Annotated in this window: 49 protein-coding genes and 1 pseudogene (1 of these 50 running past the window's edge); 24 read left to right on the top strand and 26 right to left on the bottom strand. The window is 65.1% G+C overall.

What is annotated here, in order from left to right; all coding sequences use genetic code 11:
* A protein-coding gene (locus XH93_RS22140) for an extracellular solute-binding protein (protein ID WP_194475289.1) crosses the window boundary here: on the bottom strand, window positions 1-1341 show its 5' portion. 423 nt of this gene lie to the left of the window's left edge; the window shows 1341 of its 1764 coding nt (coding positions 1-1341); it begins with the start codon at window positions 1339-1341; its stop codon lies off the left edge, out of view.
* A 374-nt stretch (window positions 1342-1715) separates the two neighbouring features.
* On the opposite strand from XH93_RS22140, the gene XH93_RS22135 reads away from it, so the two are divergent.
* Together XH93_RS22135 and XH93_RS22130 are read left to right on the top strand one after the other, a co-directional pair.
* A complete protein-coding gene (locus tag XH93_RS22135) occupies window positions 1716-2543 on the top strand; it encodes an invasion associated locus B family protein (protein WP_139483509.1) in 828 nt (275 codons plus the stop codon).
* A gap of 287 nt (window positions 2544-2830) precedes the next feature.
* The gene (locus tag XH93_RS22130; RefSeq protein ID WP_194469139.1) at window positions 2831-4105 is read left to right on the top strand and encodes an MFS transporter; all 1275 of its coding nucleotides are present in this window, start codon (window positions 2831-2833) and stop codon (window positions 4103-4105) included.
* A gap of 24 nt (window positions 4106-4129) precedes the next feature.
* Here the strand turns inward: XH93_RS22130 and hspQ are convergent, their stop codons facing one another.
* Window positions 4130-4462, bottom strand: a complete 333-nt coding sequence (gene hspQ, locus XH93_RS22125; protein ID WP_139483513.1) for a heat shock protein HspQ — start codon at window positions 4460-4462, stop codon at window positions 4130-4132.
* Between the two features lie 120 nt (window positions 4463-4582).
* Between hspQ and XH93_RS22120 the strand changes: the two genes are divergently transcribed.
* On the top strand, window positions 4583-5536 hold the full coding sequence (locus XH93_RS22120; RefSeq protein WP_194469138.1) for an AEC family transporter: 954 nt from the start codon (window positions 4583-4585) through the stop codon (window positions 5534-5536).
* A 5-nt stretch (window positions 5537-5541) separates the two neighbouring features.
* On the opposite strand, the gene XH93_RS22115 is transcribed toward XH93_RS22120, so the two are convergent.
* Window positions 5542-6726, bottom strand: a complete 1185-nt coding sequence (locus XH93_RS22115; protein ID WP_194469137.1) for a UbiH/UbiF family hydroxylase — start codon at window positions 6724-6726, stop codon at window positions 5542-5544.
* A gap of 134 nt (window positions 6727-6860) precedes the next feature.
* Between XH93_RS22115 and pcsA the strand changes: the two genes are divergently transcribed.
* The 3 genes from pcsA to XH93_RS22100 all read left to right on the top strand — a co-directional run bounded on the left by pcsA (window position 6861) and on the right by XH93_RS22100 (window position 9366).
* The gene (pcsA, locus tag XH93_RS22110; RefSeq protein WP_139862376.1) at window positions 6861-7589 is read left to right on the top strand and encodes a phosphatidylcholine synthase; all 729 of its coding nucleotides are present in this window, start codon (window positions 6861-6863) and stop codon (window positions 7587-7589) included.
* On the top strand, window positions 7586-8311 hold the full coding sequence (locus XH93_RS22105) for a TerC family protein (RefSeq protein ID WP_139483520.1): 726 nt from the start codon (window positions 7586-7588) through the stop codon (window positions 8309-8311). The genes pcsA and XH93_RS22105 overlap by 4 nt, the downstream gene beginning before the upstream one ends.
* 80 nt (window positions 8312-8391) lie before the next feature.
* Complete coding sequence (locus tag XH93_RS22100) at window positions 8392-9366, top strand: quinone oxidoreductase (protein ID WP_194469136.1); 975 nt, start codon at window positions 8392-8394, stop codon at window positions 9364-9366.
* Window positions 9367-9598: 232 nt separating this feature from the next.
* On the opposite strand, the gene XH93_RS22095 is transcribed toward XH93_RS22100, so the two are convergent.
* Window positions 9599-10795: an acetylornithine transaminase gene (locus tag XH93_RS22095; protein ID WP_194469135.1), complete on the bottom strand. Its 1197-nt coding sequence runs from the start codon at window positions 10793-10795 to the stop codon at window positions 9599-9601.
* A 311-nt stretch (window positions 10796-11106) separates the two neighbouring features.
* Between XH93_RS22095 and XH93_RS22090 the strand changes: the two genes are divergently transcribed.
* Entirely contained in the window at window positions 11107-12057 is a 951-nt protein-coding gene (locus XH93_RS22090; RefSeq protein ID WP_246799268.1) for a hypothetical protein, read from the top strand.
* Window positions 12058-12072: 15 nt separating this feature from the next.
* On the opposite strand, the gene XH93_RS22085 is transcribed toward XH93_RS22090, so the two are convergent.
* Together XH93_RS22085 and rimO are read right to left on the bottom strand one after the other, a co-directional pair.
* Window positions 12073-13350 carry a tetratricopeptide repeat protein gene (locus tag XH93_RS22085; RefSeq protein ID WP_194469134.1) on the bottom strand — a complete coding sequence of 426 codons (1278 nt, stop codon included), beginning with the start codon at window positions 13348-13350 and terminating at the stop codon, window positions 12073-12075.
* A gap of 87 nt (window positions 13351-13437) precedes the next feature.
* Entirely contained in the window at window positions 13438-14763 is a 1326-nt protein-coding gene (gene rimO, locus XH93_RS22080) for a 30S ribosomal protein S12 methylthiotransferase RimO (protein ID WP_194469133.1), read from the bottom strand.
* A 117-nt stretch (window positions 14764-14880) separates the two neighbouring features.
* On the opposite strand from rimO, the gene XH93_RS22075 reads away from it, so the two are divergent.
* From XH93_RS22075 to XH93_RS22065, 3 genes are all read left to right on the top strand, one after another.
* Window positions 14881-15471 (top strand): ANTAR domain-containing response regulator, encoded by a 591-nt coding sequence (locus XH93_RS22075; protein WP_139483527.1) that lies wholly within the window; start codon window positions 14881-14883, stop codon window positions 15469-15471.
* Complete coding sequence (locus XH93_RS22070; RefSeq protein ID WP_194469132.1) at window positions 15468-16625, top strand: CmpA/NrtA family ABC transporter substrate-binding protein; 1158 nt, start codon at window positions 15468-15470, stop codon at window positions 16623-16625. Before XH93_RS22075 ends, XH93_RS22070 begins: the two co-directional genes overlap by 4 nt.
* A gap of 189 nt (window positions 16626-16814) precedes the next feature.
* Window positions 16815-16967, top strand: a complete 153-nt coding sequence (locus XH93_RS22065) for a hypothetical protein (RefSeq protein ID WP_172626919.1) — start codon at window positions 16815-16817, stop codon at window positions 16965-16967.
* A 74-nt stretch (window positions 16968-17041) separates the two neighbouring features.
* Here the strand turns inward: XH93_RS22065 and XH93_RS22060 are convergent, their stop codons facing one another.
* From XH93_RS22060 to pxpB, 4 genes are all read right to left on the bottom strand, one after another.
* Window positions 17042-17476 carry a hypothetical protein gene (locus tag XH93_RS22060; RefSeq protein ID WP_194469131.1) on the bottom strand — a complete coding sequence of 145 codons (435 nt, stop codon included), beginning with the start codon at window positions 17474-17476 and terminating at the stop codon, window positions 17042-17044.
* 148 nt (window positions 17477-17624) lie between these two features.
* Window positions 17625-18398: a LamB/YcsF family protein gene (locus XH93_RS22055; RefSeq protein ID WP_194469130.1), complete on the bottom strand. Its 774-nt coding sequence runs from the start codon at window positions 18396-18398 to the stop codon at window positions 17625-17627.
* 24 nt (window positions 18399-18422) lie between these two features.
* On the bottom strand, window positions 18423-19457 hold the full coding sequence (locus tag XH93_RS22050) for a biotin-dependent carboxyltransferase family protein (protein ID WP_194469129.1): 1035 nt from the start codon (window positions 19455-19457) through the stop codon (window positions 18423-18425).
* Window positions 19454-20185, bottom strand: a complete 732-nt coding sequence (pxpB, locus tag XH93_RS22045) for a 5-oxoprolinase subunit PxpB (RefSeq protein ID WP_194469128.1) — start codon at window positions 20183-20185, stop codon at window positions 19454-19456. The genes XH93_RS22050 and pxpB overlap by 4 nt, the downstream gene beginning before the upstream one ends.
* A 212-nt stretch (window positions 20186-20397) precedes the next feature.
* Here pxpB and XH93_RS22040 point away from each other — a divergent pair, with 212 nt between their 5' ends.
* Window positions 20398-21096 (top strand): ribonuclease activity regulator RraA, encoded by a 699-nt coding sequence (locus XH93_RS22040; RefSeq protein ID WP_194469127.1) that lies wholly within the window; start codon window positions 20398-20400, stop codon window positions 21094-21096.
* A 23-nt stretch (window positions 21097-21119) separates the two neighbouring features.
* A complete protein-coding gene (locus tag XH93_RS22035; RefSeq protein WP_028340680.1) occupies window positions 21120-21524 on the top strand; it encodes a cupin domain-containing protein in 405 nt (134 codons plus the stop codon).
* 83 nt (window positions 21525-21607) lie between these two features.
* Here XH93_RS22035 and XH93_RS22030 read toward each other — a convergent pair whose 3' ends face one another.
* Both XH93_RS22030 and XH93_RS22025 read right to left on the bottom strand, forming a co-directional pair.
* Complete coding sequence (locus XH93_RS22030; RefSeq protein WP_194469126.1) at window positions 21608-22405, bottom strand: DUF2147 domain-containing protein; 798 nt, start codon at window positions 22403-22405, stop codon at window positions 21608-21610.
* Between the two features lie 194 nt (window positions 22406-22599).
* Window positions 22600-23373 (bottom strand): transporter substrate-binding domain-containing protein, encoded by a 774-nt coding sequence (locus XH93_RS22025; RefSeq protein WP_194469125.1) that lies wholly within the window; start codon window positions 23371-23373, stop codon window positions 22600-22602.
* A 98-nt stretch (window positions 23374-23471) separates the two neighbouring features.
* On the opposite strand from XH93_RS22025, the gene XH93_RS22020 reads away from it, so the two are divergent.
* Entirely contained in the window at window positions 23472-23984 is a 513-nt protein-coding gene (locus tag XH93_RS22020) for a DUF1993 family protein (protein ID WP_194475286.1), read from the top strand.
* Window positions 23985-25017: 1033 nt separating this feature from the next.
* A pseudogene (locus tag XH93_RS22015) lies at window positions 25018-25173 on the top strand (hydrolase); the annotation flags it as partial.
* Window positions 25174-25222: 49 nt separating this feature from the next.
* Here XH93_RS22015 and XH93_RS22010 read toward each other — a convergent pair.
* From XH93_RS22010 to XH93_RS21980, 7 genes are all read right to left on the bottom strand, one after another.
* On the bottom strand, window positions 25223-25822 hold the full coding sequence (locus XH93_RS22010) for a hypothetical protein (protein WP_229173559.1): 600 nt from the start codon (window positions 25820-25822) through the stop codon (window positions 25223-25225).
* A gap of 154 nt (window positions 25823-25976) precedes the next feature.
* Window positions 25977-27401, bottom strand: coding sequence for an amidase (locus XH93_RS22005; protein WP_194469124.1), 1425 nt, complete (start codon window positions 27399-27401; stop codon window positions 25977-25979).
* 66 nt (window positions 27402-27467) lie between these two features.
* Window positions 27468-28457, bottom strand: coding sequence for a hydroxyacid dehydrogenase (locus XH93_RS22000; protein ID WP_139483568.1), 990 nt, complete (start codon window positions 28455-28457; stop codon window positions 27468-27470).
* 29 nt (window positions 28458-28486) lie between these two features.
* The gene (locus XH93_RS21995) at window positions 28487-29587 is read right to left on the bottom strand and encodes an ABC transporter ATP-binding protein (RefSeq protein WP_139483570.1); all 1101 of its coding nucleotides are present in this window, start codon (window positions 29585-29587) and stop codon (window positions 28487-28489) included.
* Between the two features lie 17 nt (window positions 29588-29604).
* On the bottom strand, window positions 29605-30516 hold the full coding sequence (locus tag XH93_RS21990) for a carbohydrate ABC transporter permease (RefSeq protein ID WP_194469123.1): 912 nt from the start codon (window positions 30514-30516) through the stop codon (window positions 29605-29607).
* The gene (locus XH93_RS21985) at window positions 30516-31454 is read right to left on the bottom strand and encodes a carbohydrate ABC transporter permease (RefSeq protein ID WP_194469122.1); all 939 of its coding nucleotides are present in this window, start codon (window positions 31452-31454) and stop codon (window positions 30516-30518) included. Before XH93_RS21985 ends, XH93_RS21990 begins: the two co-directional genes overlap by 1 nt.
* 117 nt (window positions 31455-31571) lie before the next feature.
* Complete coding sequence (locus tag XH93_RS21980) at window positions 31572-32912, bottom strand: ABC transporter substrate-binding protein (RefSeq protein WP_194469121.1); 1341 nt, start codon at window positions 32910-32912, stop codon at window positions 31572-31574.
* Between the two features lie 421 nt (window positions 32913-33333).
* Between XH93_RS21980 and XH93_RS21975 the strand changes: the two genes are divergently transcribed.
* Window positions 33334-34086 carry a Spy/CpxP family protein refolding chaperone gene (locus XH93_RS21975; RefSeq protein WP_139483575.1) on the top strand — a complete coding sequence of 251 codons (753 nt, stop codon included), beginning with the start codon at window positions 33334-33336 and terminating at the stop codon, window positions 34084-34086.
* A gap of 324 nt (window positions 34087-34410) precedes the next feature.
* Here XH93_RS21975 and XH93_RS21970 read toward each other — a convergent pair whose 3' ends face one another.
* Genes XH93_RS21970 through XH93_RS21960 form a run of 3 tightly spaced genes read right to left on the bottom strand, consistent with a single transcriptional unit; the run spans window position 34411 to window position 37437 of the window.
* Complete coding sequence (locus XH93_RS21970; RefSeq protein WP_194469120.1) at window positions 34411-34812, bottom strand: VOC family protein; 402 nt, start codon at window positions 34810-34812, stop codon at window positions 34411-34413.
* 19 nt (window positions 34813-34831) lie between these two features.
* On the bottom strand, window positions 34832-36019 hold the full coding sequence (locus tag XH93_RS21965; protein WP_194469119.1) for an acyl-CoA dehydrogenase family protein: 1188 nt from the start codon (window positions 36017-36019) through the stop codon (window positions 34832-34834).
* An 11-nt stretch (window positions 36020-36030) separates the two neighbouring features.
* The gene (locus tag XH93_RS21960; RefSeq protein WP_194469118.1) at window positions 36031-37437 is read right to left on the bottom strand and encodes an MFS transporter; all 1407 of its coding nucleotides are present in this window, start codon (window positions 37435-37437) and stop codon (window positions 36031-36033) included.
* A 262-nt stretch (window positions 37438-37699) separates the two neighbouring features.
* On the opposite strand from XH93_RS21960, the gene XH93_RS21955 reads away from it, so the two are divergent.
* Both XH93_RS21955 and XH93_RS21950 read left to right on the top strand, forming a co-directional pair.
* The gene (locus XH93_RS21955; protein WP_139483582.1) at window positions 37700-37951 is read left to right on the top strand and encodes a PilZ domain-containing protein; all 252 of its coding nucleotides are present in this window, start codon (window positions 37700-37702) and stop codon (window positions 37949-37951) included.
* A gap of 88 nt (window positions 37952-38039) precedes the next feature.
* Window positions 38040-38771 (top strand): adenylate/guanylate cyclase domain-containing protein, encoded by a 732-nt coding sequence (locus XH93_RS21950; RefSeq protein WP_139483583.1) that lies wholly within the window; start codon window positions 38040-38042, stop codon window positions 38769-38771.
* 150 nt (window positions 38772-38921) lie between these two features.
* On the opposite strand, the gene XH93_RS21945 is transcribed toward XH93_RS21950, so the two are convergent.
* Complete coding sequence (locus tag XH93_RS21945; RefSeq protein WP_194469117.1) at window positions 38922-40991, bottom strand: ATP-dependent helicase; 2070 nt, start codon at window positions 40989-40991, stop codon at window positions 38922-38924.
* A gap of 126 nt (window positions 40992-41117) precedes the next feature.
* Between XH93_RS21945 and XH93_RS21940 the strand changes: the two genes are divergently transcribed.
* Complete coding sequence (locus XH93_RS21940; RefSeq protein ID WP_139483586.1) at window positions 41118-41375, top strand: hypothetical protein; 258 nt, start codon at window positions 41118-41120, stop codon at window positions 41373-41375.
* 169 nt (window positions 41376-41544) lie between these two features.
* On the opposite strand, the gene XH93_RS21935 is transcribed toward XH93_RS21940, so the two are convergent.
* Together XH93_RS21935 and XH93_RS21930 are read right to left on the bottom strand one after the other, a co-directional pair.
* Window positions 41545-41799: a hypothetical protein gene (locus XH93_RS21935; protein ID WP_139483588.1), complete on the bottom strand. Its 255-nt coding sequence runs from the start codon at window positions 41797-41799 to the stop codon at window positions 41545-41547.
* A gap of 103 nt (window positions 41800-41902) precedes the next feature.
* Entirely contained in the window at window positions 41903-42103 is a 201-nt protein-coding gene (locus tag XH93_RS21930) for a DUF3072 domain-containing protein (protein ID WP_229175892.1), read from the bottom strand.
* A gap of 61 nt (window positions 42104-42164) precedes the next feature.
* Here XH93_RS21930 and XH93_RS21925 point away from each other — a divergent pair, with 61 nt between their 5' ends.
* The 4 genes from XH93_RS21925 (at window position 42165) to XH93_RS21910 (ending at window position 46666) form a co-directional block, all read left to right on the top strand.
* Window positions 42165-42491 (top strand): hypothetical protein, encoded by a 327-nt coding sequence (locus XH93_RS21925; RefSeq protein WP_194469116.1) that lies wholly within the window; start codon window positions 42165-42167, stop codon window positions 42489-42491.
* 47 nt (window positions 42492-42538) lie between these two features.
* Window positions 42539-42790: a hypothetical protein gene (locus XH93_RS21920; RefSeq protein WP_229175891.1), complete on the top strand. Its 252-nt coding sequence runs from the start codon at window positions 42539-42541 to the stop codon at window positions 42788-42790.
* Between the two features lie 428 nt (window positions 42791-43218).
* Entirely contained in the window at window positions 43219-45132 is a 1914-nt protein-coding gene (locus XH93_RS21915) for a diguanylate cyclase (RefSeq protein ID WP_194469115.1), read from the top strand.
* A 334-nt stretch (window positions 45133-45466) separates the two neighbouring features.
* The gene (locus tag XH93_RS21910) at window positions 45467-46666 is read left to right on the top strand and encodes a YihY/virulence factor BrkB family protein (protein WP_194469114.1); all 1200 of its coding nucleotides are present in this window, start codon (window positions 45467-45469) and stop codon (window positions 46664-46666) included.
* A 285-nt stretch (window positions 46667-46951) separates the two neighbouring features.
* Here the strand turns inward: XH93_RS21910 and XH93_RS21905 are convergent, their stop codons facing one another.
* Window positions 46952-48931 (bottom strand): PAS domain-containing sensor histidine kinase, encoded by a 1980-nt coding sequence (locus XH93_RS21905; protein WP_194469113.1) that lies wholly within the window; start codon window positions 48929-48931, stop codon window positions 46952-46954.
* Between the two features lie 300 nt (window positions 48932-49231).
* Here XH93_RS21905 and XH93_RS21900 point away from each other — a divergent pair, with 300 nt between their 5' ends.
* Both XH93_RS21900 and XH93_RS21895 read left to right on the top strand, forming a co-directional pair.
* The gene (locus XH93_RS21900) at window positions 49232-55522 is read left to right on the top strand and encodes a HAMP domain-containing protein (RefSeq protein WP_194469112.1); all 6291 of its coding nucleotides are present in this window, start codon (window positions 49232-49234) and stop codon (window positions 55520-55522) included.
* A gap of 16 nt (window positions 55523-55538) precedes the next feature.
* Window positions 55539-57032 carry a sensor histidine kinase gene (locus XH93_RS21895; RefSeq protein ID WP_194475282.1) on the top strand — a complete coding sequence of 498 codons (1494 nt, stop codon included), beginning with the start codon at window positions 55539-55541 and terminating at the stop codon, window positions 57030-57032.
* Window positions 57033-57116: the final 84 nt, after the last annotated feature.

The following is a 57116-nucleotide window of genomic DNA, read 5'->3' as shown; positions in this document are numbered from 1 at the left end:
GTCGACCACCCGCACGGTGGCCTCGATGCCGGCGCGCTTGAGGTCGCGCTGATAGGCGAGTGCGATGCGTTCATGCTCGCGCGTCGTCACCAGGATTTCGACGGTGAGCGGCATTCCGGTCGCGCGCTGCTTCAACACCGTGCCGTCGATGCCGTAGCCGGCCTGCTCCAGCAGATCGAGCGCCCTGCGCAGGGTGGTGCGGTCGCGCCCGGAGCCGTCGGTGACCGGGAGGCGGTAACGGCCGTCGAGGATGTCGGGCGCGATGTGCGACAAATAGGGTTGGAGCAGATCGCGCTCGCGCTCGTCGGCGGGGCGGCCATAGGCGGACAGTTCGGATCCGGCAAAATAGCCGCCGGCGCGCGAATACAGCCCGAAATAGTAGTTGCGGTTGATCCATTCGAAGTCGAACAGCATCGCCAGCGCCTGGCGCACCCGGACGTCGGCAAATTTCGGCCGCCGGCTGTTGAACACCAGGAATTCGGACGGGTAGGGCGTGCCGAGCTTGTTGGTGTCGCGAACCACCTCGCCGCTGCGCGCCGCCGGGAAATCATAACCCTCGTGCCAGCGCAACGGCTCGTTCTCGGTGCGGAAATCGTACAGGCCGCGCTTGAACGCCTCGAACAGGCCGTTGGCCTCGCGGTAATAATCGATCCTGATCTCGTCGAAGTTCCAGAAGCCGCGATTCACCGGCAAATCGCGGCCCCAGTAATCGGGATTGCGGGTAAAGGTGACGCTGGCGCCCGGCTTGACCGTGGTGACGCGGTAGGGCCCGGAGCCAACAGGTGCGGCCAACGTGGTTTCCTCGAACCTGGCGGCGTCGACGGCGTGCCGCGGCAGGATCGGCATCAGGCCGAGGATCAGCGGCAGCTCGCGATCGGCGACGCCGCCGAAGTCGAACCGCACCGTGAGCGGGTCGGGTGCCTCGACCTTTGCGACCTTCGAATAATACTGGTGATGCAGCGGGCGGCCGTGGTCGCGCAGCAGCGCCAGCGAGAACAGCACGTCGTCGGCGGTGACCGGCTGGCCGTCGGAGAAGCGCGCGCGCGGATCGAGGTGGAAGGTGACGTAGCTCCGCGCATCGTCGGTCTCGACGCTGCGCGCCAGCAGGCCGTAGAGGGTGAACGGCTCGTCATTGCCCCGCACCATCAGGCTTTCATAGACATAGCCGCGCTCATAGGCGTAGCCGCGGACCTGCTGGACGGCGACGCCGCGGACGATCAGGGGATTGAGGCTGTCGAAGGTGCCGATCAGGCCCTGCACCAGCCGGCCGCCCTTAGGCGCGTCGGGATTGGCGTAGGGCAAATGGGTGAAACCGGGGGGCAGCGCCGGCGCGCCGTACATCGCGATCGCATAGCTTTCGGCGGCGGCCGCGGCAGCCGGTCCCGCCGTCAGAAGGGCCAGGGCGATGGACAGACCGGCCAGCAAATGGCGCCCGACGCGCTCGGGAACACGCGCGTGAGGCGCCGGATTTGATTCGCGAGACGTCACGCCGGGAGCTTTATCACAGGCGGCCTCAACTCGCCGTAAGATGCGCGCAAATATGCTTGCCGCCATTGATCTTTCCGTCCGCCGCTGTATTGAAGGCGTGCAATTGACCGGGCGGCAACGCCTGTCACGTATCCGCCTCAATTGACGAGGAGACAGCCGCCCAAACGGCTATGTGTCGGCGCCCGCGGCGGTTTCGGGCGCTGCCCGTTCAGAAAGGGTTTTCCGCAATGAATTTCCGTATCTTGGCCGCTCCGGTCTTGCCGCGGGGGCGAGTTGTCGCCCTGATGGCGGCGACGGCATTGTCTGCAGCGTTCCTGGTTCCTGCCGCTCAGGCCCAGCAGCCCGCAGCGCCGGCGCCCGCGGCACCGAAGGCTGCGCCCAAGGCGGCACCCAAGGCAGCTCCGAAAGCGCCGGCCCCGGCGGCCCAGCAGGCCCCGCCGGCCGCTCAGCCGCCCGCCGCTGCCGCCCAGCAGCCGCCGCAGGACCAGCAGATCCAGCTGATCTACGCGCCCTGGACCAAGTTCTGCCTCAAGGGCCAGGAAGCCGGCGCCAAGCAGGTCTGCTTCACCGGCAAGGACGGCCGCATCGAGTCAGGTCAGCCGGTGATCGCCGCCGTGATCATCGAGCCGGAAGGCGAGCCGAAGAAGATCCTGCGCGTGACGCTGCCGCTCGGCATGCAGCTCGTGCACGGCACCCGCATCATCGTCGACAGCAACCCGCCGCAGCAGTCGCCTTACGTGATCTGCTTCCAGAACGGCTGCATGTCGGACTATGAAGCCACTCCCGAGCTGATCGCCAACATGAAGAAGGGCCAGAACCTCGTCGTTCAGGCGATCAACTCCAACGGCGCGCCGCTGACGCTGCCGCTGCCGCTCAACACCGAGTTCGCCAAGGCCTATGACGGCCCGCCGACCGATCCGAAGGTGTTCGAGGAGAACTCGAAGAAGTTGCAGGAAGAGTTGCAGAAGCGCGCCGAAGAGCAGCGCAAGAAGCTCGAAAGCGCCGGCCAGGGTCAAGGCGGCGCGGCGCCGGCCCCCAACGCGGCCGCAAAGTAAGCCCAGCACAAGTTGCAAGCAAAAGGCGCCCGAAAGGGCGCCTTTTTTGTCATGCGATCACGTCTGGCTGATGGCGACTTACTGCGCTGGTGGTCCTGCGCGTCGTGTGCGATGTGTCAAAGCACAATCACAGAATCGATACGGGAGGCCAGACGAACGCGCGCAAGCGCCTTCGATGCGCAAACGCGTGTGTTCCGCGCACCTGGCCGCTTGTTGCGGAACCGTGATGACGCGATGCGTCCATCTGGATTGCATCGGTTGCAATTCGTAGTCCCGGAATTTGCCTGATGTCCCGACGTTTGAATCAACAACGGCAGGAACCGCGATCCCGGCCGCTGGAGCCGCAGCTGCGCACGGCGTCCGTCGCGGCCGCGCCGCGCGTCACGCAGGACAATTCCGCGCGGACATTCCATCCCGGGATTGTTCATCTGGCGCTGGCGATGGGCGGTTTTGCGATCGGCATCGCCGAATTCGCCACCATGAGCCTGCTGCCGTTCTTTGCCCATGACCTCGGCGTCAGCGAGCCCGCGGCCGGCCACGCAATCAGCGCCTACGCGCTCGGCGTCGTGGTCGGCGCGCCCGTGATCGCGGTGCTGTCGGCGCGGCTGACGCGGCGGACGCTGTTGATCGCGCTGATGGGGTTCTTCGCGCTGATGAACGGGCTCTCGGGCCTCGCGCCGGATTACCACACCCTGCTGGCGCTGCGCTTCCTCGCCGGATTGCCGCACGGCGCCTATTTCGGGATCGCGATGCTGGTTGCGGCCGCGCTGGTGCCGACCGACAAGCGCACCGCGGCGGTCGGCCGCGTGCTGCTCGGCCTGACAATTGCGACCACGATCGGCGTGCCGCTCGCCAACGGGGTGGGGCAGGCGATCGGCTGGCGCTGGGCATTCGCGATCGTCGCCGGCCTCGCGCTGCTGACCGCGACGCTGGTTGCGATCTTCGCGCCGCGCGACGTTGTCAACAGCAAGGCGAGCCCGCTGCGCGAGCTCTCCGCGCTCGGACGCAAGCATGTCTGGCTGACGCTGGCGATCGGTGCCGTCGGTTTCGGCGGGCTGTTCTCGGTCTACACCTATCTCGCCTCGACCATGCTGGCGGTGACGCACACCTCGCCGGCGATGGTGCCGGTCGCGCTCTGCGTATTCGGCATCGGCCTCACCGCCGGCAACATCATCGTGCCGCGCTTTGCCGACCGCGCGCTGATGGCGACCGCCGGCGGCCTGCTGCTGTGGTCGGCGGCGACGCTGGCGCTGTATCCGTTGGCCGCGGCGAATATCTGGACGCTGTGCGCCGACGTGTTCCTGATCGGGCTCGGCGGTGCGCTCGCGACCGTCTTGCAGACCCGCCTGATGGACGTCGCCGGCGAGGCGCAGAGCCTCGCCGCATCGCTCAACCATTCCGCCTTCAACACCGCCAACGCGCTGGGGCCGTGGCTCGGCGGCATGGCGGTGGCGGCAGGCTATGGCTGGACGTCGACCGGCCTGGTCGGCGCGGGACTGGCGCTATCGGGGTTCGTGGTTTGGGCGATCGCGGCGGCGCTGGCCGCGCGCGAGGGCGTGTGAGCGATGCGCGAGACGCGCGGCGCGTCAGTTCAGCGAAGGATTGCGCGGACGGTAGCCGCCGGACTTGTCCTTTACGAAGATCTCGGCGACCTGCGAATGGCGGATCGGTTCGCCGGAATCATCAGGCAGCAGATTCTGCTCCGAAACATAGGCGACGTATTCGGTCTCGGAGTTCTCCGCGAGCAGATGGTAGAACGGCTGGTCCTTGTGCGGCCGGACGTCCTCGGGGATCGACAGCCACCATTCCTCGGTGTTGTTGAACTCCGGATCGATGTCAAAGATCACGCCCCGGAACGAGAACACCCGGTGACGGACGATCTGACCGATCTGAAACTTGGCGGTGCGCGCTTTGATCATGTCTCGTCGATAGACCAACATCGTGGCCGATGCTAGGGGCATGGACGCGATTTAACCCTCCGTTTACCTATTCCAGGCGGCCCAACCGCGCCGAAATCCGGCCGAGAAATCACTTTCAGAATGCTCGATATCCTCAATCTGGCGCTGCCGTATTTCGGCCTGATCTTCATCGGTTACATCTGCGGCAAGGCCAAGGGATTGCCCGAGGCCGGGCTGTCCTGGATGAACTTCTTTCTGCTTTACGTCTCGTTACCGGCGCTGCTGTTCGGGATCATGTCCAAGACGCCGTTTGCCGAGCTGAACAACCCGCCATTCCTGATCGCGACCACGCTCGGAACCGTGATCGCGTTCTTCCTGGCGATGGTCGCAGGAAAGCTGATCGGCGGCCTGTCGCTGCGCGAGGCGACGCTCGCCGGGCTCTCCGGCGCCTACGGCAATATCGGCTACATGGGACCGGGGCTGGCGCTCGCCGTGCTCGGCAGCAAGGCGGCGGCGCCGACCGCGCTGATCTTCTGCTGCGACAGCATCTTCCTGTTCTCGATCGTGCCGCTCTTGATCGAGCTCACCGACCGCGACCATCCCTCGCTGCTGCACGCATTCGGCGTGGTCGCGCGGCAGATCGTGCAGAACCCGCTGATCATGTCGGCGGTGTTCGGCGCGATCGTCGCCGCACTGCATATTCCGCTGCCGGTCGCGCTCGACCGCACGGTGCAGTTCCTGGAGAACGCGGCGGCGCCGATGGCGCTGTTCGTGCTCGGCGTCACTGTGGCGCTGCGGCCGTTCGAGCGGGTGCCGTGGGAGGTGCCCGGCGTGATCGCGATCAAGCTCCTGATCCATCCGCTCGTGGCGTTCGGCCTGATGCTGCTGTTCGGCCCGTTCGCGCAGCCCTGGGCGGCGACCGCGGTGCTGATGGCCTCGCTGCCGCCGGCGCTCAACGTGTTCGTGATCGCGCGGCAGAACGACACCTGGATCGAGCCGGCGTCGGTCGCGGTGCTGATCGGAACGTTCGCCTCGGTGGTCACGCTGACCAGCGTGATGTGGCTGCTGCAGACCGGGCGGCTGGTATTCCCTTAGAAGGGTTAGCGCCGCCACGACGGCGCGAGGCCCTCGCGCATCGCGAGCCGCCTGAGCGGGCCGATCGACCCGATCATGTGCAGGCCGGCGGCGCGCATGGTCTGCATGCCGACGAAGTCGCTGAGCAGCGAGCGGTTGGCGATGTCGATCGCCCAGGTCCGGCTGCTGACGTCGGGGCGCCGCGCCGCCTGGTAGCGCGACAGCACCAGCGGCGAGCCCGGATCCTCGCCGCGCCCGATCGCCTCGCCGGCGATCGCGGCGATGTCGGCCGCATCGCGCAGGCCCATGTTGAGGCCCTGGGCGCCGATCGGCGGCAGCACATGCGCGGACTCGCCGACCAGCGCGATGCGGTTTTTCGCAAACTGCCGGGGACGCTCGATCGCGAGCGGAAACACGTGCCGGCCAGGCTCGACCTCGACGCGGCCGAGGATCGAGTGCGATTGCCGCTCCGCCGCCACGGACATTTCGTCGTCGCCGAGCACCATCAGCCGCTCGGCCTCCTTCGGCGTGGAGACCCAGACCACGCTGCTGCGGTTGCCGGCCAGCGGCACGAACACGCAGGGCCCATGCTCGGTGTGAAACTCGGTCGAGACGTTCTTGTGCGGCCGCGTGTGCGTGATGTTGAAGGTGAGGGCGGACTGCCCGAGGGCGCGGCTGACCATCTCGATGCCGGCGGCCTCGCGCGACAGCGAGTTGCGGCCGTCGGCGCCGACCACCAGCCGCGCTGCCAGCGACTGGCCCTGCCGCGTCGTCACGCTGACCGCAGCGTCATCCGGGAGAATGGTGGCGGCCTCGTCGTCGAACCTCGCCAGCGCGGAGAGTTCACCGGCGCGGTCCTCGAGCGCGGCCACCAGCGAGCGGTTATCGATGTTGAAACCGAACTGCGCGCGCCCGATTTCCTCGGACGAGAATCGCACCTCGGGCGCGCGGATCAGCCGCCCGGTGTCGTCGACGAGGCGCATGGTCTTGAGCTGAGCCGCCTTGTCGGCACAGCGCCGCCAGACGTCCAGCCGTTCCAGCAGATCGGTGGAGGCGCCGAGCAGCGCGGTGGTGCGGTTGTCGGCATAGGGCGCGCGGCGCGCCACCAGCGCGGTCCGCGCGCCGGCGTCGGCCACCGCAATCGCGGCCGTCAGCCCGGCCGGGCCGCCCCCGATAATGATAACGTCATAAACCTGCAGGTCGTCGCTCATCCCAGGACAATTGACATTGTTCGCCGCATTTTCAAGCCACCGCTAACCTTCAAAAGTTTCCCGCGGATTTGCGCGGCGGAACGCCGCAAGACTGCATATGCAAATCGGGGCGATTCCTGATAGCACTGCTGGCAATGGATCATACCAGCCAGCCGGATGCGTTGCCTGCACGGATGCGGACCGCCGCATTCTCCGTTCATATTTTCACGGCGCTCGGGGCGGGGGTCGCATTGCTGGCGATGCTGGAGGCTGTGCGCGAGCACTGGGCCAACATGTTCGGCTGGCTCGGCGTCGCGCTCGTGATCGACGGGATCGACGGACCGCTGGCGCGCCGGCTCGACGTGGTGCGGCGGGCGCCGAACTGGTCGGGCGAAGTGCTCGATTTGGTGGTTGATTTCGTCACCTATGTGTTCGTGCCGGCCTATGCCATCACCGCCAGCGGCCTGCTGCTGCCGCTGGCCGCGCCGATTCTCGGCATCGGCATCGTGGTCTCCAGCGCGCTGTATTTCGCCGACCGCAGGATGAAGTCCGACGACAACCATTTTCGCGGCTTCCCGGCGCTATGGAATGCGGCGGCGTTCTATTTGTTCCTGCTGCACTTGCCGCCGGTGATCTCGACGATCGCGGTCGCGCTCCTGATCGCGCTGACATTTGCGCCGTTCCACGTGCTGCACCCGCTCCGCGTGGTGCGGCTGCGCTGGCTGACGCTGTGGCTGCTCGCCGCCTGGGCGCTGCTCGGCATGTACACGCTCGCCAACGATTTCGTGGTCGGGCCGTCGGTCACGTTCGGGCTGTGCGCCATCGCCGCCTACATCGTCGGCAGCGACACCCTGATCCGCCGCATGAAAGCATTTCGCGCATGATGCAATTGATCGTTAGCCCGGAAGCCTGGGCGGCACTGCTGACCTTGACCGCGCTGGAGATTGTGCTCGGCATCGACAATGTGATCTTCCTGTCGGTCCTGGTGTCGCGGATTCCGCCCGCGCAAGCCAAGCGCGCCCGCCAGATTGGCCTGGCGCTGGCGCTGGTGTTCCGCATCCTGCTGCTCTCGGTCCTGGTCTGGCTGATCGGGCTGACGCAGCCGGTCATCACCATCAAGGGCATGGAGCTGTCCTGGCGCGACATCATCCTGATCGGCGGCGGCCTGTTCCTGATCGCCAAGGCCACCCACGAGATCCACGGCGAGGTCGAGGCGCGCGAGGGCGAGACCGGCGAGCAGCCGAGCTCCAGCGCGTTCTTCTGGGTGATCGTGCAGATCATCATCATCGACCTCGTGTTCTCGCTGGACTCGATCATCACCGCGATCGGCATGGCCCAGGATATCGAGATCATGATCGCGGCGGTCGTGATCGCCTGCATCATCATGTACGTCTCGTCGGGGCCGGTGGCGCGGTTCGTCGCTGAGCATCCGACCACAAAAATGCTGGCGCTGGCGTTCCTGGTCCTGATCGGCGTGGCGCTGGTGGCCGACGGCTTCGGCGTTCATATCCCGCGCGGCTACATCTATTTCGCAATCGCGTTCTCGGCCGCGGTCGAGATGTTCAACGTGATGGCCCGCCGCAACCGCAGGAAAGCCGTGAGATAAGGCCGGTTCCGGCGCCTCGGTTGACAAGGCGGCGCCGATGGCATTCGCTCGCCTGACGCGAGACCGAAGGGGAGCACGACATGACCAAGGCTGTGCGGGTGCACAAGGTAGGCGGACCGGAAGTCCTGACCTATGAGGATGTCGAGGTGGGCCCGCCCGGCGCCGGCGAGGTCCGGATCCGCCAGCACGCGGTCGGCTTGAACTTCATCGACGTCTATTTCCGCACCGGCCTCTACAAGGCGCCCGGCCTGCCGTTCGTCGCCGGCAACGAGGCCGCGGGCGAGGTGCTGGCCGTCGGCCCGGGCGTGACCAACTTCCATCCGGGCGATCGCGTCGCCTATTACTACAACCTCGGCGGCTACGCCTCCGAGCGCGTCATCCCGGCCGACAAACTCGTAAAACTGCCCGACCACATCACCTATGAGCAGGGCGCCGTGCTGATGCTCAAGGGGCTGACGGTCTGGTACCTCTTGCACAAGACCTTCAAGGTCGAGCAGGGGCATCGGGTGCTGATCCACGCCGCCGCGGGCGGCATCGGGCTGTTGGCCTGCCAATGGGCGCGGGCGCTCGGCGCGCATGTCATCGGCACCGTCGGCTCGAAGGCCAAGGCCGACCTCGCGCTCGCCAACGGCTGCGACCACGTCATCCTCTACAATGAGGAAAATTTCGTCGAGCGCGTCAAGCAGATCAGCCGGGGCGAGCTCTGCGACGTCGTCTATGACGGCGTCGGCAAGACCACCTTCCCAGGCTCGCTGTCCTGCCTCAGGCCGCGCGGCCTGTTCGTCTCGTTCGGCAACGCCTCCGGCCCGGTGCCGCCGTTCCCGCTCGCCGAGCTCAACAACCACGGCTCGCTGTTCGCGACCCGGCCCAAGCTCAACGACTATGTCGGCACCCGCAAGGAGCTGCTCGAAGGCGCCGACACGCTGTTCGCCGCCGTGATCAACGGCAAGCTGCACGTGCCGATCAATCACGCCTATGCGCTGAAGGATGCGGCAAAGGCGCATATCGATCTGGAGAGCCGGGCGACCACCGGCGCGGCGATTCTGCGGCCGTAGTGTAGCCCGTCATTCCGGGGCATCGCGTCAGCGATGAACCCGGAATCTCGAGATTCCGGGTTCGATGCTGCGCATCGCCCCGGAATGACGGAAGATGTCACACCACCTGACGTCATTGCGAGGAGCGCAGCGCGAAATTGCAACGCAATTTTGCCCTGAAGCGACGAAGCAATCCATTGATCCCCGAATGGAGAAGTAGATTGCTTCGCTCGCAATGACGAGGTGGTGACAGCTATGCCACCCGCCTTGCCGCGCCAACCTTCGTCAGCACCGTATCCAGGCAATCGATCACCGCCAAAATCTCCTCACGCGCGACGTTGAGCGCCGGCATGAAGCGCAGCGTGTCCGGCTGCGGCGAGTTGATCAGCACGCCGGCGGCGAACGCCTCCGCCACCACGGCAGCACCGATCGGCATCTTGAGATCGAGCGCCAGCAAGAGGCCGCGGCCCCTGATCTCACCAAGCCCGTGCCGCGCCGACAGTCGTTGCAGCTCGCGCTCAAGCAAGAGGCCCGCATCGGTCGCCGCTTTCAGGAAATTGGGCTGGGCGACCTGCTCGAGCACGGCAAGGCCGGCGGCGCACATCAACGGGTTGCCGTTGAAGGTGCCGCCCTGGTCGCCGTGGTCGAAGCACGCGGCATGTTCGGTCGCGAGCAGCGCTGCGAGCGGCACGCCGCCGCCGATGCCCTTGCCGAGCGTCATGATGTCGGGCTCGATCCCGGCATGCTCGTAGCCGAACAACTTTCCGGTCCGGCCGATGCCGGTCTGGATCTCGTCGACGATCAGGAGCAGGCCGCGCTGCTGGGTCAGCGCGCGCAACTCGTTCAGGAAGGCATCGGTTGCCGGCCACACGCCGGCCTCGCCCTGGATCGGCTCCAGCATGACGGCAACCGTCGACGCGGTGATCAACTGCCGCACCGACTCGATGTCGTTCAGCTTGGCCTTCCGGAAGCCCGAGACCTTCGGCTCGAACAGAGGCTCGAACGCCTTCTTGCCCGAGGCCGACATGGTCGCGAGCGTCCGGCCGTGGAAGCCGCCTTCGAAGGTGATGATCTCGTGCGCGCCGTTCTTGTACTTTGCGCCGAACTTGCGCGCGAGCTTGATCGCGCCCTCGTTGGCCTCCGCGCCTGAATTGGCGAAGAATACCTGGTCGAAGCAGCTGTTGTCGACCAGCAGTTTTGCCAGCTTCAGGCTCGGCTCGTTGTAGAACGCCGGGCTTGGCGTGAGCAGCCGCCTAGCCTGCGCGGCCAGCGCGTCGGCGACCGTGACCGGCGAGTGGCCGAGCGCGTTCACGGCCCAGCCCTGCACGAAATCGAGATAGCGGTTGCGGTTGGCGTCCCACAGATACGACCCGGCGCCGCGCACGAACACGACCTCGGGGCGGGCCGTGATGTCCATCAGCGCGTCGAACGGATGAGTGGCGTTGGTCATGTCGATCTCCTCTAGGGTCGGTGTGGGGAAAGGGCGGGCCAAAAAGCGAGAAGGCCGCGCTTGGGGCGCGGCCTTCTCGAAAACCTAGGCTGATTGAGCTAATCAGCGCTGGCGTCGGACACGGCGCGACCCATCATCGTCGTTGGTACGACGACGGCAGATGGCGCGGCGGTTGGTCCGGTTCAGCTTCATGGGGCAGGCCCATACAAGGGAATGGGCGCCGGTGTCAAGCGCGCATGCACCGGATGGTTGCAATTTCCCCGTGCCCCCCAATCCGCTATTTCTGATGAACCAGCATGGGGAGCAAGGGTTTGGCTGCATCGATCCAATTTCAGGAGCTCTGTGCGATCCCGGCGCTTCCGGGCTTTTCACTTATCAAGAACGCGATCGCGAATGACGGCTCGCTGCTGTTCCTCTTCGCCGAGAAATCCGCGACTGGGGCCCTGTTTGAGACTGTCCAGCAGGGCATCGGCGAGTTTGCGCGAACTCGAACACAGATACCGGTGCGGCTTCATCTCGTAAGAGCGACGCCAGAGAAATCGTACCTGATCGAGCTTCCCGAGCTAGATCGGACCTTTCCACTTGTCGACGTCTTTCCCGACGGGCGAATTCTGATCGCGGGGCCGAGATGCGAATGGCGAGGCGAGGGTGATTTCGATCTAAATGGCGCCATTGTTCACCCAACGACGGGAGAGGTAAGGCGTATACTGCTGGGGGACGGTATCAGCACCATGCAGGTCGACGACCTCCGCCGCATCTGGATCGGTTATCTCGACGAAGGCGTGTTCGGCAATTTTGGCTGGGGGTTTCGAGATGGGCCGACGCCAATCGGCGCAGCCGGACTTGTTTGCTTCTCCGATGCTGGCGAGAAAGTCTGGGAGTTTCCGGAAAATAGCTCCTACTCGATTTCGGATTGTTACGCGCTGAACGTGTCTGGGGTCGACGCGACAGCCTTGTTCTATACCGAGTTTCCGATCTGTCGGATCAGCAGCAGCTTTGAGCTTACTTTCCGCACGACAAATCTAGCCGGATGCCACGCGCTTGCCGTGTCTGAGGCGGAGGTTCTTTTCTCTGGTCAATACCGCGATCCGCCAGATGTCGCCTATCTTGGCAATCTGTCTCCAGGGCGGCTGTCAAAAATCAGGCGGCTGCGCATGTTGATGCCGGACGGATCAGCCCGAGCCGGAGGCCAGTTATTGGCCCGCGGGAAATCGCTCTATCATTTTGACGGCGAGAAAGTCTGTCGCCTTAGTCTGGACTAGGGCGCCGACCGTGCGTCATTCGACGCCGTAAGGCGCGAATTCCTTGGCGATATCAGGCTGAATCTCCCGAGCGGCCGCGCTGTCGGCCTGCGCCGCATCGGCCTCGCCCTGCTTTCGCCGGGCGATGCCGCGTCCATAGAGCGAGCTCGCGAGTTTCGGATTGATGCTCAGCGCGGCGTCGAAATCCGCGATCGCGGCATCAAGCTCGCCGAGCTTCAGGCGGCAGATGCCGCGGCTGTCGAGCGTGTAGGGATCGTTCGGCTTCCATTGCAGCGACTGCTGGCAATCGGCGAGCGCGTCCTGTGCTCGTCCCAGGATCACGAGCGTCAGGCAACGCGCATTGAGCGCCGCCGCGTATTTCGGATTGAACTTGATCGCGCTGCTGAAATCGTCGAACGCGCGCGCGTAGTTCTGCCGTCCGAGATGCAGATTGCCCCGGGCATAGTAGTCGCGGTAGCCGGATGGATCGAGCCGCAGCGATTGATCGAAATCGGCAAAGGCCCGATCGAGGTCGCCACGATCGCGAAACAGCCGGGCGCGGTTGCCGTAGGCGGCCGCATAGCGCGGGTCGAGCCGCAGCGACGTGTTGTAGTCGGAGAGTGCGTGATCGAAATCGTTGCGGCCACGATACGCGTTGCCGCGGTTGTAATACGCGAGCGCGAATTTCGGATCGAGGCTGATGGCGCGGTCATAGTCGGCCATCGCACGATCCGGCTCCCTGGCATCGGCGTAGGAATTGCCGCGGTTGTTGTAGTACCAGGCATCCTTCGGGTTGAGCCGAATCGCTTCGGTGTAATCGGCGATGGCGCGCTCCGGCTCGCCGCGGTCGCTGTAGGCGATACCGCGATTGTAGCGCGCGAAGACATCCTTCGGATTGAGCGCGATGGCCTGGTCGAAATCGGCGATGGCTGCGTCCGCGTTGCCCTTGCGGCGGTAGGCCTCGCCGCGGTTGGTCAGCGCCTTCGCCCGCAACGGCTCGTAGGTGATCACTTCGGTGAAGTCGGCGATGGCGGGATCGAGATCGTTGCTTTCGAGATAGCCGGCGCCGCGGTTGAGGAGGAGGCCGGCGCGCTGCTTCTCCTTCCATTTCTTCCGCAAGGCCAGCAGAAAGCTGCAGCCGCCGATGCGCTGCGCGGCGTCCTTCTTGCTGAAGCACCAGGCCTGCGCGGCGGATTCGGAGGACGGCCGCGGCTCGGCGCGCGCGGCAGTGCCGGCGAGCGCCGGCGCCAGCGAGACGAGGATGGCCGCGGCCAGCCGGCCGCGCGCGAACAGTCGTTTCCAGGATTGCCGCAAGGCCAGGCTCCGTGCGACCGAAGTGCCGCCACTGCTTTGTGAGCCCAGACCGCGGCCGGGTTCACCAAAACAGACGATGCCTTGCTGTCAGAACCCCGCGACGCTGCCGTGCAGGTCGTATTCGTCGGCGCGCTCGATCTTCGCGGTGACGATCTCGCCGACCTTGAGCGGGCGGCGGCTGGAGAGATAGACGGCGCCGTCGATCTCGGGAGCATCGGCCTTTGACCGACCTTTTGCCACCGTCGGGCCGACTTCGTCGACGATGACCTGCTGGCGGGTGCCGACCTTGCGCTTGAGGCGGCGGGCCGAAATCTTTTGCTGCCGCGCCATCAGCGCGTTCCAGCGCTCCTGCTTGACCTCATCAGGCACGGCGTTGCCGATCGCGTTCGACGCGGCGCCGGCGACCGGCTCGTACTTGAAGCAGCCGAGGCGGTCGATCTGGGCTTCCTCGAGCCAGTCGAGCAGATAGGCGAAATCGGCGTCGGTCTCGCCGGGGAAGCCGACGATGAAGGTCGAGCGCAACGTCAAGTCGGGACACTGCTCGCGCCACTTCTGGATCCGCGCCAGCGTCTTTTCCTGCGCGGCCGGGCGCTTCATCGCGCGCAGCACGTCCGGGCTCGCATGCTGGAACGGGATGTCGAGATAGGGCAGCACCTTGCCCTCGGTCATCAGGCCGATGACCTCGTCGACATGCGGATAGGGGTAGACGTATTGCAGCCGCACCCAGGCGCCGAGCTCGCCGAGCTCTTTCGCCAGATCGAAGAACTTTGCGCGCACGGCGCGGTCCTGCCACGGGCTCTCAGCATATTTCAGGTCGACGCCATAGGCCGAGGTGTCCTGCGAGATGACCAGCAATTCCCTGACGCCGGCCTTCACCAACTTCTCGGCCTCGCGCAGCACGTCATTGGCCGGCCGCGACACCAGATCGCCACGCAGCTTTGGGATGATGCAGAAGCTGCAGCGGTTGTTGCAGCCTTCGGAAATCTTCAAATATGCGTAGTGCCTCGGCGTCAGCTTGACGCCCTGCGGCGGCACCAGGTCGAGATGCGGATTGTGCGCCGGCGGCAGCGCGCGGTGCACGGCGTCCAGCACGCTCTCATATTGCTGCGGGCCCGTGATCGAGAGCACGCCGGGGTAGGCGGCCTCGATCTGCTCCGGCTCGGCGCCCATGCAGCCGGTGACGATGACCTTGCCGTTCTCCGCCATCGCCTCGCCGATCGCAGACAGCGATTCCTGCTTGGCGCTGTCGAGGAAGCCGCAGGTGTTGACGATGACGATGTCGGCGCCGTCGTGCTTGCGCGCGAGCTCATAGCCCTCCGCGCGCAGCCGGGTGATGATGCGCTCGGAATCGACGAGCGCCTTGGGGCACCCCAAGGACACAAAGCTCACTTTCGGCGCGGCGGCCTCTTGCATATCTCTGAATCTGCCTGATTGATGGGCAGGAGCTAGTCCGAATTACCGAGAATTACAACCCTTTCCGGCGCCCTCCGGCGTGTTATGGATGGCCTTGCCGGGTCCTACGAGTTCTCGATGAGCGCTGAGTCGTCTCCCAAGATCGTCATTGTCGACGAAAGCCCGATCCGGGCCGCCATCCTGGAGGAGGGGCTGCGCGAGGCCGGGTATACGGACGTCGTGCACATCAGCGAGATGCAGAGCCTGCTCTCGCGGATATATGCGCAGGACCCCGACATCATCGTCATCGACCTGGAAAACCCCAGCCGCGACGTGCTGGAACAAATGTTCCAGGTCAGCCGTGCCGTCCGCCGGCCGATCGCGATGTTCGTCGACCAGAGCGACGCCGCCTCGATCCAGGCCTCGGTCGAGGCGGGGGTCTCGGCCTACATCGTGGATGGTCTGAAGAAGGAGCGGATCAAGCCGATCCTCGACCTCTGCGTCTCCCGCTTCAACGCCTTCTCCAAGCTGCAGGACGAACTCGACCGCACCAAGCATGCGCTGGAGGAGCGCAAGGTGATCGACCGCGCCAAGGGCATTTTGATGAAGCTGAAGGGGCTGACCGAGGAGGAGGCCTACGTGCTGATGCGCTCGACCGCGATGCGCGAGAAGAAGAAGATCGGGGAGATCGCGCAATCGATCCTGACGGCGTCGGAGCTGTTGAAATGAGCACACACTTGCGCATCGGGTTCATTCCGCTGGTCGACGCCGCCGCGCTGATCGTCGCTGTCGACAAGGGCTTTGCGGCGGCCGAAGGGCTCGACATCGAGCTGGTGCGGGAGGTGTCGTGGTCGAATGTCCGCGACAAGCTCAATATCGGCCTGTTCGACGCCGCCCATCTGCTGGCGCCGGTGGCAATCGCCTCGAGCCTCGGGCTCGGCCACGTCAAGGTGCCGATCGCGGCCCCGTTCAATCTCGGGCTCAACGGCAATGCCATCACGGTGTCGCCGGCGCTGCACGCCGCGCTGATGGAGGAGATCGACGGCGACCGGTTCGATCCGATGGCGACCGCGCGCGCGCTCGCCCGCGTGGTGGCGAAGCGCCGCGCCAGCGGGGCCGAGCCGTTGACCTTCGGCATGACGTTCCCGTTCTCGACCCACAATTACCAGCTGCGGTTCTGGATGGCAGCGGGCGGCGTCGATCCCGATGAGGACGTCCAGCTCGTGGTGCTGCCGCCGCCCTACATGGTCGACAGCCTTGCCAACGGCCATGTCGATGCGTTCTGCGTCGGCGCGCCCTGGAATTCGGTCGCGGTCGATCTCGGCATCGGCCACATCCTGCATTTTGTCGCCGACATCCTGCTCAGCGCGGTCGAGAAGGTGCTGGCGGTGCGGCAGGCCTGGTCGGAGCAGCATCCCGAATTGGTGACGGCGCTGGTGCGCGCGCATCTGCGCGCTGCCGAATTCATCGAGCAACCGGCGAACCGGCCCGAGGTGGCGCGCATGCTCAGCTCGCCGGAGCGGATCGGCGTCGATGCCGGCGTCATCCAGCGCACGTTGGACGGCCGGCTGAAGATCGCGCCCGACGGCACCATGCGCGAGAGCAAGCGCTATCTGCTGGTCGGGCGCGAGGCGGCGGCGCGGCCCGATCCGGTGCAGGCGGCCTGGCTCTATGCGCAGATGGTCCGCTGGGGCCAGACGCCGCTGCGGCCGGATGCGCTGAAGACGGCGATGGCGGTGTTCAGGCCCGATCTCTACGACGCCGCCATCGGGCGCGCGGCGGGGACGGTGAACGCCATCGGCGCCTTCGCGGGGCCGCCGTTCGATCCGAACGACATCGCCGGCCATCTGGCGGCGTTCAAGATCGGACGGTGGAAGCCGTGAATCGGTGGCCGGCCGGTTCCCGACGCGTCGAATCCGGCCGAATAAAATTCTCGGTCGAATCCAGCGTGGGGAATTTTTCTCTCGGAACCGAGTTCCGGAAGGTGGCCACATCGCTATTTTCGCCGCCCGCTTGAAACTGCGCGAGAACGATATTCCATATCCCGTCAAATGGGGCGTTGGAGATCGACCATGCGCGAGCTATCGGCGGAAGCCCGCCTGCACTTTCATGCGCGAAACATTTCACGAAAGACCGGGAGTGGCGTTCATACCGCAGCGCTCTACAGCGCCTTTGCGGTGATCGCCGCCATCGTGTTCGGCACGCTGTCCGTCCATCCGTTCTGAGGCGTCAAGAAACCAAGAAGCCGCCGCCTGATGTCGTCAGGCGGCGGCTTTTGTTTTGGCAGAAATGTTGGCGCTCAGTAGCCGCGGTAGCCGTAACCGGCGCCGTATCCATAGCCGTAGCCATATCCGCCGCCGCCGCAGGTGCTGCAGGTCTGCTGCACCGGCGCGTAGTAGGAATAGCCCGGCGAGACCATCTCGGTGCGCTCCTGGGTGGCGTATTGCGGCGCGATGCGCTCATAGGCGACGCCTTCGGGGGCGACCATCACCGTCTTCGGCACCATCACGGTGCGATACTGCGCCGGCGTGCGATGCGCGATGACGCGGCCCGGCGACACCATCACGGTTTCCTGCACCGTGCGATACTGCGGCGGCACCGTCTGCATCTGATAGCAGGTCGTGCAGGGCTGGGGCGGCGGCGTGTAGCAGCCGTAGCAGCCGGCGGAGGCCGCGCTGGTGAAGGCGGCGGTGGCGACCGCGGCAATAGCAATCGAGAGGCTGGTGCGGAACATGCTTTTCGTACCCAATGTTCTGAGAGGAACGTGAAGGCTCGGACGCAGCACCTACCAACCAATCGGCAAGTTTGGGTTTAAGAAGACTCTTAATGGAATGTAAAAGGGCCGGCAGCGTGCCGGCCCTTGCTGGTTTCGCGCAGGCAATTCAATGCGCGGTCTTGAACGGTGCCACCGTGATGCCGGCGTTCTTCAGCGCCTCGCGCACGCCGCGCGCGATCTCCACCGCACCCGGCGTGTCGCCGTGGATGCAGACCGTGTCGGTCTGCATCTTGATCACCTTGCCGGTGACGGACACCACCGCGCTGTCCTGCACCATCCGTACCACGCGTTCGGCGATCGCCTTGGGATCGTGCAGCACCGCGCCGGGCTTCTTGCGCGACACCAGATTGCCGTTGTCCTCATAGGCGCGATCGGCGAACACTTCGTGCGCCATCGGCAGATTGGCGGCTTCGCCGGCGCGCACCAGCTTCGAATTCGCCAGCACGACAAACACGAGACTCGGATCGACCGCCTTGATCGCATTGGCGATCGCTCTGGCCGTCATGTCGTCCTCGCAGGCGACGTTGGAGATCGCGCCATGCGCCTTGACGTGAGTGACCTTGTGCCCGGCGGCGGTCGCGATCGCCTGCAATGCGCCGATCTGATAGGCGATCAAATTCTCGATCTCCGACGAGGTCAGCCCCGGCATCGGGCGGCGGCCAAAGCCGTGCAGGTCGCGGTAGCCGGGATGGGCGCCGACGCTGACGCCGCGCGCTTTCGCGAGCTCGACCGTCTTGCGCATGATGTCGGCATCGCCGGCGTGATAGCCGCAGGCGACGTTGACCGAGGTCGCAAGCTCGATCATCGCGGCGTCATTGCCCATTTCCCAGGGGCCAAAGCTCTCGCCGAGATCGCAATTGAGGTCGATGGTTGAGGTCATGACGATCGATCCATTCTTGTTGATTTAGGGCAGCGCAACTTGCCACGTCGCGGCATCGATAGCGCTGACCGCCTGGCCGGCGACGTTAGCATCTCTGAGCGCCTCGATGTTGAGGCTGAAATCCTCAATGGCACGAAGGCGGTCGGGCAGGGAGCGCAGAAGCTGCTGGAACTTGATCGCCTCGGCCTGCGCCTCCGCCATCGTCACCGCTTTGAAGCGGAACGGCCGGCCTGCGGAGATCTGCGCGAAACGGCCGAAATCGGCGGAGATCACGGTCGCGATCTTCGGATAGCCGCCGCTGGTGCCGCGGTCCGGCATCAGCACGATCGGCTGGCCGTTGCCGGGGACCTGGATGCTGCCGTTCACGGTGCCGTCGGAGACGATGTTGTGGCCGTCGAGATGCTTGATCACCGGACCTTCGAGCCGGTAGCCCATGCGGTCGCTGGTGGCGGAAATCTTCCACTCGCTGCCGACGAACAGTTTTTTGTTCTCGTCGCTGAACTCGTCGTCCTGCGGACCGAACAGCACGCGGATTGGCGCCTCAGTGGCAGGTGGCAGTTCGATCCGGCGCTCGGCGGTGCCGCTCGCAGCCTGGGTCTGCAACTCGTCACCGCTCTGCAATGGCCGCGTGTAGGGACTGCCGAGCCCGGCGCGCGCATTGACCGAAAGGCTGCCGAACATCGGCTCGCCCACAATGCCGTGCTCGATCGCGAGGTAGCTGAACGAGCCGCCGCGGGCGAAGCCGAGATTGAGGGTTTCACCATCGGCCAGTGTCGCCGAACTGTCCGATGCGACCGGCCGTCCGCCGATGTCGGCATTGCGCGGCGAACCGGCGAGGGCGATGCGAACTGGGCCACCGCGCGCCGTGAAGGCGGCGCCGAACGGGCCGATCTCGATGGCGGCCGCGAACAGGTCGTTGCCGACCAGCCCGTTGGCGGCGGCGAGCGCCAGCCGGTCCATCGCGCCGCTCGGCACCAGGCCGTAGCGCTGCGAGCCGGGGCGGCCGGCATCCTGCACCGAGCTCGCAGGTCCGATCGAGGTGACGACGAGCTTGCTCATGGCGTCACCAGTTCAGCGATGACCTCGCCGGACTCGGCGGCGCGGTCCTGCTCGGCGAAGGTTTTGGCGTCGACCGCGGTGAAGGTGATGGCGTCGCCCGGCTCCAACAGGAAGATCGGGTCGCGGTGCAATTGGTAGGTTCTGACCGCGGTGCGGCCGAGCAGGTGCCAGCCGCTGGGACCGGCGAGGCACTGCACGCCGGTCTGGATGCCGCCGATCGAGATCGTGCCCGCCGGGGTCAACAGCCGAGGGTCCTTGCGCCGCGGCATGTGCAGGAACTTTTCCAGCCCGCTGAGATAGGACCAGCCGGGCGTGAAGCCGATCATGGCAACGCGATAGTCGCCGGCGACATGGCGCTTCACGACCTCGTCGGGCGTGGTGGCGAGCGCCTTCGCGACGTCCTCGAGATCGATGCCGTTCTCGCCGCCATAGGCGACCGGAATGCGCCAGCGCCGCGTTCCGGCGGCGGTCGGCAGCGCCCTGGCGGCGCGCGCCAGCAGCTGCTCGCCGAGCGCGTCGAAGCTGATCTCGACCGGATCATAGTGCACCAGCAGCGAGCGATAGGTCGGCACCGTCTCGGTGATCCCGGCGATCGGCTCTGCCGAAATCAGGCGGTCGAGCGCCAGCACGCGCCGGTTGGCGGCGTCGTCGATGGTGCGGCTGAATTCCACCGTGATAGCGGCATCGCCACTCGGCAAAAGGCGGGGAGGGTTTAGGGTTTCGGGCATCGGATCAAGCGGACTCGTCGGCCATCAAGCTAGCGTGTTTCGGCGTGGGAAGGAATTCGCTTCGTGCAAAATGATGCAGCAACTTCAATAAATTAATCGGCATGCCCGTGATAAGTTTGGATGATCGCAAGATTTTCCCGCAGCCCTTGACGCAAGGGCCTTGCCCGGCAACATGCGCCCGTCATTTCCTCCCATCGGAGCACACTTTTCAGATGTCCCTGTCCGCCGAAGCGATTGCGACGCTGTCGCACGTGTCCACCGCCACCATCACCACCGTCCTGCTCAAGAAGGGGCTGCGTAACGTCTGGATGCGCGGCACCAAGCCGCTGCAGCCGGGCCAGAAGCGGCTGGTCGGACCCGCCTTCACGCTGCGCTTCGTGCCGGCCCGCGAGGATCTGGCAACGCCGGAATCCTGGTCGTCGCCGATCTCGACCCGCACCGCGATCGAGGCCATGCCGGAAGGCTGCGTCGCCGTGGTCGACGCCATGGGCATCACCGATGCCGGCATTTTCGGCGACATTCTCTGCGCCCGCATGGTCAAGCGCGGCGTCACCGCGCTGATCACCGACGGCGTGGTCCGTGACCTCGAGGGCGTGCTCGGCACCGGCCTGCCGGTGTGGTGCGACGGCTATGCGGCGCCGCCGTCGGTGGCAGGGCTGACCTTCGTCGGCTGGGGTGAACCGATCGGCTGCGGCGGCGTTGCCGTGTTCCCGAACGACGTCGTGGTCGCCGACCAGGACGGCGCGGTGCTGATCCCGCAGGCGTTCCTCGATCAGGTGCTGGCCGAGGGGCCGGAGCAGGAGCGGATGGAAGCCTGGATCGTCAACGAGGTGAACAACGGCGCGCAATTGCCCGGCCTCTATCCGATGAATGCCGAGACCAAGGCGCGCTACGCCGCGAGCAAGAAATAACATCAACAGAGCGAGGTAACCCCATGGACATCCACGTTTCCGGATCGCGGCCGACCCGCCGCGCGCCGAAGGAGAATTTTACCGGCACGGTGCTGCAGGACCCGATCAACATGGCGCCCGCGCCGGCGCGGCTGAACGCCTCGCGCGTCTCGTTCGAGCCCGGCGCGCGCACGGCCTGGCACACCCATCCGCTCGGCCAGACCCTCTACGTGATCTCCGGCATCGGCCGGGTGCAGGCCAAGGGCGGCCCTATCAGGGAAATCCGCCCCGGAGACGTAGTCTGGATTCCGCCGAACGAGAAGCACTGGCACGGCGCCTCGCCCGGCAACAGCATGACCCACATCGCCATGCAGGAGGCGCTCGACGGCGTCTATTCGACCTGGATGGAGCACGTCACCGACGAGGAATATAACGGCAAGGTCGGCTGATGACCGACCTGTAGCCCAGGTGATGAAGCCTCGCTCATCGAGCGGGGCTTCTTGGTTTCTCGGCCTGGCAACCCGAATGTCGCTCAATTCACCCGCGTCCAGGTCTGGCCGCCGCAGAACATGCCGCCGAACGCGCAGCCCTGGACACGCAGCGTATCGGGGCCCTTCAGCGCGATGGTGGAATCGTAGCTGCTGCCGCTGCTCGGATCGACGATGCGGCCGCTCCATTTGTCCTTGCCCGGCTTCATGTTGATCAGCACCTGCTCGCGGTTCTGGCTGGTCTTCTTGTCGACCGCGTAGCCGCACAGATTGGCGCCGCATTGCTCGATGCGGACCTTGCCGTCCTTCTCCTCCGTCAACCAGACGCCGAGCGGCGAATTCGCGGCCTGCACGGCAGGCGCAGCCGGCTTCGGCGCGGCAGCGGGTGGGGCGGCAGCAACGGCAGGCGCTGGCGCGGGCTTTGCTGCGGGCGCGGCGTCCTGCCGAACCGGTGGCGGAGCAGGCGGAGGCAGTGCGGTCGCTGCCGGATCTGACGGCGCCACGGCGACGGCCGTGCTGGCCGAGTCCGCAGGTGCTGCTGCGGGCGGTGGTGCTGCCGCCGGTGCCGGCGCAGGTGCTGCGGCCGCGGCTGGCGGTGCGGCCGGCGCTGGCTGCGGATCCGTCTTGACCTCCTTCGCGGCGGGCTTGCGCTTCTGCTCGGCGTCCTCGCCCTTGGCGCGCTTGCTGCGACGGGGCGTGTTGTCATAGACGCCGGGGATCGAAACGGTGCCGCGATCGGGGTCGATCCGGATGGTGCGGCCGTCAACTTCGAAGCTGTATTGCGCCTGCGCGGCGGCAGTGCTCGCCAACAACAAGATGGCGATCGCCAAAAGCTTCTTCATCTCGACCTCCAGTGCAGGGAACCTGGCTGGGATTACGCGACGGGGGCTTGCCCGAACGTGATTCCGGTCACGTCAAAATTGGGGTCACTTCAACATTGTGAGTCGTGTCCTGACCGCCTTGGTTCAATGATCGGATCGCAGCCTGGTTTCATGCCCGCGGGCGGGCAATTTTGTCGCGGATGCCGCGGCATCGGCTATTCGAACCATGCCGCGTAGATCTTCTTGAAGGTGCCGTCCTCGCGCACGATGTGCAGCCACTGATCGACGAACGCTTTGAGCGCAAAGTCGCGCTGCATCCAGTAGGCCTTCTCCGAGAAGTCGAACGGCTTTTCGGGATGCACCGCGCACAGCACGCCGGGATGCAGCTTCTGCTGATAGCGTGTCTCCGATGCGTCGGTCATCATCAGGTCGGCGTCGCCCCTGGCGATCTCCTCGAATATCCTGGTGTTGTCGTTGAACACGCGGATCTCGGCGCTCTTCACATTGGCACGCGCAAAGCGCTCGTTTGTGCCGCCGGGATTGACGATGACGCGGGTGCCCGGCTTGTCGATCTCGGCGATGGTCTCGTACTTGCCTTGATCAGCGCAGCGCGCGATCGGCGTCTTGCCCTCCCGCATGATCGCAGTCGAGAACAGGCCCTTCTTCTGCCGGTCGAACGTGATGGAGACACCGCCCATCGCGATGTCGAAATCGTCGGCTTCGAAATCCTTCATCATCTGCGGCCATGAGGTCGGCACGAACTCGACCTTGACGCCGAGCGCCTTGCCCAGCGCCTGCGCCATGTCGACGTCGAAGCCGCGGAACGTTTTGGTTTCCTTGTCGAGGGCGGTGAAAGGCAAATAGTCGCCGGTCATGCCGACCCGCAGTGTGCCGCGCTTGACGATCTCATCGAGGCGGGAGGGAGCCTGCTGTGCCTGGGCCGTGGATACGAGCAAGGCCAAGGCGAGACCGGCCAGCATGCGAAACATCAAACTTCTCCCTCAATTCCGATGACATGTCGTTGCCGAGCATTTAGACCAGATGGCGCGATCGAGCCAATCAATTGGATGCCAAAGTGACCATCTCGCTGCATGAAGCTTCCGTCGGCGTCTTCGTGCCGTATCTGCGCAATCTTTCCGCGCTGCTCGACCATGCGCAGGCCCACGCCGGCGCGCGCAGGATCGATCCGGACGTGCTGCTCGGGATGCGGCTTGCTCCGAACATGTACAGCCTTCGCCAGCAGGTCGGGGAGGCCAACCGCCACGTCATCCTGAGCTGCGCGTTGCTGGCCGGTTGCGCGCCGCTGGCCTTCGCCGATGCCACGCCCGATATCGCCGAGCTGAAGGCGCGGATCGCAGCCACGATCGAGTTCGCGCAGGGCGTGACGCCGGCGGCGATCGACGCGGCTGCCGACAAGGAGGTCGTGTTCACCTTCCGCAGCGGCGCGACGCGGCCATTCACCGGCAAGTCGCTGATCCTGACGTTCAGCGTCCCGCAGTTCTTCTTTCATGTCGCGACGGCGTACGACATCCTGCGCCACGCCGGTGTCGAGCTCGTGAAGAAGGATTTTCTGGGACCGCCGCGGCAGGCGCAGGTGTGAGGCTGGACGACGCGTGTGCCTAGCCGATTTGTCGGTCGCGCCGCCCGACGCGGTGTCATCACCCGCGAAAGCGGGTGATCCAGTATTCCAGAGGCAGCGGTGATGGAGCCGAGAGGCCGCGGCGTACTGGATCGCCCGGTCGAGCCGGGCGATGACAGTTGTGGGTGGGGATGTAGTTTCGCATTCTCGCGACATGATTGTCCGAGCTTTGCATTTCGTTTCGCCGCTCTGAGAACAGAGGGCGCAGGGAAAGCCGGGTGCCGATCGCACCCATGGGCCCGGTGCAACAAAAAAGCACCGGGGTAGGACCACAGGTGTAACCGGAAACAACCCGGCTTTCCCTGCGCGATGGGTTACGGCTTATACGTGCTCTCCCCGGCGAGACTGGGCTTTTTTGTCACCGCTTTCGCAAAAACGCTTTCGCGTTTTGCGAGAGGACACCTGCCACTAGGGCGTCAGGCCTGCACGACTTCGCCGTCCGCCTCGCATGCTGTCGTCACTGACATACGAAACGTCCACCGCATCTCACCGCAACACTATGACGATGGCCAGCGCCCCTCGATCGGGTGAGACGGGCGGACCATACATCTGACTTGCCCTTCCGAAAAAGCGAAATATTTTTGCTGCCGGGGCTTGCGCCGTCGGGCAAGTCACTGATTAAATTCCTGCGGACAGCTCTGTCGCTGCGCTTGGTGCCGTCGGCAGTCGCGATCTAACCCCCGCTCTGTCGTGAGCGTTGTTGCAGCAATCGCTCGACAAATACGACAATCGCTCTGGCGCAGCCGCCGCCTCGATCCGCTAGATCATCACGGTGCCCACGTCCAACCGTGCGGAGAAAGATGATGATCCGGAAAAGCACCGTCATGCCTGGTGCGGTCGCACCGGCCCCAACGTTCTGGTCCGCAATGTCTGGCCTTGCGCGCAAGCCGGCTCAGACGGTCTCCGACTTCGCCGGAGTCGTTCACAACCTGGTTTTGGACGTGCGCGACAGCTACCGGCCCGAACTGCACTACATGCGTGGCCCTGGTCCGAAATGGCGCGCGAAGCACCAACCTCCGGAAGGAGCCTCAGCGACCCGAAGGACCACGCGCTTACTCTGATCGATTTCCCGTCGCAAATGGCGTTCGCGACCAAGTCGATCGACGCGGTCAATCTGCATACGAATGCAACCTTGATCTCGCGCGCTGCCCTGCGCAAGAATGCATAGTTGCCGCAACGCCGCCGCCTCGGATCCTGCGTCAGGTCTCGTCGTCGTCCTCATGCGCGGGAACGGCTGGTCCGGTCCGGCTGATCATCTCTTGCCTGAAATCCTCAAAACGCTGGCGCGCCTCGGCTTCGCGGTCGTCGACGAATTTGATCGCGGCGTCCTTCTCCATCGGGCCGTTGACGAGCGGGGTCGATCCTTCGCCGACGGTCTCGTCGACATAGTAGCGGCCGCCGTCCTCGCGCACGGTCCAGCGGAAGCGCAGCGCGGCCATCGGGCCGGGGCCGGCCTTGGAGTAGCCGTTGGCCTCGATCGGCTGGACCGGTTGCGGGCTCGGCTCTGGTTCGCTTTGCTCCGGTTCACTTGCCTCTGGTTGGCTTGGCTTTGGTTCGCTTGGCTCGGCTTCGCTTGGCCCGGGTTCGATCGACGGCTCGATCAAGGGCTGCTCGATCGATTGCGGCAGGGGCGGCGGCATCGCCACGGCTACGGGCGGCTCCTCGGCGGGAGCTGCCGGTTTGTCCGCCGTCTTGTCGGTCGCCTTGTCGGTTGCTTTGGCCGGCTCGGGAGGCACAGTCGGCTGATCGAGAATGCTTGCAATCGCAGCTAGCGCATTGTCGGTCGGGTCGTCGCTCACGGTCAGTCTCCTGGGCAGCGCGCCGGCTGAACCGCGCCGACGCCATCCCTATCTACCTGATCCGGCTACATTTTGTAACCCAAAGCGCGATGGGATTGGGGTTAATCCCATCGCGGGGGCGGCTTCCTGTTGGAGCAGGATGTCGCGGAAGGCTCTAGCCGCACACCGGCGGCTGCCGGTCCTTCCAGGGGCGGGCCTGCTCGAGCTGGCCGGCGAGGCGGAACAGCAGGCCTTCCTCACCGAACCTGGCCGCGAACATCATCCCGAGCGGCAGCCCCGCCTTGTTCCAGGCTGATGGTACCGACATCGCCGGCTGACCGGACATGTTGAACATCGAGGTGCCCGGAATGTAGCGGCGCAGCAGCGGCGCGATCTGGCTCAGATCCTCGGACATCGTGTTCAGCTCGCCGATCCGCACCGGCGGTGTGCACAGCGTCGGGCTGAGGAAGATGTCGCAGCCCTCGAAGAAGGTCGCCAGCGCGCGCGAGATCTGGAATGCGGCGAGCTGCGCGGCGACGTAGTCGACCGGCGTCAGCTTGAGCGAGTTCTGCGCCATCGCGAGAGTCAGGCGTTCGACGTCATCAGTGGTCAGGCTGCGGCCGAAGCGCTGCTCGAGCAGGCGGAGCGTCAGCGCGGTGTTGCTGCCGACGATGGTGGTGATCGCGGCGGCAGGATCGGCGGCGAGCGGCGGCGCGCGCTCCTCGACGTGATGTCCGAGCCCCGCCAGCAGTTTCGCAACGTCGCGGACCGCTTCCGCGATCTCCGGATCGATCGCATCGCCATAGGGCGATTTGTCGGTGAAGCTGATGCGCAGGCGGCCGGGATCGCGGCCGACCTCCTGCGAAAACGGCCGCTCCGGCGGCGGCGCGACATAGGGGCTCGACGGTTCGGGACCGTGGATCGCGTCCATCATCACCGCGCTGTCGCGGACGCTGACGCTGACGACATGGCCGACGGCGAAGCCGCCCCAGCCTTCGCCGCGATCGGGGCCGACCGGGTTGCGCGCCCGCGTCGGCTTCATGCCGAACACGCCGGAGGCGGCGGCGGGAATGCGGATCGAGCCGCCGCCGTCGCTGGCATGCGCCACCGGCAGGATGCGCGCTGCAACCGCAGCCGCGGCGCCGCCGGACGAGCCGCCCGAGGAATGTTCGAGATTCCAGGGATTGCGGGTCGGGCCGAACAGGCGGGATTCCGTCGTCGGCATAAGGCCGAATTCGGGGCTCGCGCTCTTGCCGAAGATCGCAAGGCCGGCATCGAGGAAACGCTGGGCCAGCGTGGAATTGTGATCGGCGACGAAATCCTTCAGCACGGTTGCGCCCCACGTGGTGCGCGTGCCCTCGAGCGGCTCGAGGTCCTTCAGCAGGAACGGCACGCCGGTGAAGGGACCGTCGGGCAGCCCCTTGGCGATCTGGCGCTCGGCATAGTCGTAATGCTTGACGACGACGGCGTTGATCTGCGGGTCGAGTTTCGCGGTGCGCGCAACGGCCTCGTCGAGCAGCTCCTTCGGCGTCACATCCTTCTTGCGCACGAGTTCGGCGAGCCCGACCGCGTCATAATTGCCGTATTCCTTGAAGCTCATGCGCATGCTCCGAAATCGCCGGGCCGCTAACGCAGCGGTCCCGGCGTTGTCAGTTCGGCCGAACGCTCAGCCGAGGACGTCCTGATTGATCACGTTCTGGCGCAGCGGGGTGCCGTCCAGCACGCTCAAAATATTCCGCGCGGTCTGCTCGCTCATGCGATCGACGGCCTCGACGGTGACGCCCGCAACGTGCGGCGCCATGATCACGTTCGGCAGGCTGTGCAGCGGTTGACCGACCGGCGGCGGCTCGACCTCGAACACGTCGAGCCCGGCGCCCGCGAGCTTGCCCGACACCAGCGCGTCGTGCAGCGCGTTCTCGTCGACGATGCCGCCGCGCGCGGTGTTGATCAGATAGGCGGTCGGCTTCATCCGCCTCAACCGGGCCGCGTTGAACATGCCGACGGTCTCCGGCGTCTTCGGGCAGTGGATGGAGACGAAGTCCGCGCGCGACAATGCCGCGTCAAGGTCGGGCACCGCTTCGCAGCCGGCCGCGGCGATCTCGGCGGCCGGCTTGTAGGGATCGTAGACCAGCACGTTCATTTCCATCGCAAGGCAGCGCTTGGCGGTGCGGGTGCCGATGCGGCCGAAGCCGACGATCAAGACCGTCTTGCCGTAGAGATCGAACGGCAGCACGCCGAGCCGGCTCGCCCAGGTGCCTTCCTTGACCATGGCGTGCATTTCCTGCGAGCGCTTGGCGAGCGTCAGCATCATGAACAGCGCATGCTCGGCGACCGAGGGCGAGTTCGCGGTGCCCGCAACCATCAGCGGCACCTTGCGGCGCGACAGCGCCGGCACGTCGACCGCGTCGTAGCCGACGCCGATCCGCGTCACCACCAGCATGCCGTTGGACGCCTCCAGCTCGGCCTCGCCGAACCGGGTCGCGCCGAGTGCAACCCCATGGACCGGCGCATGCTGCTGCAGCATGGCCTGAAAATCCGTGGCGGAGATCAGGTTCGGAAACTCGATGAGTTCGAGATCGTCTCGCGCGCTGAGGAGAGCCCGTGCCCCCGGTGAGAAAGTCTGGGTGATGAAGATCTTCTTCTTGTTGGTGGCCATTTCCTGCCCTTGAGGTTTCTTGTCCGCCGTCAAAGCACGGCGCCGGTCACCTCGTTTAGCAAATGCATATTGTTGAGGTCCACAGCCAATCGAAGCGGGCTGCCATCCTGCGCGCCGGCATTGGGATTGACCCGGCCGCAGACCTGGCTGCCTTCGAGCGTGAAGTAGACCAGGGTCTCCATGCCCATCGGCTCGGTAACGTCGAGCACCGCATCGAACGGCTCGATGCCAGGCTCGGCATGCGGCCTTGCTTCCATGACATGCTCCGGCCGGATGCCCAGCAGCAGCTTGTCGGTGCGCGGCAGGCTCCCGTAGCGGGCGGCGCGCGCCGGCGGCAGCGGGAAGGCGAGGCGGTCGGTTAGCCGCACGTTCAGCTTGCCCGCGACGTCCTCCAGCCGACACGGCACGAAATTCATCGCCGGCGAGCCGATGAAGCTCGCGACGAACCGGGTCGCCGGCTTGTGATAGAGCTCGTTGGGCGTGCCGATCTGCTCGATCCTGCCGTGGTTCATCACCACCACGCGGTCGGCCAGCGTCATCGCCTCGACCTGGTCGTGGGTGACGTAGACGGTGGTGGTGCGGACCTTCTGGTGGACCTTCTTGATCTCGATCCGCATCTGCACCCGCAGCTTGGCATCGAGGTTGGACAGCGGCTCGTCGAACAGGAAGACCTTCGGGTTGCGCACGATAGCGCGGCCCATCGCGACGCGCTGGCGCTGGCCGCCGGACAGCTGCTTCGGCTTGCGGTCGATCAGGTCGGTGATGTCGAGCATGCGGGCGGCTTCGGTGACCCGGCTCTTGATCTCGGCCTTCGGATAGTGCTTCAGCCGCAGCCCGAACGACATGTTCTCGGCGACGGTCATGTGCGGATAGAGCGCGTAGTTCTGGAACACCATCGCGATGTCGCGATCCTTCGGCGGCACATCGTTGACGACGTCGCCGCCGATCATGATGTCGCCGTCGGAAATGTCCTCGAGGCCGGCGATCATCCGCAGCGTGGTCGACTTGCCGCAGCCCGACGGTCCGACCAGCACAACGAACTCATGGTCGGCGATATCGAGGTCGATGCCGCGCACCGCCTCGACATCGTCATAACGCTTCACCACCTTACGCAACGTCACGTCAGCCATGAATCCCTACCTCGCGTTCAACCCTTTGTCGCACCGGCGGTCAGGCCGGCAATGTAGTAGTCCATCAGGAAGGCGTAGATGATCAGCGGCGGCGCGGCGCCGAGCAGGGCGCCGGTCATGATCTGTCCCCAGTTGAAGACGTCGCCCTTGATCAGGGTGGTGATGATGCCGACCGGCAGCACCAGCTGGTCGGTCGAGGTGGTGAACACCAGCGGATAGAGGAACTGGGCCCAGGAGACCGTGAAGGCGAAGATCGTCGCCGCGATCAGGCCGGGCAGCGCGACCGGGATGAAGATCCGGGTCAGGGTCTGGAACCAGCTCGCGCCGTCGATGATCGCGGCCTCGTCGAGCTCCTTCGGGATCGAGGCGAAATAGCCGATCATGATCCAGGTGCAGAACGGCACCGTCAGCGTCGGATAGACGAGCAGCAGCACGTACCAGCGGTTGATTAGCTGGATGCCGGTCCAGTCGCCGAACACCGCGAACATCTTGAACAGCGGAATGAACAGCAGGGTGTCCGGAATCAGGTAGGTGAGGAACACGCCGGTGGCGAGCGTCGCCGAGCCCCAGAATTTCATCCGCGCCAGCGCGAACGCCGCCGGCACGCTGATCAGCATCGTGATGGTGACGACGATGATCGAGACCCAAGCCGAATTCCAGAAGAAGCGCAGGAACTGGTTCGAGGTCAAAAGCCCGAGGTAGTTCTCCAGCGTCGGGTGATAGACCCACCACGGATTGGTCGCCGCCGAAATCTCGGCGCTGCTCTTCAGCGACGTGATCAGCATGTAGAACGGCGGCGTCAGCGAGAAGATCGCAAACAGCACCAGGAAGAAATACGACCAGCGCAGCGCCCAGGCGCGGTCGCGGCTCATGCTGCCGTACTTCACCTTGCGGGTCGGTCCGGACTTGTCGATCGTCACCGTGCTCATCAGGCTTCATTCCCGCGTTTGGAGATGTCGCGCAGGATGAACACCGCGGCGATGGCGAGGATCGGCACCATGAACAGCGACACGCTGGCGCCGAGCGGCACGTCGCTGCCCTCGATGCCGACGCGGAACGCCCAGGTCGCGAAGATATGGGTGTGATCGAGCGGCCCGCCGGCGGTGAGAATGCGCACGATGTCGAAATTGGCGAAGGTGACGATCAGCGAGAACAGCGTCGTGATCGCGATGATGTTGCGCATCATCGGCAAGGTCACGTACCAGATGCGCTGCCACCAATTGGCGCCGTCGATCGCGGCCGCTTCATAGAGTTGCTCGGGGACCGATTTGAGCGCCGCGAGATACATGATCATGAAGAACGGCGCGCCATACCAGACGTTGACCAGGATGACGGAGAAGCGCGCCCACGCCGCATCGCCGGTCCACGGGATCGGCCCGATGCCGAGGAACGACAGGGTATAGTTGAAGGCGCTGTAGGACGGGTCGAACAGCCACAGCCAGGCCAGCGTCGACATTGCCGGCGGGATCACCCACGGCACCAGCAGCATGCCGCGCCATTTGCGCTGCTTCTTGGCGGGCACGTTGTGGACGAAATGCGCGACGATGAAGCCGATCAGCGCTTTGAAGATCACGGCCGAGATCGCGAAGATGCAGGACTGCTTGACCACCAGCCAGAAGGTGTCGCGCCTGAACAGGAACTCGAAATTGCCGAAGCCGACGAACTTCGCCATCGACTTGTTCAGCGTCGCCAGATGCAGGGAATAGAAGGCGGGATAGACCACGAGGATCAGGATCAAAAGGATCAGCGGCAACGTCATCACGAACGCGACCGTCGATTTGCGCCGCAGCGCGTTGCGCATGCCGCCGCGCTTGCGCGCCGCCTGGCTGCCCGCGACACGGTTGGGCTGGAATGTCACATCAACCATGACGCAGGTTCCTCGCGTGGGTTGGTTGAACGGGCCTGCGGCCCGGTCGGCGTACATTTTGGGGCGGCGCAGCGCGTGCGGCCGCCATGTCGGCAACCGCCCGCGAGGCTGCGTCCGTCAGCTCCGCATGAAGCCTTCGCACTCGCCCTCGGCCCAGGCGAGGGTCTTCTCCATAGCCTCGCCCTGATAGTACCTGAGGCACATCTTGGTCAGCGTGGCCTGGAAGTAGATCTGCTGCGCCACCTTCGGCGGCGCCGGCGAGGCCGCGATCGACAGGGTCTGGTGCTTATAGGGGTTCGGGTAGTGATAGAGCGTGCCCTTCGGCGGCGCTTCCTCCTGCCAGACCTTCAGCGTCGTGAGCTTCTCGTAGGCCGGCAGGTCATAGCCGCCGCTCGCCACGCACATCTTCTCGATCGAGGCGGGCTTCGACAGATGCACCAGCAGGCTCTTCGCCGCTTCCTTGTTCTTGGAGAAGTTCCAGATGCTCCAGAAGTACGGCAGATACGGCGCGAAGCGCCCCTTCGGCCCGGCGGGGAAGCCGTGGGTCCAGCATTGTTCGGCGACCTGCGGCGCGTCGCGCTTGGCGACCGCCCAGGCGCTCGGCGGGTTCATGATCATCGCGCCCTTGCCGGAGACCAGCCATTTGTTGTTGGAGCTGTCGTCCCATGCCGCGACGTCGGGCGGCAGGAAGGCGATCAGCTTCTTGTAGAATTCGAGCGACTGGCGCACCGCGTCGGTCTTCACGGTGAGATTGCCCTTGGCATCGACGAGCTGGGCGCCGAACGACTGGAAGATCGCGCCGGCGGTATCGACGCTGTCGCTGGTCTCGCCGAGGCCGATCCCGAACGGGACGCCGGCCTTGTGACAGGCTTCCGCCGCCTTGAGGAAGGTGTCGAACGTCCAGTTGTCCGCTTTCGGCGGGCTGCCGGCCGGATACATCTCCTGCACATCGATGTTGGCATGCTTCTTCATCAGGTCGATGCGCGAGCAGGGGCCCTTGATCTGGCTGCCGACGGAGGCGGGAACGCCGAGCCACTTGCCGTCGAGCTGACCGAGATACTGCACCGTGCCGTTGGCCGCGCCATTCTCGGCGATGATCGGGCCCATGATGTCGTCGACCCGCTCGAGCTGTTCGGAATTGGAGTGACACCACCAGGTCGGCATCGCGAAGATGTCGTGGCCGGATTTAGCCTGCGCTTCGGCGGCGATGGTCAGGATGTTCTTGTTGCCCTGGCTCGGGACGTAGTCGATCGTGACCTCGACCTTCTCCTTTTCGGCCCATGCCTTGACGAGCTCCTCGGACGCCTTGTTGGCGCCGGGCACCCAGTGATCCCAAAAGGCCATCGAGAGTTTGCCAGCAGCGTACGCGCCACGCACGTAAGGAGCAGTTATCAGCGCAGCCGATGTTAGCGCTGTCGCAGCAACGAATTCTCGGCGTGAAAGCTTCTTCCGTGACATGGCATTACCCTCCCTGGTGAGCCGACGGACAAAGACTTGTTTGTTTTTGTGCACCGCGTTCGCGCGGCGTCGCGTGATTTTGTTGGAAGCAATCAGAACAGAATTGCCAGCGTCTGTCGAGAAACCAGATGCTTGCGTGTGTAGAACTAACGTTGTGGTCAAATTGCAGGCAGTGCAGTTCGGTTGCGGGCGTTTGCGATGCTTCCCTGGCTCATGCTGCGCCGCACGCGAGCCTCCACATGCGCACCGCGCAGACGGTGCGCTCTTGAGCCGCAGGTTTCGTAAGGCCAGGCGAGACCAGGTTTCGTCATCTTGATGCCCAGCGCGCCCAATAGACTCGCTGAAGTTCACGGCGATAAAATCCAGATTCGTGGACGACCCCGCCTTTTGCAAACCCACCCTCGATCATGGAGACCCGATAATGCCTATCCCGGTAGCGAAGCTGCGTTGGACACTGTGCGTCGCGCTCGGGGCCGCCGCCGTGACGTTGTTCGCCGCACCTCGTCTCGTCGATGCGCAGATTGTGCAGGGCGTCGAAAAGGGCGCGCGGGAGGGCAACAAGGCCGCCGGTCCGGTCGGCGGCGTTCTTGGCGGGGCCATCGGCGGCGTCGTCGGGGTGGTGACCGGCGTGACCGGGGTCCTCACCGGCAACAACGGCAACGCCCCGAGCGGCAAGAACGCGCCCGCGTCCGGCGACAAGCAGGGCGCCAAGGCCACGAAGTCGGCCAAAGCGAATGACAAGGCCGGCAATGACAAGGCGGGTAAGGACAAGGCTGCCAAGCCGCCCGCCGTGCTGACCCAGGATGGCGCGCCGCAGCTCACTGCCGAGCAGATCGTCGCCAACAGCGACGCCAATATCGAGCGGATCAAGAAGGAGCTGAACCTGACGCCCGAGCAGGAAAAGCATTGGGCCGGCTTCAACAGCGCGATGCATTACCTCGGCCACAACGGCGCCGACCGTCTCAACCTGCGCATCGCCCGCGCCCAGCGCGACCCGCCCGACGACATCGTCGAGCAGATGCGTAACGAGGCCCAGTTCCTCAACGACCGCGCGGTCGATCAGCGCAACGTCGCCGACGCCGCCGAGCCGCTGTTCGCCAGCCTCGACGACAAGCAGAAGCAGGTCTTCATCACCGAAATGGTCCGCCTCAGTCACGAGCGCGGGCTGGATTGACGACCACCTCGCGCCGCCGTGGGGACGAATAGCCGGGCCACCAGGCCCTGGAGTAGGTTGAAAGGCGCGGCACCCGGCTATTCTGCCGCAGCGGCGCGGCCCGGCTACATCGTCATTCAATGTTGAAGAAAAGCCGACCAGATCGCGCCCGAGTGATGGCCGAGTAGCGGTGTTGTCGGGAACCCGATCGTGTCATCGACCGGCGACGAACCGGCCGATGAGTCCAGGGATCAGGGCGAGACCAAACCCGACAAAACAACCCCATGCAAAGTAGAGATGGGGCCTCGCATCCATCCGAGCACACCAGATTTAGCGGGCCCCCGTTCAGCTCTTCGGAAAATTCAGCTCCACGCCGATGCCGTCGGGGTCGTAGAGGAAGATCTGCGTATCGCCGGTGCGTGGCACGATCTGCTCGCGGAACGTCACCTTGCTGGCCCGCAGGCGCTTGCGGACGGCCTCGACATCGGTGGCGGCGAAGGCGATGTGGTCGAGGCGGCCGGTGTCCTCATATTTCTTCTCGGTGCCGCGCACCACGATGCCCTCGCGCGGCTTGCGGGTGCCCATCAGATGGACGGTGGCCTGGCCGCCGGAATAGAGCCAGTAGCCGGGGAAATCGAGCGGCGGCCGGTCGCCGTTCTCGAGCCCGAGCACGTCGCAATAAAACGCCTTGGTGCGCTCGAGATCCTGCGGTTCGATGGTGTAATGCTGCAGTCCGCCCAATGGCATGGTTCTTCTCCTTGAAGCTTTAGACGAAGGACAGATCGGCCTCGGCGCCGAGCATCCAGGCGCCGACGGTCTCGAAATGGCTGAACCGGCCCTGCAATTGCTGGGTCACGGTGTGGATGTCGCGAAAGCGGCGCTCCAGCGGGTGGCCGTCGAAGATCGCGGTGGCGCCGGCGGTGTTGTAGGCGAAGTCGACCGCCTCGCGCGCCTTGTGGATAGCGTGGGTTGCCGCCATCCGGATGGTCATGCGCTGCGCCACCGTGATGGTGTTGCCGGCAACCAGTTCCTTCCAGATGTCGGCCATCGATTGCAGCAGGAAGGCGCGGGCGGCAAGCAGATTGACCTCGGCCACGGCGAGGCCGGACTGCACCACGGCATTGTCACGCAGCGTCTTCTTCATGCCGCGCGGCACCTTGTTGCGGGCGACGTCGGTGAAATTGTCCAGCGCGCTGCGGGCGATGCCGCAGGCGACCCCGGCAAAGCCGATCTGATAGCAGGTGTGGTTGCTCATCCGGTACAGCGGGCCATGCTCGCGGCACTCGCGGTCGAACTCGCGGGTGATGGAGTGGTCGGCGCGGACGAAGAAGTCATTGAGGGAAAACTGGTCGCTGGCGGTGCCGCGCAGCCCGACCGTGTTCCAGATGTCGGTCCACTCGACGTCCTCGCTGCGCACCAGCATGGTGCGCTCGGCCTGCTCGCCAGTGGCGTCGCGGCGCGGCGAGCCGTCGGCCGCATAGATCGGGCAGTGTGCGCCGAGCCAGGTGGCGTGCCGGCCGCCGGAGGCGAACGACCAGACGCCGGTGACGCGGTAGCCGCCCTCGCATTCGACCGCCTTGACTTTCGGGCCGGGACCCCAGGCCAGCACCGCGCGCGGATCGGCAAAGATCTCCTGCGCAACCGGCAGGTCGAGATAGGCCGCCGACATCGCGCAGCCGCCGGCCTGGCTGAGGCACCAGGCGGTCGAGGCATCGGCCTTGGCGATGGTTTCGATGACATGGAAGAAGGTGACGGGATCGGTCTCGATCCCGTTGCTTGAGCGCGGCAGCAGCAGGCGGAACAGCCGCGCTTCATGCAGCTGGTCGAGCAACTCGGGCGGCAGGCGGCGCGTCGTCTCGATGCCGTCGGAGGCGGCGGCAACCGCGCCCCTGACCGCCTCGGCGCGGGCGATCACGTCGGAATCGCCGGCAAGGTCGGCGGATGTCACGTTCATGTCCGCCTCCTTCAAGCCTGCCGGATTTTCGCAGTCGCCGCGACGTCGGCCGCCGCGTTCAGTTCCTGGTCGATCTGCTCGATCGACTTGCCGCGGGTCTCGATGCCGAGGAAATAATAGACGGCACCCGCCATCAGGAACCAGCAGCCGAGATAAACGAAGGCGGTCGGAATCTGCGTCATCGGCACGTCCGGCTTGAGATAGTTGTTGGAGCCGACGATCAGGGCGAGGCCGACGGGGCCGAGGATCTTGCCGATCCCCCCGAAGCCGTAGGCCGAGCCCATGCCGGTGGTGCGCAGATGCGAGGGCCAGATCTCCGCGGCATAGGGGCCGACGATGGCAAAGCCGCCGTCGGCGAAGAAGAACGCGACGGCCAGCAGCAGCCAGAACGCCGACATGCCGAACAGCGTCGCATCGTAGTGATAGCCGGCAATGATGGTCAGCGCACCGGCGCCGAAGCCGAGCAGGCCGCCCGCGACGCGCCGTCCCATCAATTCCGAGAAGTAGGAGAAGGAGATGCGACCGATGAAGCCGGTGACGCTGAGCAGGATCATCATCTTGGCGGCTTGCTGCGGCGAGACCTTGAGCAGCAGCACGAACAGCGCGGGCGCCCACAGCGTGATTCCGTAGACACCGGTCTGTGCCCCGGCATTGCCGAACCAGGAGACGATCAGGCTGCGCGGATATTTGAACAGGTCGAACCAGTTGGTCTTGACGATCGGGCCGGCATCGGCCGCGCTCGGCAACGGCAGTTCCGACGGTGGCACCTGCAGCGCCCAGGCCAGCGACTTGCGGGCTTCCTCATAGCGCCCCTGCCGGCACAGCCAGCGCGGCGATTCCGGAACCCAGAGCCGGACCAGCAACACCAGAACCGACGGCAGCACGCCGATCGCAAACAGCAGCCGCCACTGGTCGGTGCCCATCACCGCGCCCAGCACGGCGCCAAGTCCGACCCCGAGCGGGATCACGCAGGTGACGAGCCCGCCGACCCAGCCGCGCTTGTGCGAGGGCATGAACTCCTGCACCAGCGGCAGGTCGACGCAATACAGGCCGCCGACGCCGGTGCCGACGAAGAAGCGCAGAATGGTCAGATAGATCCAGCCATTGTCGGGTGTGAAATAGAGCAGGCCGGTGGCGATCGAGAAGTTCAGCACCGTGCCGATGAAGACGATGCGGCGTCCGATCCGGTCGGCGAGCCAGCCCCAGAGATAGGCCCCGAGGATGGCGCCGATGCCTGAACTCATCAACACGATGGCCGACTGGCCGAAAGTGAGCTTCCACGGCCCGATCAGGAATGCGAGCACGAAGCCGATCAGGAAGTAATCGAAGAATTCCAGCGCATCGCCGATGATGGCCGCCGCTAGGATTTTGAGCTGGTTGCCGGTCAGAGTCGTCCGGCGATCGAGGATCTCGAACATGGCGCGTCTCCCCTTGGCGCCTGTTCATTTTTTTGGACGGAGCGTCGCGCCAGCGCACCGTCAATGTCGTAAGGCTAGCCTTGCGCGGTTGCGAACGACAACCCCGCCCCGGCGCGGGGCTCGTCTGCGCCGATGCGATAAGCAACTCGGCCTGCCGCTCCGCACAAATCGCGGTGCGAAAGCCCGAAGCTGAACAAAGGGACCGTTGACTCGTTCACTGCCGATGGCCAAGCCTGTGTCACGACATTCGGGGCCAAGCGGAATGGATGAGAAGCGCAAGCATCCGCGAACCGAAATCAATGAACCCGGCTATGTCTCGTCGGGCGGTTCGGTCATGCATTGCGTGATCGTCAATATCTCGCCGGAAGGGGCCGCGATCGAGGTCGACAACCCGGCCTACGTCCCGGATCGCTTTCAGCTGGTGATGGCGAACGATCCCTCCGTCGTCTACGAGTGCCAGGTGGTCTGGACCAAGAAAACGCGGATCGGGCTGAGCTTTGTGGCGGCGGCCTGACGGCAAGCCATCGGCGAATATTCTGCCTGGCAGCATATCGCGGGTGTTAGACTGAGCTGAATTCGCCAGTGGAACAGCAGGTGCCGCGATGACTACACAGCCTGCATCGGTCTGCCTCGGGTGCTGGCAGAACCTGCACGTGCCGATCCCGCTGCGAGGACCGCTGTCGGCGCCGTTCCGGTTGTTCGGCATCCGGCCGAGCCGAATGAATCCCAATACCTGCACGATCTGCGAGATGGCGTTCTCGAAGGTCATGAAGGCGCGCTCTGTGACTATCGACGCCACGATCATGTTCGCCGATCTGCGCGGCTACACAACGCTGACGCAAACCATCGCGCCGAGCGGGCTGACCTTGCTGCTGGATGCGTTCTACGACGATTGCGCGGCCGCGATCTGGCGCCATGACGGCCTCCTCAACAAGACCATCGGTGATGCCGTGCTTGCGATCTTCAATTTCCCGGTCAAGCAGCAGGATCACGCGGCGCAGGCACTCTTGGCCGCCCGCGCCATTCAGGAGAGCTTTCGCCGCAGGCGGGACGAACTGGCGCGGGACATCGGCGCAGGCGATGTCGAGATCGGAATCGGCATCGGGATCGATAGCGGCGACACCAATTTCGGTGAGTTCGGCCAGACCCATCGCGACCTGACGGCCGTCGGCACCGTGGTCAACCGCGCCGCGCGCGCCCAGGCCGCCGCGAAATCGGGTGAAATCCTGGTCACGGCGGCCGTGCGGGATCGCACTGGCGCGATGATTACGGCAAGCGGTTCCGACTACGCACTGAAGGGATTTGCCGAGCCGACCAAGCTGTTCTCTGCCTGATTGACGCAGCGCAAAAACGACGGCCTCGGCGTGTCCTCAGGACTACGCGCCGAAGCCGTCGGGACGGTCGTTTGCCGATTACGAACGCCGCCTCAACGTTGCTGACAGCAGGTTCGTTCCGGCCCCAGCTAGCAATTTTTCAATCGGGGATCAGCGCCACATGCCGCGCATCTTGGCGCGGAGGTCGATCGGCGGCGCCGGCTTGGCCGACCCGGGTTCCGCGGCGGCTGCGCGGGGCCAGGCCGTCCGCTCGAACATCGGCAGCAATCGTTCCGGGATAAAGCGGGTGCGCGAGGCGTACATGTGGCGATCGCCCCTGGCGGCCTGGCCGTGGACGAAGAAGCGCTGCGGCACCATCAGGTGCAGATCGTCCTTGGCGCGGGTCATCGCGACATAGAGCAGGCGGCGCTCCTCCTCGAGTTCCGCCGACGTGCCGGCGCCGAGATCGGACGGCATGCAGCCGTCGACGACGTTGAGCACGTAGACCGATTTCCACTCCTGGCCCTTGGCGGAATGGATTGTCGACAGGATCAAATAGTCCTCGTCGAGCAGCGGCACGCCGGCCTGGTCGCTGGTGGCATCCGGCGGATCGAGGGTCAGCTCGGTCAGGAAGCGTTCGCGCGACGGATAGCCGCTCGCAATCTGCTCGAGCTGAATCAGATCCGCGCGGCGGACCTCGCTATCCTCGTGGATGCGGTCGAGATGCGGCTCGTACCACAGCCGCGCGCGCTCGATGTCGACGGGCCATTCCGAGTAACGCAGGTTCTCGATCGCCTCGACGAACAGCCGCCAGTCCGCACCGGCGCGCGGCGGCGAGGGCAGCGATGCCAGCATTGCGATCGGGTCGGCGGCCTCCGCCATGTGGTCGAGCACGCGCTGCGCCGAGGCCGGTCCGACGCCGGGTAACAGATGCAGGATGCGGAAGCCGGCGACCCGGTCGCGCGGATTGGCGGCGAAGCGCAGCAACGCCAGCATGTCCTTGACATGCGCGGCGTCGAGGAACTTGAGGCCGCCGAATTTCACGAACGGGATGTTGCGGCGGGTCAGCTCGACCTCCAGCGGCCCCGAGTGCGAGGAGGTGCGGAACAGCACCGCCTGGTGCTTCAGCAGCGTGCCTTCCTCGCGCGTCGCCAACACCTGCTCGACGATATAGCGGGCCTGATCGGCCTCGTTATGCACTGTGACGAGCAGCGGCTTGCGGGTCGAGGCCCGGTCGGTCCACAGGTTCTTGGTGAAGCGCTCCTTGGCCAGCGAGATCACGCCGTTGGCCGCCGACAGGATCGGCTGCGTCGAGCGATAGTTGCGGTCGAGCGTGACGATCTCGGCCGCAGGGCGGAACTGGTTCGGGAAGTCGAGGATGTTGCGCACCGTCGCCGCGCGGAACGAATAGATCGACTGTGCGTCGTCGCCGACCACCGTGAGCCCGCGTCCCGCGGGCTTGAGCGCGAGCAGGATCGAGGACTGCAGGCGGTTGGTGTCCTGATATTCGTCGACCATCACGTGGTCGAAGCGGCTGCCGATCTCGTCCGCGAGGGCAGGGTCGGTGACCATCTGTGCCCAGTAGAGCAGCAGGTCGTCGTAATCGAGCACGTTCTGCTGCTGCTTGGTCTCGACATAGGCCGCGAACAGCCGCTTCAGTTCATTGGCCCAACCCGCGCACCACGGGAAGAACTGGCCGAGCACCGCCTCGATCGGCATCTCCGCATTGACGCAGCGCGAATAGATCGCGACGCAGGTGCCCTTGGTGGGAAACCGGCTTTCTGTCCGCGACAGGCCGAGGTCGTGGCGGACCAGGTTCATTAGGTCGGCGGAATCCTCGCGGTCGTGGATGGTGAATGCGGGATCGAGCCCGATGCGCTCGGCGAATTCGCGCAGCAGCCGTGCGCCGATGCCGTGGAATGTTCCGGCCCAGCTCAGCGCATCCGTCATGACGGAGGCGCGATCGCCGAGCACCCGCCGCGCGATGCGCTCGACGCGGCCGGCCATTTCGCTCGCCGCGCGCCGCGAAAAAGTCATCAACAGGATGCGGCGCGGGTCGGCGCCGGCGACGATCAGATGCGCGACGCGATGCGCCAGCGTGTTGGTCTTGCCGGAACCGGCGCCCGCGATCACCAGCAGCGGAGGCCCGATGATGCCATCCGCGCCGACGCCGTGCTCGACTGCACGGCGCTGCTCGGGATTGAGCGCATCCAGATAGGCTGTGTTGGCAAGATCAGGCACGAATCACCCCCAGCAAACGCTAACAGACATCGCGACCGATGGGGCCGACGCGCCGGCGCGGGGGTGAAGAAATTAGATTGACATTAACGCGGCGCGTTGCACACAACCGCGCCATGAGTGATGCATATGGCTGACGTATCCAGTTCCGACACACCGCTGAAGGCGACGTTCAAGGTGCGGCTGAACGGCGAGACGGTAACGCTTGCGACCGTCGGCCAGGCCCACCGCTTCATCACCAATCTCAGCGCCGTCGAATGGATGGAGTTCCGCTCGCTGCACGACGATGCCGTCGCTGCGCTGGAGCTCGCAGCCGGCAATGCCATGCTGACGGTGCAGGCGACCAACGCACTGCGCGCGCTGTTCGTCCGCGCCCGGATGCTCTGAGCAGGTTCCAAAAAAGAAACGGGCCGCCTTGGCCCTCCCAGGCGGCCCCAGATGGCTGAAGCGCAATGCCTCACGCCGTGATGTGTACCGCCGTTACCTTGTTTGCGGCCATGACGGAGATGGCCTTTACGCAACCGCAGCCGATTCGGCTGTAGCGGCGACACCACAATCAGGTGCCGGAATCGTCGACGAGGCGGTCATACACAAGGGCCGATCGAAGATTGATGGTGGCGATCTTCAGATAGCTCGGCTCGCGCATCGCGTTGTTGAACATCATGATCGCGGTCCGCCAATAGCTGCGCTCGCGCTGATCCAGGCTCAGCGCGGACATGTAATCGGCGGCGTCACCGACCGTCGCGAGCGTCCGCCCGTCCTTCAGCGTGATCGGGAACGCAAGCGGCGATCGCTTCTCCAGTTCCTGCACGTGAAGAATCCCCCGGGGCCCCGACTGCAATAGCAGGAACCAGCATTAGCCGCGCCGGCTATATCAAGTGTTAAGGGGGCGCCGGCCGGGGCTGGTCGGTGCCTCAGAACGAATCCGCCAATGCAATCTCGGCCCGCAGCGAATTGATGCGCCGCTCCGCCTCCTCGAATGTCAGGTCGCGCGCGTACTGGTTCGGCTGGTAGGCCTCCTCGGCAAGGCTCCGCAGTCGGGCGGCCTGGGCACGGGTCATCTGCCCCTGGATGCGCTCGGCGACCCCACCAAATTTTACCGCTGCCATGCTCATATTTCACCTCACTAGCAAGCTCGTGACTTGACAATATGTTCTATTTTTGTTCCAACAAGCCATGGACAACAAGATTAATGAAATTCGTCGGAAGATCAGCGTGTTGCGTGCGGAGATGACTCTGGTCGAGGCGGCGATCCGGGAGCAGGTCAATCGCGACCTCGATTGCAGCGAGGCGTCCTACCGGCTGATGGCGATGCGGGCCGAGGTGGCCGAGTTGATCAAGCGCTGGCGGGCCGCCGGCGGTGACGACCGCCTGCCGACCGTTCGCGAGCGTTTGAGCCGGACTTATCGGGATCGTCTCTCCGCCAACGCGGACGCAAAAGCGATCGCCGGAGTGAAGCCGGACAAGGGTAAGCCCAGCCGGGTTGGCACCGGGCCCAAATAAGGGTTTCAGGTCGGGAACTCGACGCGCGGGATAGGCATTTTCTAGCGATGTCGAGTCCCATTGCATCGTCCGACGCCATGATCGCCGATCCGACCGTGCGACCGCCGCGCGCATCAGTGAATGACGATCGCAGCCCGCTGCTGACGTTGATCTCCTGCGTCAGCTGCGCCAGGACCATGCGGCTTGAGACCAGCTATCCGGGAAGCGAGGGCAGGGACATCCTTCAGTACCGCTGCGAGCGGTGCAACCACATCGAGCGCGTCCTGCTGGTGCGCCGGACCTGGCCTGCGGAACGCTAAAGCGCGATGAGATCAGGTCGGATCATCATCGCGCTGTGGCTCTTTGTTTGAGCATGATCTCCACGCAAGCGCCGCGCGTTTTGTCGCGGGGGATAACCGCTTCACACATTTCCGGATCATGCTCCAGTTCGCCTTTCGGCCGACCTGGGACGCGGACTCATTAAGGCGCGGCCACAGCCTTGTTGTGTCGCGCGTTGCTCCTGCATGCATCTCTCAACTGTCAAATCGCCGCCCGGGTTGCGAACCGAGCCGGAGACGGCGTCATCGACCGAAGCCTCTGTCTCGCGTGGTTAACGGAGGGGCACCGCAATCCGAAAAATCCGCGGCAGCACAATGGCGCGATGCTTACCGACGATCGCACCTGCGCGCCGCTGCAAACCCGCCATTAAGGGCTGCGTGGGACCTTGGCTCGAAAGGAGCCATATCCGATGCCGAACAGCCGCCCCGCGGTCGAGAAAGCTCGCTTCCCATTGTGGGCGGCAGGGTTCGTGGCCTTGGCGTGCGTCGCCATTCTGGCGCTGAGCGGATGGCGCGAGTGGGAGGCCCGCCAAGTCGAGCTTCGCAACGCCGAAATCGACATGGCCAATCTTGCCCAGTCGCTGACGCAGCACGCCGACGACACTTTTGAGCTCGCGGACACCATCTTGGCCGGAATGGTCGACCGGATGGAGGTCGGCGGAACGAGCCCAGCCGCCGTCGAGAAGATCCAAAGGTTTCTCCAGTCCCGCAAGTACAACAGGGAACGCATCCGCGGCATCTTCGTCTACGACGAGACCGGCCGCTGGCTGGCGACCACCGAAGACGTCGGCTTCGCGCGCCTCAACAACAGCGATCGCGACTACTTCCAGATCCATCGCGCCTCGACCGACCGCGCCACTTTGATTGGCAGACCGGTGAAGAGCCGGTCTGGAGGACAATGGATCATCACGGCCTCCCGCCGCTTCAATCACCCCGACGGGACTTTTGCCGGCGTCGTGCTGACGAGCGTTGATGTCGCCTACTTCAGCCAGTTTTACCGGCGCTTCGACATCGGACCGAACGGCGCGGTCTCGCTGCTGAATGCCGATGGCATCATGCTGGCGAGAAGCCGCGACGAGAACGGCGCATACGTCGGACGCGACATGTCGGGCGCGCCGTTGTTCCAGACCATGGGCCAGCGCCCGGACGCTGGCACCTACTACTTCAAGTCTCCGCTGGACGGGCAGGAGCGACTAAGCTTCTACCGGAAGAGCAGTCGGTATCCGATTGTCGTCTTGGCGACCAAGGCACAGAACGATGTTCTCGTCCCATGGCGCCATCAGGCGTTCACGCGCGTTGGCATCGTCACCGGGCTCACGTTGTCGATCGCGCTGATCGGCTTCTTCCTGGTGCGCTATCTGGCAAAGGGGCAGCGCATGGCCGCGGCTCTCGTCGCCAAGGAGGGCGATTTCCGCCTGATCGCCGAACAATGCAGCGACGTGGTGATGCGGATCGGGCTGGACGAGCGCATTCTCTACGCCTCTCCGTCATGCGCCCGCATCCTGGGCTGGGACCCGGCGAGGCTGCTCGGAACCTCTGCCGTCGCCGGCGTCAACCCTGAGGACCGGCCGCGCGTCGAGCAGGTCGTCGCGGCGTTGAAGGCGGGAGAAGCCGAGGAGGCACGCATCATCTATCGGGTGCATCACCGCGAGAAAAAAGAGTTGTGGCTCGAGACGGCGCTGCGAGTCACCCGCTCGTCGGAGACGCATGAGATCGACGGCGTGGTCGCGATCTCGCGCGACATGACCGAGCATAAGGATCTGCAGGACAAGCTTGCGGCGCTCGCCACGTCCGATGGTCTGACAGGTCTCGCCAATCGCCGCCATTTCGACGAGCGACTTTCCGACGAATGGGCGCGGGCCAGGCGCGACGGCACTCCGGTCTCGTTGCTGCTGGTGGATGTCGATCACTTCAAGAAATTCAACGATCAATATGGCCATCAGGCCGGCGACGCCTGCTTGCGCGCGGTGGCGCGGATCCTCTCCGCGCAAGTCCGCCGGCCGGCCGATCTCGCCGCCCGCTACGGCGGCGAGGAGTTCGCCCTTTTGCTGCCGAACACCGACGCGGTTGGCTGCGAACTCGTCGGCGAGAATGTGCGCGGGGCGCTACGCGAGTTCGGCATGCTGCACGCGCTGAACCTGCCCTCCAAGATCGTCACGGTGAGCCTTGGCGGCGCGACCAACCTACCCTCGCAGGGCGCGCAGGACTGCAGCTCCCTCGTCGCAGCGGCCGACCGCGCGCTCTATGCAGCCAAGGACAGTGGACGGGACCGTCTGGTGATGTCGGGCCAAGTTGTGACGTGGCCAAGCGCCAAGAGCGCCTGAGAGGATGTGAAGCTTTGTCCTCATCTACCGTTGTCATCGCCCGGCCTGTGCGCAATTGCGCACATGGACCGGGCGATCCAGTACGCCGCGGCCTCTCGCTTCTATCACCGGCGTCTCTGGAATACTGGATCACCCGGTCAAGCCGGGTGATGACACCGAGCAAGCGGAGCAAACCAGCCCCGTCACCCTGAGGCCGCCCAGACGACCAGCCAAAAGCGCCATGGGTTTGGCCGAGGCAACGACCTCCGCTACCGGCATAGCCTCCGGGCATGACTCCATAGCTGGCGCAGGAACTCATGATCCGCGGTGCGATTGAATTCCGCGGAGGAGTTCGATGCCGAAGACCCTGATATCGGGTGCCCGCCGAGGTGAGCGCGGCGGATGGAGCTTGGCGGCGGCGCTGGGGCTTCTTGCAGTGGCATTCCTGTGGGATCGCTTCGCCTCGCCTAGGGTAGCGCGCTCCGACGAGGACAAACTCTTTCCTGGCAAGCAGGCTGCCGATCGTAACGCTTCGCCGGTCGGCCTAACGGTCGAAGGCGGAGATCGCGGGCGGGAGGCGGAATCGCCGTCCGAGATTCCGGCGAAAGGGTGGAAGGACATCCTGCTGCGCGTCTACGACAATATCGGCGAGCACCGGATCCTCGCGCTGGCCGCTGGCATGACCTACTACAGCATCCTTGCGATCTTTCCGGCGCTGGCTGCTCTCGTCGCGATCTACGGCCTGTTCTCCGATCCGACGGCCATCGCAAGGCACCTGGACCAGCTCTCCGGGATCCTACCCGGCGGCGCGGTAGACATCGCCCGGGACCAACTCACGCGGGTCGCATCGAAAGGCGGCGGGACCTTGGGGGCGACCTTCATCGTCGGGCTCGGGATTTCACTCTGGAGCGCCAACGCGGCGATGAAATCGCTGTTCGATACGCTGAACATCGTCTACGGCGAGCGGGAAAAGCGAGGATTCCTGACGCTGAATGCCGTGTCGTTATCCTTCACGGCGGCCGGTATCCTGTTCGTGCTGGTGGCGCTCGGAGCGGTCGTCGTCATTCCGATCGTCCTCAATTTCATCGGTTTGTCGAACTTCGCCGACCTGATGCTGCGCATCGCGCGGTGGCCTGCGATGTTCATCGCGGTCGCGCTGGCGCTGGCGCTGATCTACCGCTACGGAGCGAGCCGCGAGGCGCCGCGCTGGCGCTGGATCACCTGGGGAAGTACGCTGGCGGCGGTTCTCTGGCTCGCAGCGTCCGCGCTGTTCTCCTGGTATGCGGCCAACTTCGGCAAATTCAACGAGACCTACGGATCGCTCGGTGCCGCCATCGGCTTCATGATGTGGCTGTGGATCTCCGCCATCGTGATCCTGCTCGGGGCCGAACTCGACGCGGAAATGGAACACCAGACCGCGCGCGACAGCACGACAGGCTCCGAGAAGCCGATGGGCGCACGCGGCGCCAGAATGGCCGACACGGTGGGCCCCGCACACACGACAGATAACGACTTCCGGCAACGTTCGGGGCATGGAACCAGGAGATCAGGCTGATCTTGGCGGACGATCTACCAAGCGCAGTTCTGGCGGAGATGACGACCCCCGTTCCGCTCGCCGGGCCGCTTCCCAATCGACCGTGGGAGGCAGGTGACCGGCTATGGCCTTGGTCTGATGGTCGGTCGATTTGCGTCGGCCGGGCCTACTCTTGGCCACCCGGGAACGGGCCCAGCTAGTGTCGGCGCAGTCTACCACTTCGGCGGTTTAACCGTGCGAGGGCGCCCTAGGGGCATAGCGGACATTGCGTTCGCCATCATGCCAGTGTGCTTACCGGTACACGGCCTAGCTCCGGACCTTCGCCTTCGGAGCTTCGGCGTCGGTCGAACGAACGTCGCTGGAAGCCGCCGCAGATCGGTTGTTGGGCTCGGCGCCGGCATGGTGCCCCGTCAGTTTGGACAATTCGCGGCTGAGATCGTGAATGTGATACGGCTTGCGCAGCACCGGGAAGTCGGACTTCACGTCGCGCGCGCTGTCGCTGTAACCCGTCGTCAGCAGGATCGGCAGCTCGGGCTTCCGCTCCCGGATCGTGCGCGCGAGCGTCAGCCCGTCCATCTTGCCGGGCATCACGATGTCGCTGAACACCACATCGACCCCGTTCGCCTCGATCGCCCGCAACGCGTGTTCCGCATTCGACGCCCAGTTCACGGTGTAGCCGAGCTGTTCGAGCAGGCCGGTGCTCGCGTCGGCCACGGCGGGATTGTCCTCGATCAGGAGGACGGTAGCGGATCGCTGCGCGGTCCGATCCGCGTTTCCCGGATGCGCTGCCGCGGTCCCGCGCGGCAAAACGATGCTGACGGTGGTGCCCTTGCCGAGCGTGCTGGCGATCTCGACCCTCCCGCCGGCCTGGTGGGCGAAACCATGGACCTGGGACAGCCCAAGGCCGGTACCCCTGCCGATCGGCTTGGTGGTGAAGAACGGATCGAACACCTTGCTCAGCACGTCATCGGGAATGCCTTCGCCGGTGTCGGCGACGCTGACCACCACGTGGTCGGCCTCGGGCACGTTGCGGGCCGAGACGGTCACCGTGCCGCCGTCCGCCGTTGCGTCGCGCGCATTGACCACGAGGTTGATCAGTGCGGTTTCAAAATCGGTCGGGTCGACGAAGACCGGCCAGACCTCGGGCTGGATCTCGATGTTCAGCCTGACCAGGCTGCCGAGCGCGCTGCTGAGGACTTCGCGCACCGAGGCGATCCGGTCGGCGACATTGATGGTCTTCGGATTGACGCTCTGCCGGCGCGCGAAGGTCAGCAATTGGCTGGTCAGCGATGCGGCGCGCTCGGTAGCGGTCTCGATCGCCCCGAGCGCGGCCCGACCGCGCTCGCTCGTCACCTCGCGCTTGATCCTGTGAAGATTGCCCGAGATGATCATCAGAAGGTTGTTGAAGTCGTGGGCGACGCCTCCGGTCAATTGGCCGAGCGCATCCATCTTCAGCGTTTCCGCGAGCTGGCGCTGCACCTGCTCGAGCTTCTGTTGCGCCTCGCGGCGCTCGGAAATGTCCCGCGTGATCTTGGCGAAGCCGACCAGCGTGCCGTCGGCGTCGCGGATCGGATCGATCACGACGCTGGCCCAGAAGAACGAGCCGTCCTTGCGGACTCGCCAGCCTTCCTCCTCGTAATGCCCGGTCTCTTCCGCGATCTTGAGCGCGCGGGCGGGCTTGCCGGCGGCCTGATCGGCCGGCGTATAGAACCGCGAAAAACTCTGACCGATGATTTCGTCCGGCGCGTAGCCGTTGATGCGCTGACCGCCGGCGTTCCAGTTGGCGACGATGCCGGCCGGCGTCAGCATGTAGAGCGCGTAGTCGGTGACGTTGCTCACCAGCAGGCGGAACTGGTTCTCGCTGGCCTCGAGGTCGGCGCGCGCCTGGCGCCGCTCGGTCATGTCACGGATGACCATGGCGTAACCGACGAGCTTGCGCGTCTCGTAGATCGGATCGATGACGACGGAGGCATAGAATTTCGAGCCATCCTTGCGAAGCCGCCAGCCCTCGGTGAGGAAGTGCTTTTCCTTGCGGGCGATCCGCAGGGCTTTTGCGGGAAGGCCGGATGCGCGGTCCTCCGGCAGGTAGAATTCCGAGAAGTGCCTGCCGAGGATCGCCCTGGCGTTGTGGCCGGTCGTGCGCTCGGCGCCCTTGTTCCAGTTGATGACGCGTCCGTCGGCGGCGAGCATGCAGATGGCATAGTCGACAGCTCCGCCGGCCACGCGCCGGAAACGGCGCTCGCTTTCGGAATTGCCCCGTTCGCGCTGCTCTGATCTCTTAACCATCACCGATCCCGCCGAGGCGCGAAACGCTCGGAACAGGCCTTTGTTCCAAATGCGACAAACCGGCAATACGAACGGCTTACCCTGCCGGTCAAAAAAGTTCCATCCAGCACCTGGAACCTTCGGTTCCAATGGCAATTAACATGCTCGGTTTGCGTCACAAATCGCGTTTGTCGCGTTTTCATGCTTGAATGGATCACCGGCACTCATTCTTATGGTTTTGCTGGCTTATCCGAGTCCTTGGAGTCCGAGTCCGTGGATTCCGAGTTCTAGGATTCAAGGCCAGCACGTAGGGGAAATTCAATGACCGATCTCGGTTCGTCGCCGCGCCCCCGCACTGAATCACGCCGCGCCCAGTCATCCAACGGAAGCCTCGATCCCTCCCATGATCTGCTGCAGTCGCTGCAGGCGATGCGGGCCGGCGATTTCTCGGCGCGGATGCGCGGCGATTATCTCGGGATCGACGGCAAGATCGCCGACGCCTTCAACGAGATCGCCGCCGCCAATGAGCGGATGGCGCAGCAGCTGGCGCGGGTCGGCGAGGTGGTCGGCCGCGAGGGACAGACCCGTCAGCGCGTCAATTTCGGACTCGCCAGCGGCGCCTGGGCCGACATGGAGAGTTCGGTCAACACGCTGATCGACGACCTGCTGTGGCCGACCCGCGAGGTGACCCGCGCCGTCGCCGCGGTGGCGCAGGGCGACCTGCTGCAGACCGTGAAGCTCGACGTCGAGGGCAGGCCGCTGCGCGGCGAATTCCTGCAGTCGGCGAACATCGTCAACACGATGATCAAGCAGCTTTCGGTGTTCACCTCGGAAGTGACGCGCGTGGCGCGCGAAGTCGGCACCGAGGGCAAGCTCGGCGGCCAGGCCCAGGTGCCGGAGGTGACCGGCGTCTGGAAGGACCTGACCGAGAGCGTCAACTCGATGGCCAACAATCTGACCGGCCAGGTCCGCAACATCGCCGAGGTGACGATCGCAGTCGCCAACGGCGACCTGTCGAAGAAGATCACGGTCGACGTCCGCGGCGAGATCCTGCAGCTGAAGGAGGCCATCAACACGATGGTCGATCAGCTGCGTTCGTTCGCCTCCGAAGTGACCCGCGTGGCGCGCGAGGTCGGCACCGACGGCAAGCTCGGCGGCCAGGCGATCGTGCCGGGTGTCGCCGGCACCTGGAAGGATTTGACGGACTCGGTGAATGCGATGTGCGGCAACCTGACCGCCCAGGTCCGCAACATCGCCAACGTCACCACGGCGGTGGCGCGCGGCGACCTGTCGCGCAAGATCACGGTCGACGTGTCAGGCGAAATTCTCGAGCTGAAGGACACCATCAACACCATGGTGGACCAGCTCAATGCGTTTGCGTCGGAAGTGACGCGCGTGGCGCGCGAGGTCGGCACCGAAGGCAAGCTCGGCGGCCAGGCCAAGGTGCCCGGCGTCGCCGGCACCTGGAAGGACCTGACCGACAACGTCAACTTCATGGCGTCGAACCTGACCGCGCAGGTCCGCAACATCGCCGACGTCGCCACCGCGATCGCCGGCGGCGACCTGTCGAAGAAGATCACGGTGAACGTGTCGGGCGAGATCCTTCAGTTGAAGGAAACGCTCAACACCATGGTGGACCAGCTCAACGCGTTCGCCTCGGAAGTGACGCGCGTGGCGCGGGAGGTCGGCACCGAGGGCAAGCTCGGCGGCCAGGCCAACGTGCTCGGCGTCGCCGGCACCTGGAAGGACCTGACCGACAACGTCAACTTCATGGCGTCGAACCTGACCGCGCAGGTCCGCAACATCGCCGCGGTGACCACGGCGGTCGCCGGCGGCGACCTGTCGAAGAAGATCACGGTCGACGTGCGCGGCGAAATTCTCGAGCTGAAGGACACCATCAACACGATGGTCGACCAGCTCAACGCCTTCGCCGGCGAGGTGACGCGCGTGGCGCGCGAGGTCGGCACCGAGGGCAAGCTCGGCGGCCAGGCCGAAGTGCGCGGCGTCGCCGGCACCTGGAAGGATCTGACCGACAGCGTCAACTCGATGGCCTCGAACCTGACCGCGCAGGTCCGCAACATCGCCGAGGTCGCGACCGCGGTGGCGAAGGGCGACCTGTCGAAGAAAATCACCGTGAACGTGTCGGGCGAAATCCTTCAGCTGAAGGAAACGCTGAACACGATGGTCGACCAGCTCAACGCCTTCGCCGGCGAGGTGACGCGCGTGGCGCGCGAGGTCGGTACCGACGGCAAGCTGGGCGGCCAGGCCGAGGTGCCCGGCGTCGCCGGCACCTGGAAGGATTTGACCGACAGCGTCAACTCGATGGCCGGCAATTTGACGGCACAGGTCCGCAACATCGCCGAGGTGGCGACCGCGATCGCCGGCGGCGACCTGTCGCGCAAGATCACGGTCGACGTCCGCGGCGAGATCCTTCAGCTGAAGCAAACGCTGAACACCATGGTCGACCAGCTCAACCGCTTCGCGGGCGAGGTGACGCGCGTGGCGCGCGAGGTCGGCACCGACGGCAGCCTTGGCGGCCAGGCCAACGTGCCCGGCGTCGCCGGCACCTGGAAGGACCTCACTGACAACGTCAATTCGATGGCCGGCAATCTCACGGCGCAGGTCCGCAACATCGCCGAGGTGACGACCGCCGTGGCGCGCGGAGACCTGTCGCGCAAGATCACCGTCGACGTGAAGGGCGAAATCCTCGAACTGAAGAACACCATCAACACCATGGTGGACCAGCTCAACGGTTTTGCCGGCGAGGTGACGCGCGTCGCCCGCGAGGTCGGCACCGAAGGCAAGCTCGGCGGCCAGGCCGAGGTGCCCGGCGTCGCCGGCACCTGGAAGGACCTCACCGACAACGTCAACTTCATGGCCTCGAACCTGACCGCGCAGGTCCGCAACATCGCCGAGGTCGCGAGCGCGATCGCCGGTGGCGACCTGTCGAAGAAGATCACGGTGGACGTGCGCGGCGAGATATTGCTGCTCAAGGACACCCTGAACACCATGGTCGAACAGCTGCGCTCGTTCGCGGCCGAAGTGACGCGCGTTGCGCGCGAAGTCGGCACCGAGGGACGGCTCGGCGGCCAGGCCGTGGTGCCCGGCGTCGGCGGCACCTGGAAAGACCTCACCGACAACGTCAACCTCTTGGCCGCCAACCTGACCACCCAGGTCCGCAACATCGCCGAGGTGACGACCGCCGTGGCGCGCGGCGACCTGTCGCGCAAGATCACGGTCGACGTGAAGGGCGAAATCCTCGAGCTGAAGAACACCATCAACACCATGGTGGACCAGCTCAACGCCTTCGCCGGCGAGGTGACGCGCGTCGCGCGCGAGGTCGGCACCGAAGGCAAGCTCGGCGGCCAGGCCGAAGTGCGCGGCGTCGCTGGCACCTGGAAGGACCTGACCGACACCGTCAACGTCATGGCGGCGAACCTGACCGAGCAGGTGCGCGGCATCGTCAAGGTGGTGACCGCGGTCGCCGACGGCGACCTCAAGCAGAACCTGACGGTGAAGTCGAAGGGCGAGGTGGCGGCGCTCGCCGACACCATCAACAACATGACCGAGACGCTCGCGACCTTCGCCGAGCAGGTCACGGGCGTTGCGCGCGAGGTCGGCGTCGAGGGCCGGCTCGGCGGTCAGGCCGCCGTGCCTGGTGCGGCCGGCACCTGGAAGGATCTCACCGGCAACGTCAATCTGCTCGCGGCCAACCTGACCTCGCAGGTGCGCGCGATCGCCGAGGTCGCGACCGCCGTGACCAAGGGCGACCTGACCCGCTCGATCCAGGTCGACGTCCGCGGCGAGGTGGCGGAGCTGAAGGACAACATCAACACCATGATCGGCAACCTCCGTCTCACCACGGAGCGCAATACCGAGCAGGACTGGCTGAAGACCAACCTCGCGCGTTTCACCAACATGCTGCAGGGCCAGCGCGACCTCGCGACCGTCGGCCGCCTGTTGCTGACCGAGCTGGCGCCGCTGATCAACGCCCATATGGGCGTGATCTACCAGGTCGATAATCCCGAGAACGCGCAGCTGCGTCTGCTGTCGGCCTACGCCAGCGACAGCAGCAATCCGCACCCGCAGATTGTCCAGTTCGGCGAGGGGCTGATCGGCCAGTGCGCGCTCGACAAGCGCCAGCGCCTGGTGTCCGACATTCCGGGCGACGCGGTGCCGGTCAATTCGGCGCTGATGCGGATCATGCCGAAGAACCTCGTCGTGTTCCCGGTGCTGTTCGAGAACCAGGTCAAGGCGGTGATCGAGCTGTCCTCGATCTCGTCGTTCACGACCTCGCAGATCACCTTCCTCGAACAGCTCACCGACAGCATCGGCATCGTGCTCAACAGCATCGAGGCGACGATGCAGACCGAGGCGCTGCTGAAGCAGTCGCAGCAGCTCGCCGGCGAGCTGCAGACCCAGCAGAAGGAGCTGCAGCAGACCAACGATCAGCTCGAGCAGAAGGCCCAGCAGCTTGCCGAGCGCAACGTCGACGTCGAGCGCAAGAACCAGGAGATCGAGCAGGCGCGGCGCGCGCTGGAGGAAAAGGCGACCGAGCTCGCGTTGACCTCGAAGTACAAGTCGGAGTTCTTGGCCAACATGTCGCACGAGCTGCGCACGCCGCTGAACTCGATCCTGATCCTCGGCCAGCAGCTGACCGAAAACCCCGACGGCAATCTGACCGGCAAGCAGGTCGAATTCGCCCGCACCATCCACGGTGCCGGCACCGATCTGTTGAACCTGATCAGCGACATCCTCGATCTCTCCAAGATCGAGTCCGGCACCGTGACCGTCGATGCCGAGGAGATCCTGACGTCGAGCCTGCTGGAAACCGTCGGCCGGCCGTTCCGGCACGAGGCGGAGAACCGGCATCTGTCGTTCAGCATCGACGTCGACGCCAATCTCGCCCGCAGCATGGTGACCGATAGCAAGCGGCTGCAGCAGGTACTCAAGAACCTGCTCTCGAACGCCTTCAAGTTCACCGCCGAAGGCGGCGTCAGCCTGACCGTCTCGGCCGCCGTCGGCGGCTGGAGCGTCGAGCATCCGATCCTCAACACCGCGCCGGCGGTGGTGGCGTTCGAAGTGTCGGATACCGGCATCGGCATTCCCCAGGACAAGCAGAAGCTGATCTTCGAGGCGTTCCAGCAGGCCGACGCCGGCACCAGCCGCAAATACGGCGGCACCGGCCTCGGCCTTGCGATCAGCCGCGAGCTCGCAAGCCTGCTCGGCGGCGAGATCCATCTGCGCAGCGCCACCGGCAAGGGCTCGACCTTCACGCTCTATCTGCCGCTGAAATATGCCGGACCGTCGCTCGCGCTGCGACAGCACATTCAGCCGGTGCAGATGCCGCACACCCCGGCGCCGTCACTGCAGGCCTCCGCCGCGCAGGAGCGGGCGATCGAGCAGCTGACCGACGACCGGCTCAATCTGGCGCCCGGCGACACCATCCTGTTGATCGTCGAGGACGACCCGCACTACGCGCGGGTCCTGATCGACCTGGCGCGCGACAAGGGTTTCAAAGTCCTGGTCGCCACCCGCGGCGCCGAGGCGCTGGATCTTGCCAAGCAATTCCAGCCGGCCGCGGTGTCGCTCGACGTGTTCCTGCCCGACATGCTCGGCTGGAGCGTGCTGAGCCAGCTCAAGCACAATCCGCTGACCCGTCACATTCCGGTTCAGATCATCACGCTCGACGAGGACCGCCAGCATGCGCTGGCCCGCGGCGCTTTCTCCTTCGTTAACAAGCCGACCACGACCGAAGGCGTCAGCGCGGCGCTGTCGCAGATCAAGGAATACGCCAAGCCGCGCCGCAAGCGGCTGTTGATCGTCGAGGACAATGCGGCGGAACAGCTCAGCATCACCGAACTGCTCGGACACGAGGACATCGAGATCGTGACCAGCGATACCGGGGCGGGCGCATTGTCGACGCTGCGCGAGAATCCGTGCGACTGCGTTGTGCTCGATCTTCGGCTGCCCGACATGAGCGGTTTCGAGGTGCTCGATCAGATCCGCAAGGACGACGTGCTCTCCAATATTCCCGTTGTGGTGTTTACGGGGCGGGAACTGTCGGCCGAAGAAGATGCGGAACTGCACACGATGGCGCGCAGCATCGTGGTCAAGGGCGTGGAATCGCCGGAACGGCTGCTCGATGAAACGTCACTGTTCCTGCACCGTGTGATCACGGAATTGCCCGTCGCAAAACAGAAGATGCTGGAGAAGCTCAATAGTTCCGATGAGGATCTCATTGGCAAGACCGCGCTTCTGGTCGACGACGACGCCCGCAACATCTTCGCGCTCTCGAGCGTGCTGGAGCGCCGCGGTATGAGGGTGCTGACCGCGACGACCGGGCATGAGGCAATTTCGCTCGTGCAGTCCAATCCGAAGATCGCGATCGTGCTGATGGATATCATGATGCCGCAGATGGACGGCTACCAGACCATCGGTGCGATCAGGCAAAATCCCGCCTTCGCGCGGCTGCCGATCATTGCGCTGACCGCAAAGGCGATGAAGGGCGACCGCGAGAAATGCCTTGAAGCGGGCGCGTCCGACTATCTGGCCAAACCCGTCAACACCGAGCAACTGCTGCTCGCGATCCGCATGTGGCTGCACCGCTGATCGGCGATCGACAATGATGGACAATGAAAAAATAAACATCCTTCTGGTCGACGACCAACCGGCGAAGCTGCTGGCTTACGAGGTCATCCTGAAGGAGCTCGGCGAGAACCTCGTCGCGGTGTCGTCGGGCCGGGAGGCGCTCGAATTCCTGCTCAAGAACGAGGTCGCCGTCATCCTGGTCGACGTCTGCATGCCCGAGCTCGACGGCTTCGAGCTTGCGGCGATGATCCGCGAGCATCCGCGCTTCCAGAAGACCGCGATGATCTTCATCTCGGCGATCCAGGTCAGCGATATCGACCGGCTGCGCGGCTACGAGATGGGCGCAGTCGACTACGTGCCGGTGCCCGTCGTGCCTGAGGTGCTGCGGGCAAAGATCCGGGTGTTCGCCGAGCTCTATCGCAAGACCCGGCAGCTTGAACGCCTCAATGCCGAGCTCGAGGACCGCGTGCGCGCACGCACCGCCGAGCTCGAGCAGTCGACTACCCGCCTGGTGGAGAGCGAGCAGCGCCGCAGCATGGCGATTGCCGCGGGCAAGATGGGATCGTGGGACTGGGATTGGGTCAACGGCGACTGGATGTGGGACGAGGGCCAGTACAAGATATTCGGGGTCGATCCAAAATCCTTCGAACTCACCTCCGAAAATATCCAGGGGCTGTTTCATCCTGACGATGTCGAGGATCTCAAGCGCGCCTGGGCCGGCTTCGGCAAGGGCGAGACGTCCTATGAGGCCGAATTCCGCGTCATGCGGCCCAACGGGGAGGTGCGCTGGTGCGTCGGCACGGCCGCCGCGACCAGCGACCGCCATGGCCGGGTGGTGCGGGTCAGCGGCGTCACCGTCGACATCACCGATCGCAAGAAGGCCGAGGAGCGCCAGAGCCTGTTGACCCGTGAGGTTGATCATCGCGCCAAGAACGCGCTCGCGCTGGCGCAATCGATCGTGCGGCTGACGCGCGCGCAGAACGTCAATGCCTATGTGCGCGCGGTCGAGGGCCGCATCACGGCGCTGGCGCGGGTCCACACGGTGCTGTCGCTGTCGAGCTGGCAGGGCGCCGAGATCCGGCGGCTGGTCACGGAGGAGATCGCGCCCTATTCCGAGGCCGGGCAGATCCAGATCGAAGGTGCCGAGGTGCAGCTGCAGCCCGCGACCGCACAGACGCTGGCGCTGGCGCTGCACGAGCTCGTCACCAATTCGGCGAAGTACGGCAGCCTGTCGGTGCTGTCGGGCCGGCTCGCGATCACCTGGGCGGTACAGGACGACGCGCTGATCCTGGCCTGGGTGGAAACCGGTGGGCCCAGCGTGACCAAACCGACGCAAAAGGGTTTCGGCACGCGAAGCGTGATCGCCAGCATCGAGACCCAGCTCGGTGGGCGCGCCGATTTCGATTGGCGGAGCGAAGGCCTGGTCTGCCGCCTGACCGTTCCGCTCAAGGCCGGCATCACCGAGAGCGCGACTTATCGGGATCTGGCGACGCCCGAGCGTCAGCCGGTGTTGAGTTCCAGGGCTGTGTAGCAACCTCATTGCGCAGGAACTAAGCGTTGGACCTTTCGGTTAACCGCGAGGTCGATCGCCGTTGTTCCCTGAACTTGAGGTGCA

Origin of the sequence: Bradyrhizobium sp. CCBAU 51753 (genome assembly GCF_015291565.1) — a bacterium.
GTDB lineage: Bacteria > Pseudomonadota > Alphaproteobacteria > Rhizobiales > Xanthobacteraceae > Bradyrhizobium > Bradyrhizobium ivorense.
The sequence above is the reverse complement of the archived record's forward strand: the minus strand, read 5'-3'. Positions and strand labels throughout refer to the sequence as shown.

Excerpts from the sequence above, each read along its gene's own strand:
- XH93_RS22055 (WP_194469130.1), bottom strand. The coding sequence starts at position 18,398 with ATGACCTCAACCATCGACCTCAATTGCGATCTCGGCGAGAGCTTTGGC.
- XH93_RS21910 (WP_194469114.1), top strand. The coding sequence starts at position 45,467 with ATGCCGAAGACCCTGATATCGGGTGCCCGCCGAGGTGAGCGCGGCGGA.
- XH93_RS21960 (WP_194469118.1), bottom strand. The coding sequence starts at position 37,437 with ATGTTCGAGATCCTCGATCGCCGGACGACTCTGACCGGCAACCAGCTC.
- pcsA (WP_139862376.1), top strand. The coding sequence starts at position 6,861 with ATGGATCATACCAGCCAGCCGGATGCGTTGCCTGCACGGATGCGGACC.
- XH93_RS22120 (WP_194469138.1), top strand. The coding sequence starts at position 4,583 with ATGCTCGATATCCTCAATCTGGCGCTGCCGTATTTCGGCCTGATCTTC.
- XH93_RS21930 (WP_229175892.1), bottom strand. The coding sequence starts at position 42,103 with ATGAGCATGGCAGCGGTAAAATTTGGTGGGGTCGCCGAGCGCATCCAG.
- XH93_RS22000 (WP_139483568.1), bottom strand. The coding sequence starts at position 28,457 with ATGGCCACCAACAAGAAGAAGATCTTCATCACCCAGACTTTCTCACCG.
- XH93_RS21950 (WP_139483583.1), top strand. The coding sequence starts at position 38,040 with ATGACTACACAGCCTGCATCGGTCTGCCTCGGGTGCTGGCAGAACCTG.
- XH93_RS21895 (WP_194475282.1), top strand. The coding sequence starts at position 55,539 with ATGGACAATGAAAAAATAAACATCCTTCTGGTCGACGACCAACCGGCG.
- XH93_RS22060 (WP_194469131.1), bottom strand. The coding sequence starts at position 17,476 with ATGTTCCGCACCAGCCTCTCGATTGCTATTGCCGCGGTCGCCACCGCC.
- XH93_RS21905 (WP_194469113.1), bottom strand. The coding sequence starts at position 48,931 with ATGGTTAAGAGATCAGAGCAGCGCGAACGGGGCAATTCCGAAAGCGAG.
- XH93_RS21980 (WP_194469121.1), bottom strand. The coding sequence starts at position 32,912 with ATGTCACGGAAGAAGCTTTCACGCCGAGAATTCGTTGCTGCGACAGCG.
- XH93_RS22095 (WP_194469135.1), bottom strand. The coding sequence starts at position 10,795 with ATGACCAACGCCACTCATCCGTTCGACGCGCTGATGGACATCACGGCC.
- XH93_RS22065 (WP_172626919.1), top strand. The coding sequence starts at position 16,815 with ATGCGCGAGCTATCGGCGGAAGCCCGCCTGCACTTTCATGCGCGAAAC.
- XH93_RS21955 (WP_139483582.1), top strand. The coding sequence starts at position 37,700 with ATGGATGAGAAGCGCAAGCATCCGCGAACCGAAATCAATGAACCCGGC.
- XH93_RS21940 (WP_139483586.1), top strand. The coding sequence starts at position 41,118 with ATGGCTGACGTATCCAGTTCCGACACACCGCTGAAGGCGACGTTCAAG.
- XH93_RS22130 (WP_194469139.1), top strand. The coding sequence starts at position 2,831 with ATGTCCCGACGTTTGAATCAACAACGGCAGGAACCGCGATCCCGGCCG.
- rimO (WP_194469133.1), bottom strand. The coding sequence starts at position 14,763 with ATGCAAGAGGCCGCCGCGCCGAAAGTGAGCTTTGTGTCCTTGGGGTGC.
- XH93_RS22025 (WP_194469125.1), bottom strand. The coding sequence starts at position 23,373 with ATGTTTCGCATGCTGGCCGGTCTCGCCTTGGCCTTGCTCGTATCCACG.
- XH93_RS21900 (WP_194469112.1), top strand. The coding sequence starts at position 49,232 with ATGACCGATCTCGGTTCGTCGCCGCGCCCCCGCACTGAATCACGCCGC.
- XH93_RS22135 (WP_139483509.1), top strand. The coding sequence starts at position 1,716 with ATGAATTTCCGTATCTTGGCCGCTCCGGTCTTGCCGCGGGGGCGAGTT.
- XH93_RS22075 (WP_139483527.1), top strand. The coding sequence starts at position 14,881 with ATGAGCGCTGAGTCGTCTCCCAAGATCGTCATTGTCGACGAAAGCCCG.
- XH93_RS21965 (WP_194469119.1), bottom strand. The coding sequence starts at position 36,019 with ATGAACGTGACATCCGCCGACCTTGCCGGCGATTCCGACGTGATCGCC.
- XH93_RS22030 (WP_194469126.1), bottom strand. The coding sequence starts at position 22,405 with ATGAAGAAGCTTTTGGCGATCGCCATCTTGTTGTTGGCGAGCACTGCC.
- XH93_RS22035 (WP_028340680.1), top strand. The coding sequence starts at position 21,120 with ATGGACATCCACGTTTCCGGATCGCGGCCGACCCGCCGCGCGCCGAAG.
- XH93_RS21925 (WP_194469116.1), top strand. The coding sequence starts at position 42,165 with ATGGACAACAAGATTAATGAAATTCGTCGGAAGATCAGCGTGTTGCGT.
- XH93_RS22070 (WP_194469132.1), top strand. The coding sequence starts at position 15,468 with ATGAGCACACACTTGCGCATCGGGTTCATTCCGCTGGTCGACGCCGCC.
- XH93_RS21995 (WP_139483570.1), bottom strand. The coding sequence starts at position 29,587 with ATGGCTGACGTGACGTTGCGTAAGGTGGTGAAGCGTTATGACGATGTC.
- XH93_RS21915 (WP_194469115.1), top strand. The coding sequence starts at position 43,219 with ATGCCGAACAGCCGCCCCGCGGTCGAGAAAGCTCGCTTCCCATTGTGG.
- pxpB (WP_194469128.1), bottom strand. The coding sequence starts at position 20,185 with ATGCCCGAAACCCTAAACCCTCCCCGCCTTTTGCCGAGTGGCGATGCC.
- hspQ (WP_139483513.1), bottom strand. The coding sequence starts at position 4,462 with ATGATCAAAGCGCGCACCGCCAAGTTTCAGATCGGTCAGATCGTCCGT.
- XH93_RS21975 (WP_139483575.1), top strand. The coding sequence starts at position 33,334 with ATGCCTATCCCGGTAGCGAAGCTGCGTTGGACACTGTGCGTCGCGCTC.
- XH93_RS21920 (WP_229175891.1), top strand. The coding sequence starts at position 42,539 with ATGTCGAGTCCCATTGCATCGTCCGACGCCATGATCGCCGATCCGACC.
- XH93_RS22105 (WP_139483520.1), top strand. The coding sequence starts at position 7,586 with ATGATGCAATTGATCGTTAGCCCGGAAGCCTGGGCGGCACTGCTGACC.
- XH93_RS22050 (WP_194469129.1), bottom strand. The coding sequence starts at position 19,457 with ATGAGCAAGCTCGTCGTCACCTCGATCGGACCTGCGAGCTCGGTGCAG.
- XH93_RS21970 (WP_194469120.1), bottom strand. The coding sequence starts at position 34,812 with ATGCCATTGGGCGGACTGCAGCATTACACCATCGAACCGCAGGATCTC.
- XH93_RS22040 (WP_194469127.1), top strand. The coding sequence starts at position 20,398 with ATGTCCCTGTCCGCCGAAGCGATTGCGACGCTGTCGCACGTGTCCACC.
- XH93_RS21985 (WP_194469122.1), bottom strand. The coding sequence starts at position 31,454 with ATGGTTGATGTGACATTCCAGCCCAACCGTGTCGCGGGCAGCCAGGCG.
- XH93_RS22005 (WP_194469124.1), bottom strand. The coding sequence starts at position 27,401 with ATGAGCTTCAAGGAATACGGCAATTATGACGCGGTCGGGCTCGCCGAA.
- XH93_RS21990 (WP_194469123.1), bottom strand. The coding sequence starts at position 30,516 with ATGAGCACGGTGACGATCGACAAGTCCGGACCGACCCGCAAGGTGAAG.
- XH93_RS22115 (WP_194469137.1), bottom strand. The coding sequence starts at position 6,726 with ATGAGCGACGACCTGCAGGTTTATGACGTTATCATTATCGGGGGCGGC.
- XH93_RS22100 (WP_194469136.1), top strand. The coding sequence starts at position 8,392 with ATGACCAAGGCTGTGCGGGTGCACAAGGTAGGCGGACCGGAAGTCCTG.